Below are 56,628 nucleotides of genomic sequence, written 5' to 3' on the forward strand. Positions count from 1 at the left end.
TACCTGCAGGCCCGGATGGCGGACCAGGCTGAATGCATCCTGGTGCTGATCGGCGCCACCCCGGAGGGCAGGAAGGAGCTGATCGGCTTCCAGGCCGGCGTGCGCGAGAGTGCCCAGAGCTGGCGCGAGCTGCTGGTCGAGATCAAGCGGCGGGGTCTGTCGATTGCGCCTCACATTGCTGTGGGAGACGGAGCGCTGGGCTTCTGGAAGGCGCTCGACGAGCTCTTTCCCGGCACGCATCATCAACGCTGCTGGCTGCACAAGACCGCGAACGTGCTCAACAAGGTGCCCAAGTCCGTGCAGCCCGGCATGAAGGGGGCCCTGCGGGAGATCTATCTCGCCCCGACCCGCGCTCAGGCCGAGGTCGCCCTCGATCTGTTCGAGGACGCCTATGGCGCACGCTATCCGAAGGCGGTGGAGTGCCTGCGCAAGGACCAGCGGGCGCTGCTAGCCTTCTTCGACTGGCCGGCTGAGCACTGGATCCATCTGCGCACGACGAACCCGATTGAGAGCGTGTTTGCGACCGTGCGGCACCGCACCGTGCGCACCAAGGGCGCGCTGTCTCCAACGACTGCTCGCCTGATGGTGTTCAAACTCATCATGGCGGCTGCGAAAACCTGGCGCCGGCTGATGGGTGAAAACCAGTTGCCGAAGGTGATCGCTGGTGTCAGATTCCAGGACGGCAGCGAGGTCATCCCGCTGCCGACAAACAGCGCCGCCTGATCGGCCCCATCACCTAAATTCCGTCATAGCTGCCGTCTTTCCCTTTGCAAGCGCAAATCGATAAGAGGGGCCGCCAACCGGCTGCGCCACTATTATCGAACCAGGATCCCGCATCGGGAGCTGAACAGCGCCTGGTCACCTGTGCTTGAACCTTCGTTAGGCAGTGAAGATTGGTGCCAAGGCACTGCACCACATGTAGTCGAACCGCGTGTCGATAAGGTTGAGCGCTCGTGCTTCTCGATGAATTCAGCGATTCGAGGAGCGATTTGAGCCCTGAAACGAGAACCGTTGAAGACGCCATAATGACCGACCCCGGCCTGAAGATGATAGAGTTTCTTGTCCGAGGGGAGGTTCGGGGTCAGGTCCAGGGTCGCCAAGGTCTGGCCGACACCTGAAATATCGTCCCGCTCGCCCTCGATCGCCATGATGGCACAGCGTCGGACGGCCATGAGGTCCACCGGCTGGTCCCGATGCATCATCTCGCCCTTCGGCAGTTCATGCCTCACGAACACCTTGTCGACCGTCTGCAGGTAGAACTCGGCAGTGAGGTCCATGACGGCGAGGTATTCGTCATAGAATTCCCGGTGCTTCTCGGCCGAGTCGCCGTCGCCCTCCACGAGGTGGTTGAACATCTCCCAATAGGCGGTCAGGTGCCGGTCGATGTTCATGGCCATGAAGCCGGACAGTTGCTGGAAGCCTGGATAGACGTCACGCCAGAAGCCCGGATGGGTCGGCGGCACCTTCATGATGCAATGCTGCTTGAACCATTCAATGCCGCGCTCCTCCGCCAGCCGATTGACGGCGGTGGGCGAGCGGCGAGTATCGATGGGGCCGCCTATCAGGATCATCGAGCGGGGAATAGCGGGATCGTTCTCGGCCTCGAGGCGGGCGATGGCGGCCACCACAGGCACGGCCGGCTGACAGACGGCCATCACATGGAGGTCGGGACCGAACTCCCGGAAGATCGCCTTGAGATAATCGATGTAATCGTCGAGGTCGAAATGGCCGTCGGCCAGTGGCACCATGCTGGCATCCGCCCAGTCTGTGATCATCACCCTATGAGTCGGCAGGAAGGTTTCCACCGTGTTGCGCAGAAGCGTGGCGTAGTGTCCGGACATGGGGGCCACGATGAGAAGCTTGGGCTGCGAAGCCGCCCTTTCATGATCGCGTTCGAAGGAGATCACGCGGCAGAAGGAGTGCTCCCAGACGATTCTCTCGGTGACGGCAACATCCTGGTTCCCGATGGTCGTGGTCGTGAATCCGAAGTCGGGCTTGGTGTAGCGGCGGGTGGTTCGCTCGAAGAGCTCGCAGGCCGCGGAAACGGTGCGTCCGTAGGGTGTGTTGGTGAACGGATTGCCGGGATTATCGAAGAACAGCTTTGTAATATCGGACGAAGCGCGCGCGGGACTCAACAGCCAGTGCGTGGTCTCGTAACATAGATAAATTGGGTTCAGCATAGAGGAAATCATTTTGCGCCTCCAGCGCCCGAGCTTCGTGTAGGTTTGGAGCCGTCCTCCCGACAGCAGATCATTTCATAGGAGATCGTCAGCTCAACCAATTCCGGAGATAATTAACGATCTGAGACTAGCACGGTCGCGACCATAACTTGATTATCTTAGTGGAGGTGAAGCTCGTCGCATCGGTTACGGACGGCTATACTTTGGTTTCGGACACCAATACGATGGACATAGATTTCGGTCCAAACGAAGCGCCTCAGCCCATTATGATCATGTCTCGGCATCAGGAGGCGCCAAGGGCGCAGAGTCGGCAGGCCCTGGGCCGCTCGCGCGAGGACTTCTCGACCAAGATCCACCTCAAGACTGACTGGATGGCGAACTGCTAGGCTATCACCTGATCGGTGGCTAGGTGAGCGACAGCCCGTACTTTGAGATAATCCTGGACCTCAGTCCTGACAGGTTCCGTCGCAAACCTTTCGGTTCAAAGTTTCAGCTACGGTGGCTGCTGTCACAGCAGCGGGGACAGGAATGTTCAAGGGCAGGCATTTCGATCGAACCGTAATCCTGCTCTGCACCCGGTGGTACTTGGCTTACAATCTCAGCCTCCGGAATCTGGTGAAGATGATGGCCGAGCGCGGCGTCTCCGTCGATCACGCAACCATTCACCGGTGGGTTATCCGGTACTCGCCCGAACTGCTGAAGCGCTTCAACTCACGCAAGAGAGGCGTCGCGAGCAAGTAGCGCATCGACGAGGCATACATCGAGGTCCGCGGGCGGTGGATGTATCTTTATCGAGCCATCGACAGCAATGGCGATACGGTCGAATTCTGGTTCACCGAACGGCGTGATCTCACCGCGGCGAAGCGGTTCCTGCGTAAGGCACTCAAGCGCAACGGCCGGCCCGAGCGGATCGTGATTGACGGCAGCCCAACGAACCGCGAAGCCATCCTGTCCTGCGATACCGCAGATCGGCTCGAGAACAGATAGCAGCGTGACCTGAAACCCATTCGCATCCGGCAAAGTGCCTATCTCAACAATCGCATTGAGCAGGACCACCGCGCCATCAAACGCCGAGTTCGACCGATGCTCGGGTTCAAGTCGGTGGCATCCGCGCAAGCGATCCTAGGTGGCGTCGAGATGGTGCACATGATGCGCAAGCAACAGGCGAGATCCGCCTGCAGCCGGCAGCCAACTATCGCCGAGCAGTTCGAGCTGCTCGCTGCCTAACCGCGCTACCAAGCGTCTGCCCTTCGCTCGTCCCTTCTCCGAATTTGCGACGAAGCCGCTCTATGTGGCATTCAGAGCAAGATCTGTGCGGGATTATCCATTCGGTCTTTGTGCTTGATCAGGAGCAGATTTGAGTACGACGGATACGACATTCTCCTCAGCTGAACGGCGTCGAATGGATAGCGTTCATGGCACAGCCCGGGCGTGGTGGACAAGCTGGCTGCCCTGTGTGTCGCGGCCACTATCGGTCCCACGCGGCCGATCAACAACGTGGTACTGACCCCGCCGCCGACAGCTCTGTCCCATCGCGAGCTGGAGCTTGTCTCGCACGCGATGGGTCGGCAGGCGACCGCCAACGGGCAGAGGGCGCGACCATCATGACAGCCCCGGCGGATCCGAATTCCCTCATTTGGGCACTCAACACGCGTCTGATTGCCGGGGCAACAGCAACGGAAACGCTTCTGGCCTGGTGCGAAGAGCATGGCCTCCCAGACGGGCCGATCACCGTCGATGTCCATCAGCGCTTTGCACCGGCAATCATCCCCGAGTACGTTCTGCCGGCTCTCGCGCTTGATCCCGGCGAAACTGTTCACTACCGGCAGGTCCAGCTGATGCGCGGCACGCTGCCGCTCGCGACGGCCGGGAACTGGTTCGTGCCGCAACGCCTGACAGCGGCCATGAACGAGGCCCTGAATATGACAGAGACCCCTTTCGGGAGAGTGATTGCGCCGCTGCGCCCAGTCCGGCGCATCCTGGAGCAGGTCGCCCTGATCCGCAGTGGCTCCGAACCGGCGCTGGCGCTCGTGAAGGAGGGCTACCTCCTGGCTCTCGTCTCGGCTGCCTCCGCGCCGGGGCCGCGGATCCGTGATTGGCAGCCCGAGAGGTCAGCCCTGCGAACGGTGAGGCGCGAGCGATGAAGTCGCAACCCGATCTGGCATCTCAGGCCTTGTCCGGTCCTGACCTGATCGAAGAGGTGCAGTTCCAGGACTATCGGATCCAATTCGGGCCGACGCAGACCGGCTGGGTTTCGTTCATCGCACGGCAGGGCCAACGGCCGACGATCCTGCTGGCGGGCGATCGCGAAACCCTGATCGCGGAGGCGCACACGCTGATCAGGCGCCGGATCGCCGGGAAAGGGTGAGGGGATGCCGTTGGCGGCCAGGGGTCAGGAGACCATCGTGGACCCATGGACTGTCGCGGCGAGAGGAGCGGGTTGCCTTTCCTGGCTTGTGCCCAAAACCTAACTTGGCGCTACCGCCCGATGAAGAGAGGCCGACCGATGAGTTCCACCCGTGTCTTTCTGCTGGCCTCTGGCCTGGCCCGGCTGATCGAGCGGGAGAGGGCAGGCGACCTCGTCCGGCACGGCTATTTTCCCGAACATCCCGCCCGCAGCCTGCATGTGCAGGTGACGGGCGATACCGGCCACCTGGTCCTTGCCTCCCATTCCGTGAAAGATCCGAGCGAAGACGCGACTGAGATTTCCCCGACGCAGGCTGAGGCCCTGCTCGGCTTGACCGCAGGACAGATCGAGTATCGGAGCATTGTCGTCGATCTTGGCGATCATGTTGCCAGCCTCCAGCGTTTCGTCACACCGGGACCGCTCGATCTGGTCAGCGTGGCGTTCGAGCACGACGCGGCCGTAGGGGAATTCCAGCCGCCGGCCTGGTTCGGGCCCGAGGTCTCGGCTGATCCGAGCTACCGGCTGCGCGCCATTGCCGTCGACGGGCTGCCCTCCGTGCCAGAAGGGGAGGTGTCGAATGCGGCCCTCCATAACCTGCTCGATGCCCTGGATCACCGCGATCAGGAGGCAGAGGCGTCTCCAGCTCAGCAGGCTCAGGGCCTGGCAAGATCCGAGGCCTCCTTCGATGCCGAGGAACCCCAAGAGCTCGACGGGCTCACGATCGAGGACAGTGTGATCCGCGACCTCGCCCGATCGCTGCAGCCGCGCGGGCGCTGATCCCATCCAGGACACAGGGCCTCCTGTCGGATTGCTTGAAGATTGAGGGTATAGCCAGTACAGCCCGCCTGCCGAGGCCGGTCATGGCGGCTACGGTGGGGCCTGTAGCTCAATGGTCAGAGCCGGCCGCTCATAAGTGCGCCCAACGAGGCGTGTTTTCGTCGCCGCCGAAAGGCGGTCATACTGTAGGATCGTATGTAAACCAGCGCCTTACCTAAAGGGAAAACCCCGAGGGGACCGTAGCATGGCGTCAAAAGGGTGTTGAGGGATAGCCATAAATCCCGAGAGGGCACCCAGGTAAGTCCGACAAGGCAAAGGCCTGATTGCTTGAACTCTAGTTCCAGCCCGGACCGGACGACGACAGGGAAAGTGGCTGACACCCTGGGACATTCTGATCCGTGATAGTTATGAGCACGGATCAACCTATGAATGCTCGGCTGCCTGCAAGAAGCAGGAGTGGGAACGGACGGAGTGCCTAAATCGGACATCACGGAAACATGATGAAGTTGGGGATGGCCTAAAGGGGGCGACCCCCATGGCCACGGAGCACCCATAGTAGGTTGATGATGATGGATGAAAGACATCCCGTCACAATCGACTCCGGTCCAATCAACCGGGGATCCGAAGGGGTGCAGTCTATCCAGCCACAAGTCGACCCAGGATCTCCAGGGATTGGGGACAAAGCCCTGATGAGACTTGAGGCAATTCGCAAATCCAACTCGACAAGCGGATATGTGAACTCAGACCTCTATCGCCTGCTCTACAAGCCAAGCTTGTATGTCACGGCGTATGAAAGTCTGAAGAGTAAACCGGGAAACATGACCCCGGGAGTCGATGGCGGAACTCTCGACGGCTTCTCCATCAAGACCATAGAAAACATCATCGACGATATGAGAAGCGAACGCTTCTCATTCTCCCGGTCACGACGGGTTTGCATCCCCAAGGCAAATGGCAAGACACGTCCGCTCGGCGTTCCCACACCCCCAGCGAACTGCACCTGGATCCAACCAACCTTTGGGATCGGCTGAGGTCATCCACCCGTTCCATCCGCTGCGCGGACAGCGGTTTGTCGTTCTAAAGGTCCGCCGCGTCTCGGGCGTCGAGACATTGAGCCTGCGCCACGCTGATCTCGGCTCGTTTGCCATGCCGCGGGACTGGACCGACTGGGCGTGGCCAGAGGCGCAAGCCTCCGCCACGAACATTCCCTTGCTGATCGATGCGTTCGGCCTCGTCGCACTGGCCGAGCTGATCGACGCTCTCGCACACGAGCAATCCGAGGTTGACCGATGACCCATCTTTTGATTCGCTCGGACAGACTGGTGAGTCGGTCCGATGGACATTCAACACCTTTCATCAGCGGCCTTGCGCAAACGCCGCCACAGGCTCGCGCGCGGCTTGCCGCCCATCGAGCAGGTGCTGCGAGGCTCGCTGATCGAGACCTACAAACGCTGTGGGCGCCCAAACTGCCACTGCATGAACGGACCAGGTCACGGTCCGAAGCGATATTTGTCCATCCCTCAGCCCGGCGGTCGCCCCCGAAGGGACTACGTCCCCAACAACGCTTATCCGCATGCCGCGCAATTGATCGCCAATTTCCGCAAGCTGCGCGACGCGCTCGACGAGATTGGCGCGATCAACGCAGAACTGTTGCGTCGACGCGAAGAGATTGGATAGACCGCCATGGATCCGGCTCTCGTCGCCCTCGACTTCGCCAAGGCGGGCGCCATCGTGGCCGATATGGTCGTGTCTTATCTCGCCGCGGCCCCGCTCTCCGACTGGGAGGGGCCCGATGATCATGAGTGCGAAGATCGCCGCACGACACCTGTCGCGGCAGGCTTGCATCTACATTCGGCAGTCAACGATGGGGCAAGTCCGCCTCCATCAGGAGAGCACGGAGCGCCAGTACAATCTCATGGCCCAGGCAACGTCGCTCGGGTGGCGGCCGGAGCAGATCCGGGTTCTCGACCGCGATCTGGGTCAATCCGGTGCCACGATGACGAACCGGGAGGACTTCAAGGTCCTGGTCGGCGATGTGGCGATGGGCCAGGTCGGGGCCATCTTCTCCTTGGAAGCATCCCGGCTGGCCCGCTCGAACCAGGACTGGCACCGCCTGCTCGAGCTGTGCGCCATCACGAACACCCTCGTGATCGACGAGGATGGCTGCTACGATCCGGCCGAGTTCAACGACTCCCTCGTCCTCGGCATGAAGGGGACCTTCGCCCAGGCGGAATTGCACATCATCCGCGCGCGCCTCCACGGCGGTAAACTCAACAAGGCTGCCAAGGGTGAGCTGCGCTTCGCCTTGCCGGTCGGGCTGGTTTGGAACGGTGATCAGATTGTGATCGACCCCGACCAGGAGGTCAGGGGTGCCGTGCGCATGGTGTTCGATCTGTTCGCCCGCGAGAGCACGGCCTTTGGCGTCGTCCAACGCTTTAATGAACTCGGGTTGCGCTTCCCACGCCGGGCGTATGGCGGCGCCTGGGATGGCAAGCTGATTTGGGGCCGGCTGACCCATTCGCGGGTGCTCGGCGTCCTGGCCAATCCATCCTATGCCGGCATGTATGTCTTCGGGCGATACCAATCGTCGAAAGAGGTCGAGCCCTCCGGGGAGATCCGCTCGCGGTCGCGCTTGATGCCGCAGGACGCCTGGCGCATCGTGATCCCCGATCATCACGAGGGCTATATCTGTGCCGACCGGTTCGTCGTCAACCGGGAGCGTCTGGCGGCCAATCGCACCAATGGCGAAGAGCTTCCTGGTCCCGTGCGCGAAGGCCTGTGCCTCCTGCAAGGTTTGCTCCTCTGCGGCGTGTGCGGTCGCCGTCTCGGCGTCCGATATACCGGCAATGGCGGGATCTACCCGATTTATCAATGTGTGTGGAAGCACCGCGAGGCTTTGGCACCCCGCGCTTGCCTCAGTGTCCCGTCAGCGCCGCTCGATCAGGCCATCACCGATCGCCTGGTCAGCGCCATCACGCCGGTAACGATCGAGCTCGCGAGGTCGGCGCGCAGTGGCGGATGCGGATCGAGCGGGCGCGCTACGAGGCCGAGCTGGCGGAGCGGCGCTACGAAGCTGTCGATCCCGCCAACCGGCTGATCGCCGCGACGCTCGAAACACGTTGGAACGACGCCCTGCAGCGCCTGCATGATCTCGAAGCCGAGCTCGCGGCCTTTGAACACAAGACGATGCGCGCCGTCACCGCCGAGCAAAAGCGCCAGATCCTCGCGCTGGCCCAGAACTTTCCTCGCCTGTGGTCGGCGCCAACCACGACGGCACGGGACCGCAAGCGCATCCTGCGCCTGCTGGTGCGCGACATCACCGTGACGCGGGGACCGGAGCCGAAGATCGTCCGCTTGCACGTTCGCTGGCAAGGGGGCGAGACGGAAATCCTGCCACTCCGGCTGCCACAGAACCGGGCTGAGGCGATCCGGTATCCCGAGGCCTTTGTCGCGCGCATTCGCGGGCTGTCAATCGATCACCTTGATGGTGACATTGTCGCCCTGTTGCGCGCGGAAGGTCAGCGCAGTGCGACAGGCAAGCCCTTCACGGTCGGCGCCATCCGATGGATCCGCTACAAGCACCGGATTTCTGCGCCCAAACCGCCGGCCGGCAGCCTCAGCGTGCGCCAAGTGGGGGAACGCTATGGCGTCAGCCTCTGGGTCGTTCATTATTGGATCGCACGCGGTATTATCTCCCCTACGCGAAGCAGGCCGAAAGGCCCGTACGCGATCACGATCGATGCCGCCTTGGATCAACGCCTCCGGACCTGGATTGCCAAATCAGGACACCTTCATCCGACACCCCCAACGCTTACCGCATGAGGTGCATTATGAAGCCCGCGTCTCGACGCCGCGCGATAAGGTCGTGCAGGAAGCCATACGAATGATCCTCAAAGCTATCTACGACAGCCCGTACGGATCATCGTTCTCAGACGATAGCCATGGCTTTCGCCCGGAAAGGGGAACACATACCGCGCTGCGCAGCGTGCGGCAGAATTGGAATGGGGTCATCTGGATCATCGAAGGAGACATAAAAAGCTGCTTCGACACGATCCCACATGACCGACTTGTAAACGTACTCCGGAAAAGAATCAGCGACCAACGGTTCCTGAGCCTTATCTGGAAAGCCCTCAAGGCTGGCTACATGGAGTTCCATACCCCGGTGAACAGCCTGATCGGGACACCCCAAGGAAGTGTTCTTTCCCCGATCCTATCCAACATCTTCCTGAACGAATTCGATGAATACGTTCAACAGAGGAAGAAGGAAATCGAGAAGGGAGCCAAGCCGGGACTGTCGACGGAGTATCGAAACGTCACGAGCAAATTGGAACGGACGCGCAAGCGTCTTGAGAGCACGCCTCCAGAAGAACGAGCTGAACTTCTTGCGCAAATCAGGAAGCTCAAGTCCATGCTTATGAAGATGAATTCCATTAAGCTGGATGGCTCCTACATCAGGGTGAAGTACGTTCGGTATGCAGACGACTGGATGGTTGGGGTCAACGGCCCCAAGACAATAGCCAACGACCTGAAGGCAGACTGCACGTCCTACTTCAAGCACGAGCTAGGGTTGACCCTCAGCGATGAGAAAACCCATATCCGGCATGCTAAAACGGAAACCGCAAGGTTCCTCGGCACCTGCATCAGGATGAGCACGGGACAGGCTCGCGTTCACAAGTTAACTCGGCATGGTCGAACCTTCACCAAGAGGATTGCCGGCTGGCAGCCTGTGATGGAAGCCCCGATCCCCACGATCATCAACCGTCTGTGCGACAAAGGGATATGCGACAAGGCCGGGAAACCGACTTCGTTCAGCTCCCTGATCAACTTCGAAGACACCCAAATTATCGACACCTTCAACTCGATCTTCTTGGGTTACATGAACTACTACAGCTTCGTGGACAACTTCGGAGACCTGTCGCGGATAAGGTTTATTATCAAATATTCCTTAGCCAAGACACTCGCGCACAAACACAAGTCCAGCGTCCGGAAGGTCTTCCGACAATACGGAGATCCCCTGAGCGCTCCCACACCCACTGGGAAGATCATTGCATTCCGAGACCGGACTGACTGGTCGAAGAACCCAATGAGGTTCCTCGTCAGCTCGGAGAGATCACCGGAGGCAAACCTCAGCATCCACATGCGGAGAATGTCTCGATCCCTCCTCAGCGACGCCTGCTGCATCTGCGGCTCATGTGATAATGTTCAAATGCACCATGTTCGCCATATCAGGACGATCAACAAGCATCTGGATGCCTTCACCCGCAAAATGGCGGCGATCAACCGGAAGCAAATCCCGGTTTGCTCTGAATGCCATGTTAAGATACATGCTGGAGAATACGACGGCATGTCCCTCAAACGCTTAACAAAGCGGGGGAAGGATCACATATTGGCCGAGTTGGGGGTGTAGCTTAACGGTGAAAGCCCGCCGCTCATAACGGTGTTATTGCAGGTTCGAATCCTGCCACCCCCACCAGCTACACCCAACGGAGCGGATAGATGGAGAGCCGGATGCGGTCAAAGCGTGCGCCGTGAAAACGGCGAGTCGAATCCTCATCCAAGATGAGAGGAGCCGGAAGAAATGCTTCTGGGTCAACCACCTTACCGGATGGCGAAAGCCTTAAGGGACAAGAGCATGGTGGTAAAGCGGGGGCTGAGCGAACATGCCAGACCCAACGCCCCGCAAGGCCCGCGCGATAAGGTTAAGGCTGGATTGCTTGAATCCTAGTCTCCAGCGATGGAACCGCACATCCCGCGCCACGGCATGTCAGGGCGCGGTCGGCAGAATAGGACGGTTTCGCTTTTGCCGTCCAAAAACTTCCTCTGCTGAGCGACGGCCAATGAGGCTGTTTAAGGGGACGAACGGGAGACCTACGTCACGCTAACACGTTCGACTCGCACGGACACGGGATCGCCTACCGGCCGCGAGGCCCATGGCGACGGAGTGGTCGTAGTAGTTTGAGGGCGGGAAAACCGTCCACATGGCGAAGGACCGCAGGTGCCTTGATGGTCAAAGCTATGAGGTAGCCGAAATGGCAAGCGCCGAAACAGTCATGGCCGTCTACTCTGATCGTGGCAAGCGAGGCCTGCCACTCGAAGGTGTCTACCGGCAACTCTACAGCCGGGACCTCTACCTACGCGCCTATGGGCGTATCCACCGCAACGACGGAGCGATGACCCCTGGCGTCACGGCTGAGACCGTGGACGCCATGTCACTGGAGAAGATCGACGGCATTATCGGCGCACTACGCCGAGAAGCCTACCGATGGCCCCCAGCGAGACGGACGCATATCCCAAAGAAAGATGGGAAGAAGCGCCCGCTCGGTCTTCCGACGTGGTCGAGCAAACTCGTGCAGGAAGCTCTCCGCCTCCTGCTGGACGCTTATTATGAACCACGGTTTAGCGACCACTCCCATGGCTTCCGCCAAGGACGTGGTTGCCACACGGCGCTGCGGGAAATCACCCAAAAATGGCGGGGCGTGAAATGGTTCATCGAGGGCGATATCAAAGGCTGCTTCGACAACATTTGCCATGAGGTTTTGTTGGAGACGTTGTCCGAGACCGTCCAAGATAACCGACTGCTGCGCCTCGTATCTAACATGCTCAAGGCCGGATACATGGAGGACTGGCGCTATAATGATACCATAAGCGGCACGCCGCAAGGCGGTGTCATCAGCCCACTCCTCTCTAATATCTACCTCGACAAGTTAGATCGGTTCGTAGAGGAGAACCTGCTCCCGATCCACAATCGGGGTAACCGACGCAGAAATGATCCCAGATACAAGGCCATCATCAACGCCGCTCGACGAGCAGGGGATCGAGGTGACCATGAGGAGGCAAGGCGCCTGCGCAAGCAAGCGCAAGCCATGCCTTCCCGTGATCCTGAAGACCCAGACTTCCGACGGCTTTGGTATGTCCGGTATGCGGACGATTGGCTGCTCGGATTCAGCGGCCCCCGACACGAAGCTGAGGAGATCAAACGCCGCATCGGCCAGTTCCTTCGCGAGACATTGCGGCTGGAACTCTCCGAGGCAAAGACGTTGATCACCCACGCCCGCCACCATGCGGCGCGGTTCCTCGGATACGAAGTCGTGGCACTCCATGCCGATGAAAAGCACGACCAACGTGGTCAGCGCATCATCAATGGCTTGGTCCGTCTGAAAGTCCCGAATGATGTGATCGCGAAGCAATGCCGCCGCTACATGAGGGATGGAAAGGCCGTGCACCGACCCGAACGGCTGCACGATGCCGACTTCAGCATCGTCAGCCAATACGGAGCGGAGTATCGCGGCTTGGTCCAATACTACCTGCTGGCATTCAATGCCCATCGCCTCTGGAGGGTGCATCAGGTGATGCGCACTTCACTCCTCGGCACCCTCGCCAACAAGCACAAGACGAAGATCGCCCCGATCTATCGTCGACTGCGAATGGAGGTGGAGGATCGAGGACGCACCCAGACGGCCCTGGTCGTCACACGGGAGCGGGGGGAGGGCCAGAAGCCACTTGTGGCTATGTTCGGCGGCATCTCGTTGGCATGGAAGGAGGATGCGATCTTGAGCGACCGTCCGCCCAGAGTCTTCAGCGGCGTCCGCAGCGAGGTCGTCCAACGTCTCCTTGCCCAGAAATGCGAGCATTGCGGCTCCGAAGAGGGACCTTTCGAGGTCCACCACGTCCGCCGTCTCGCAGATCTGGATCGACCGGGTCGCAAAGACCAACCCTTGTGGGTCAAGCGAATGGCCTCACGCCGTCGCAAAACTCTGGTCGTCTGTACCCGGTGCCACCAGGACATCCACCGGGACCGTTCTGGATGGCGTGAGAGGATAAGACACCGGAAAGCCGGATGAGACCGAAAGACTCATGTCCGGTTTGGGGAGAGGGCACCGGAAAAGTACCGGAAGGTAACTCGCCGATGCCCTACTCCACTGCACGTCCGGTTCGGAGGAAGGACGTTGTCCCCCCACGTGGAAACGGCGTCCCATCCTACCGGTCTGGTTGGGGGTTCAAGTCCCTCCAGGCCCACCACATATCAGCCCAGCAAAGGCGCGCCGCGCTTATAGACGTCACTCCCGCACAACAAGACCCACTTGTCCCATGATGACCGATCCCTCTCCCTCTCTGGACGCTGACCTCGTCGACCATCACGGCTATCGCATCCGCCTCAGCCCAAGCGGCTTGGACTGGATAACCCTCGTTTCCTGGCCCGACCGGCAGCCGACCCTGATCATGGCGCCGGAGCGGGAGACGGCCCTGGTCAAGGCTCGTGAGTGGATCTATCACCAGTTGGCCTCGGACAAGACCCCGCAATGATCTACAGCCTGATCCAGCTGGCGCCCGGCGCCTATGACCTTCTCCTCGACGACACCATCGTGGCCAGCGTAGTCAGGAGCGGCCTGCGCCAGCCGTACATCTGGACCGCCGAGCTGCTGGAGGAGCTGCCGCGGAGCAAGCGGCCCGCACCGTTCCGGGAGATCGAGCACAGTTTTCCGTCCTTGGAGGAGTTGTGCGCCTGGCTTGGCCAACCCGCCGTGAAGACCAACAACCGAGGCAGCGCGTCTCAGGGTGAATGAGGGAGAAGCGCCCCAGTTGAGGCGCTGTCTGAAACCTCGACCGGGGCGCTGGTGTGCCAAGCAAATGGCGCACATCCTGAATGTACGTCATTCTGAGCCAACGGCAATGCTGCTCTCAAAGACTGGCGGATCACGCGCTTCAAGACCCGCCGTGTGACCTGCCGGCTACAGACACCCGTGCAGAAATCGGACACATAGCGTCGCCGAGCGACACGATTTGATCGCCCCCTCCACAAGCTCTCCAGAACCTGCCGAACTCATCGAGATTTTCATCATGCCGCCGATCGAGGTTGCTGCGCCTGTCTTTGCTCCGACGCATGCTCCGACATTCACACAAGCCGCTGTGCGGTTTGCCATCTCCTTTGCCGCCCTGATCGGCCTGAGCCTGCTGTTGGCCGCGCTCTAAGGCCATGTTGTTCGGCGTCTGTGCTGATTCCGGTACAGCCAACGCGCTGGACATCAGGCATTCTGCTTCAGTCCTTGAAGGAACGGCTGGGGGTCGATTCTCGCTGGAAGGGAAGCGCCCCTGCCACGCACAAGGCGCTTCCCTTCGCCGGGGCAGGCGTGATCACGCTACCAACGTGCATGGCTGGGCCCAAGGATGAGCTCTCACGGCAAGTCCTGATCGATACGCTGGTGATCTCGACCTGGCATATGAACGGGAACGGGACGTCCGCAGCAAAGGCTTACTCGGTGCTATGCTGACAGCGCCGATGTTTGCAAAGCTCAGGGGCTAAGTAGGTCGCCAAAAGTTCTGCAACAGCTTTCTGAGCCAGAAGCGTTTGGACAGCATGCCGGCCTTGCGGAACGCTTGTTGCGGCGTCAGCGTCAGCACCCAGGCTGCGGCCTCGGCGGCCAGAGCATCGATGGAAGCCGCCTGCCGGTTGGCCGCGATCAGCCGCTTGAGCTCGCGCCAGAGTTGATCCATCGGGCTCAGTTCGGGCGCCTGCCGGGGCAACCACACGAACCGGATGCGCAGCCGGTCGGCCAGGGCTTGGGTCTGCGGGGCAGTGTGGGCGCTCGCCCGATCGGTGAGCAGCCAGAGCCAGCCAGCCTTGCGGTAGCGGCGCCGCAGCGCACGCAGGAACGCCTGGGCATCGGCCTGACCGGCACGGGTGCGGATCAGCACCACCCGACGCGCGCTTTGCAAGTCGATCGCCCCGAACAGCACCCGCTTGGCATTGCGGCCGGTGATCGGCACGAGGGCCTGCGTGCCCTTGAGCGCCCAGGTCGCGCGCAGCGGCGGAAACAGCCGCAGCAGCGTCCAGTCGAGGCACAGCAGCCGATCGCTCCTGTGCCAGCCCGCCTTCAGGCGTCGGGTGATCCCCCCTTATATGGGCCGATCCGTCAAGCGCTGGCAGGCGGTGTGCCGGATCGAAGTCAGAGTTTGACCTGGCCGACAGGGTCGAACCAAAGGAAGCCGAGTTCAAAGCCTGCCATTCTGGCATGGCGGCTCTCAGCTTGGGCGAGGCGGGCGGTCAAGTCCCGCAGCCGCTTCGCGGTGCGCCGCAGGCGCAGGGCTTGAGGGCCGGCCGAAGCTCCAAGCCATCCTGGAGACTGCCCGAGGGCAACTCGCTCCGACACTGTCCGTCTACTCAAGGGCGGGATTCGACAGTTTGCGGTGACCTCCGAGGCTGAGCCCGATGGCGCTCATGCGAACCGTTCGTCCGCATCACCTTATATCCGGTTGGGCCCAAGCCCTGACCATAATCCCGCATGCGTCGGGAACGGGCTCCGGGGTGAGCGCGACCATTCTTTTTCGCGGCATTGTTCCAGCCAGGGGGGACAACGCGGTCGCACTCCCCTCAGACATCACGCGCTGACACTCCCGCGCCAGTGCGCAAGCGGGTTCAGGGCTTCACGGCCACATCGGCTGGCAGGGCGCCTGTTTCGACATAGCGCCACAACAGGATCAGCAGCTTACGGGCGAGCGCCACAATTGCAATGCGTCTGACCCGCCCGGTGGCCGACCCCACACGGCTGCGGAACCAGACCGCGAGTGCACTGTCAGGCTGGTTGCGCAACCACAGCCAGGCGAGTTCGATCAGCGCCTTGCGGGCGCGGGCGTTGCCCGCCTTGGTAATCCCTTGCTCGCGCGAGCGGCGGCCGCTCGCAAACGGGCTGGGGGTCAGTCCCGCATAGGCAGCCACGTGGCGCCGGCTGGCAAAGCATCGGTAGAACACCTCCTTGGCGAGGACAGTTGCAATCTCAGAGCCGATCCCCCTCAGATGCAGCAAGGTCCCAAGCTTGGACGAGGACGCGGCTCGTGCCGCCGCCGCGTCGGCATCGCGCCTCGTCTCGACCTCGGCCAGGTGCCGCAGGACCAGTTCGAGCCAGTCGAGCTGACGCGCGATCTCCGCCGACAGCCGCGGCGGCAGCGGCCGGCCATCCCCCGTGATCAGCTGCGCCAGGCGCGAGCGGCGATCCGGCCGCAGCGGCTCGTAGTCGTCGATCCCTTGCGTCGCGCACAGCCCCTTGATCCGGTTGACCAGGCGAATGCGCTCCTGCAGCAGCGTGGCCCGCTCGCGGCTCGGACGACGCGCATCCTCCTCGTCCGGGGACGGTGGGCGGACCATGGAGCAGACCTTCGGCTCGCCGCGGGACCAGGCCATCAGCGCCCGCAGCAGAGCCTGGGCATCCAGGCGGTCCGTCTTGGCCCGCCGGGCCCGGCGGTCGACCTGCAGCGAACTCGGGTCCATGACATGGCTGCTGACGCCGTGCGCCTCGAGAAGGCGGTGCAGCCAGAACCCGTCGCGGCCGGCCTCGTAGCAGCACGATACATGTGGGCTCACGCCGGTGCGTCGTTCCACGCGGGTCCGGATGCGGGCAAGCAGGTCGAGCACCGCCTGTCCATCACCGGCGGGAAGCCGATGCAGCTCGATCTTCGCGGCATCGGGGGCATGCAGCGCCACCAGCCAGGAGCGGCGGCTGAGTTCAAGGGCGAGATAGATCGTGTGGGTGCTGTCCGAGACTGAAGCGTCGGCTGAGGGAGAGGAGAACATGAGCGGCCTCCAGGGTGAGGTGAGGTGACCGCCTTACTTCACCAGTTCGGCGGTCGCTGGCCCATGAGATCTTTTTCTGCGGCAGGTGAGCCGCGCGCGCGACATAGACATAGCGCGGCCGCTTCCAACGATAGCCGGCTTCGTGCAGCCGCCGCCGCAGCGTCTGGCGGCTGACCGCGAGGCCCTTCGCGGCCAGGTCGTGGGCCAGCAGCGGCACCGTCCAGCTCGTAGCCTGGTAGCCGCAGCGGCGCGGGTCGCGCGCCAGGGCCGCCGCCAGCCGCTGCGGCGTGAGCCTCGGCTGACGGCGGGGACGTCCGCTGCGCGGCCGGTCGATCAGGGCCGTGGCCTCATGCTCGGCTCGGTACTGGACGAGCCAGCGGTGCACGCTGGAGCGGTTGACCCGGCAGCGGCGGGCCGCCTCGGCGACGGGATGGCCCTCGGCCACCAGCAGCAGCGCCTCGAGGCGGCGATACACCCGGGCCTCACGGGCACCAGAAAGCGCGGCAGTAAGCCGCTTGCGATCCGCCTCGTCGAGCCACGTTTCGGGAGAGTGATCATGGTGTTGCATGCTCTCCAGGGAACACCCGCAGTGCTTGCGTTGCAAGTCTTATGAAGACCTACTTAGCACTGGAGCTTGACAGAGCCCCCGAATTGCAAACCGAGATGCATCTACTGCATTCGTGCTCTCTGCGCGGTTGGCACGCCCTTTGCAAGGTCCACGTCGCGAGCCTGCAGGAGTTGCCGACTGGATCCTTCAGGTTTGGGTTACTGCACGATCAATGTGATAAAGGTAAGGAAAGCAACATGTCAGGGCCGCGCCATCATACTGAGCCGAGAAGTGCTTTATCACGCCCTCAAGGTCAGCTCTTAACCTATTGAAAGTACCTCGCCAGCGCCCCAACGAGATGTTCAAACCCGAGATGCGGAAAGGTTACGTTAAGATGACAGCAGGATACTCCATCAACCCAAAAGGGAGAAAAAGCAGCATGGCGCGTGTTGCATTGGTTACCGGTGGCACCCGCGGCATCGGTGCCGCGATCTCAAAGGGCTTGAAAGACGCCGGCTACAAGGTTGCCGCGAATTACGGCGGCAATGACGAAGCCGCCAACCAGTTCAAAGCTGAGACCGGCATTCCGGTCTTCAAGTTCGATGTCTCCGATGCCGCGGCCTGCGAGGCCGGGATCAGGGCCGTCGAAGCGGAGCTCGGCCCCGTCGACATTCTCGTGAACAACGCGGGCATCACCCGCGACGGCATGTTCCACAAGATGTCCTACGACCAGTGGTCGGCGGTCATCCGCACCAATCTCGATTCCATGTTCACCTGCACGCGGCCCGTCATCGAGGGCATGCGCGAACGCGGGTTCGGGCGCATCATCATCATCTCGTCCATCAACGGCCAGAAGGGTCAGATGGGGCAGGCGAACTATTCCGCGGCCAAAGCCGGCGTGGTCGGCTTTGCCAAGGCCCTGGCGCAGGAGAACGCCAACAAGGGCATCACCGTCAACGTCATCGCACCCGGCTACATCGCCACCGAAATGGTGCGGGCCGTCCCGGAAGAGGTTCTCAAGTCGAAGATCCTGCCGCTCATTCCCGTCGGCCGTCTCGGCGAGGCGGAGGAGATCGCCCGCTCCGTGCTCTTCCTGGCTGCCGACGAGGCCGGCTTCGTCACCGGCTCGACCCTGCCGGTGAACGGCGGCCAGTATATGGTTTAGACCAAAGCAACAATCCTGCTGCGGGCAAACCTTCATGGCGCGGTAAGAACGCCTCGCGCAAATACTGGCTAGAGTAAATTTAGCATAGCTGGTTAACAGAGAGCTTCGGTGAAGGTCACCTATGCGCTCTGCAAGCCATCAGCCTGCGTCTGGCTAAACGTGACGAACTCTCTTCCCCTATCCGTCGTCACACCAAAACACGTCGTGAGCTGGAGCCGCCAGTGGCACCCTTTTTGGAAGGCTAATACCTGATGAGCAACGCCCACGATTTTCAACTTGCGCCCTCCTTGGCTCGTCTGATTGAGAAGGAGAGAGGAGGCTACCACATCCGGCAGGGCTACTTTCCGGATCGCCCGGACCAGGACATTTATGTCCAAGTCGAGGGGGAGGCGGGTCGGCTCGTCTTGGTCACCAACCATCCAACCGGTCGTGTCGAGGAGGCCACGAATATTTCCCGCGCTCAGGCCGAGGCTCTATTGGAGTTGACTGCTGGACGAGTGGAGTACTTGAGCATCAGCCTGAATATCGGCCTGCAAACCGTCACTCTCCGCCGCTTCCTCAAACCGGGACCACTGGATTTGATTACTGTCACGGCAGAGCCAAGCAAGCCGACGCACATGTTTCAGCCGCTGGCCTGGTTTGGTCCCGAAATTACGGGCGACTCTGCTTACCAGGCCCGCTACATAGCTCTAGCCGGGCTGCCCTCAGCGCAGGAGATTGAGATCACAGATGCGGCACTCAACGGCCTGCTCGATACCCTCAGTAGTCACCTCGAAGTATTCCAGTCGCAAGAAGCGGCTCCTCAGCTGGTTGCCAGCTCCAATTCAGCGGAAACTCAGTTTGGGGAAGATGAGCAGGACCAGGATGCTCTTGTAATCAGAGATAGCATCATCCGGGATCTAGCCCGTTCCTTGAACCTTCCCCCAAGCTGAAGCGTCCAACAAGCGTCTCTTTTGGCTTTATTGTAGTTTTATTGATCCGGCTTGGGTACTCTTGAAATCTGCTGCGGAAGACTCCAGTTTGGCTGGATGAAGCATATAGACATGCGCAAGCTGCCAGCAGCCGCGCAAGAGGAGCGCCGCCGGCAGGTGATCGGCCTGCGCGAGAGCGGCCTGACTTATGATGCCATTGCCGCGCAGGTGGGTCTGACGCGCACCGGCGTCTTCGATATCTGCCGCCGCTTCGCCGAGCAGGGCCAGGCCGGCTTGGCCAGCGGGCCGCGCGGCCCGGCCCCTGGCACAGGCCGGTTTCTCCAGGTCGAGCAGGAAGCGCAGGTCCGCGCGCTGATCCGCCGGCACACGCCCGACGAGCTGGGCCTGCCCTTTGCCCTGTGGAGCCGGGCGGCGGTGCGGGTGAACCGCGCCGGATTTTCCGGAGGCTAATTGGCTTGGATTCTATGCGGCCATCGGCGTGAGCTCAAGCTGGGCATAGTAGGTGGCTTCCGCCTCGGCGGGCGGAATGCTGCCGATGGACTCGAGCAGGCGCCGGTTGTTGTACCAGTCGACCCATTCTAGGGTGGCAAACTCAACCGCCTCAAACGAGCGCCACGGACCACGCCGATGGATCACTTCGGCCTTGAACAGGCCGATGACGGTTTCCGCCAGAGCATTGATGCTCCTATAGAGGTCAAGAGGTCGAAGGGACCGTCGTGGGATCCCTTCTGGCTCGGCAGAGATAGCCAAAGATCTCCCGCGCGACAAAGCGCTTGAGACAACGAATGATCTCCATCTTACCTTTACCCTCTGCCGTTCGTCGACGGACATAGTCAAGAGTTGGTGGATGGCTGCGCATTCTGATAATGACGACGCGATATAGAGCCGCGTTAGCCTGACGATGGCCACCGCGGTTGAGACGGTGACGTGAAGTCTTGCCGCTCGAGGCCGGAATGGGACAGGCGCCACACAGTTTGGCGAAGGCTGCTTCCGAGCGGATGCGCTCGGGATTGTCGCCGACGAGGATCAGCATCTCGGCAGCCGTACCGGTCGACATGCCATGAGCCTCCTTCAGGGTCGGCGCGCAGGCGGAGGTCAGAGCATCGAGATCGGCATCGTGGCTTTTGATCTCAGCATCGAGCATCAGCCAGCGCCGGGCGAGAGCGCGCAATGTTGCTTTGGCTGAGGCTGTTGGCGAAGTCATCGCTCCTGGTCTCAAGGCGGCTAAATGGCGGATCAGGGTCATTTTGCCGGTGAGGCCGTCAAGGCTCTCGCGCAAGGCAGCGGGAGCATTGACGATGATCGTCTTGAGGGTGACCATCGCCTGGGTGCGGCTCTTGACGGCGGTGTCTCGCGCCACCTTGAGATGGCGGATCATTTCCACGGAGCTGGTGCCCGACTTCGGAGCCGCCCTTGCCTGGCCGCTGAGAACGGCGCGGGCCGCGTTCTCAGCGTCAAGCGGGTCATTCTTGCCATGCTGGTGCCGGATCTGGCGATTGGGGCGGTTGACCTCGATGACATTGTGGCCTCTCTCCTGCAGGAAGCGTGCCAGGCCAGCCCCATAAGAGCCTGTCCCCTCGATCCCAAAGGCGCGAACGGGACCCAAGGACTGAGCCCAGCTCTCCATCTCGTGATAGCCTCTGCTGGTCACCGGCAGGGTCATTGCCCCAAGGCGGGCTCCCAGCCCGTTGATGGCGACGGCGGCGTGGGCCTCTTTGTGAGTGTCAATGCCGATGATGATCTCAGCAGGATCAGTCTTGCGCATTCCTCGTCCTCCGAAGGTAAGAACCTGACAGGTTCCTGCGAGCGGACAGGACTGTGATGGGACGAGACCCTCAAGCTCCTATCAAGTCACGCGACAGCAGACCGTCAGGTGCCGCCCGGAGGACCGACACGTCAATGCAATGACACGCAGTCAATCGTACGAAGGGTCAGGCCTTCCGAGCGGCTCTCACATTCTCACAGTCGTACGCGTCGCCAACACTGCCGACCGATGGCTCAATCCCCGCCTCGGCGAGGCGCTCGGTGTACTTCAGTGACACGTATTGAACCCCTCATATCGCTGTGGTGAATGAGGTTGGCTTGCCAGGGCTGCCGGTCATGGAGAGCTTGCTCGAGAGCATCGAGCATCGAGCATCGAGCTCGGCCCGAGCCGAGCGTGACGCACGCCAGCCCACGATCCGGTGGGCGAAGGCATCGATCACGAAGGCCACATAGACAAAGCCCGACCCGGTCGCGCGGGCAAGGGGCAGCGGCGTCGCTGACGGTGGTCCTACGGCAGATCGGCTGACCCCGTAGACCTCACGATGCTCGTCGATGAAGGCCTTCATGGCTTGAAGCGGCGGTCGAGCTCCGCCTGGGCAAAATACGCGCTGGCCTTGCGCAGGATCTCGTTGGCCTGGCGCAGTTCGCGTACCTCACGCTCAAGGGCCTTGATCTTCTCCTGCTCCTGGCTCGTCGGCCCGGGGCGAAGGCCCTGGTCGCACCCGGCCTGCCGCACCCAGTGGCGCAGCGTCTCGCGCGAGCAGCCGATCTTGGCCGCAATCGACAGGATCGCCTCATACTGGGAGGCGTACTCGTCGCGGTGCTCGAAAACCATCCGGACCGCCCGCTCGCGGACCTCTGGTGAATACGGGGGTGTTCGCTTCGTCATGGCTCCATCCTGTCAGGTGTTGGAGCCTCCGGGAATCCCGGGACGGTTCACTATTGACGGCGCCCGGTTTGGTGGACACCTAAAGCCTGACACTACCATTGCAACTTCCGCATACGGGCTCATAATCGCCTAATCTGACCCAAGAGGCTGCCATGACAGGTGTGGCCGTCGAGCAGATACTCGAACTCTAGCAGGCTGTTGAAAAGTCCGTGGCGGCGCAGGCTCCGGTATGATTCACTCGGCGCGGGCAGCCGGAGGGATCGAATGCGCGGGCGAGACGAACGGACAGGGGAACTATTCTCTTATGTCGATCTGGAAGCTCGGGTGCGGGAGGATCATCCACTCCGTGCCATCCGCGAGGCTCAGACTGAAGCCTCGCTCAAAGCCGTTCAACATTGCTTGGAGAGTGCGGGCACATCCCTCGATAAGGTTGTGATGGTCAGGGTCTACGCTGCCAATGCCGGGTTCTATTCCGCCATTAACCGGGTGTACGCCCGCTTCGTTCCGGAAAACCCGCCGTCGCGCACCTTCGTGCCGGTAGCCTCCTGGCCGATGGAGTTCGACATCGAAATCGAGTGTGTCGCCCTGGCATAGGCTTTCGGGTGGCATCTCAGCTTGTGACCGGAGGCAGCATGCACATCCATCATGTGAATATCTGGACCAAAAACCTGACGCGCTGAGCCATCAGGATCTCTTTGACGCGTTCAACGCTCATGGAGGGCGCTGATTGATCGAGGCTGCCAACAGCTCCCGCTGCTCCGAACGAACCAAGAGACATAAAACTCGCTAGAGCGAGCGTCGTAAGCTTGCGTATCATCTGTGCCCCCACTGTAGTTCGATCTATGCAAACGGGTTCTTGACCTGCTGAGGTGCCTCTGTTGGGCCGCTCTCATCAGGCAGTTCCTTGTCTTGCTCCAATGCTTTCACGATAGCATCGACAGCCGATTTCAATGCCTTGGCATTCTTGAGCCCAGCCTTATCGCGGGTTACGTCCAAGGAGCCATACAAGGCGACTTTGTCAGTGCCATTCTCAACAGTGAAATCGCCAATGTTTAGCGACGCACTATCGTCAGCAAAGGGCTGGAACTTCTTGGTCATGGGCGGCGTCCGAATTGATCGATAGCATCAAGGATGTCTCCAACGAAGCCTCCTGTCGAAGGTCGAGGGGAGGGCACCTGCGCGTTCTGCTCGACAGGGGAGCTCGAGACGCTCCTTCCACCGCCTCTCGGGCGCCTCAGTGCCGGAACAGGCAGGCTGGTCGCGGTTTGCTTCACAGATGCTGGCAACTGTGGGAATGCGTCTATGCCGGAGAGTTGCTGCAACTCGGCCAAGGAGATAATCCTGTAATCGTTCCCGGGCGCATTAGGGACGAGATAGGCTCCCGCGATGTTGCTTTGAGGATCATAGATGGCCTTTGCGATGTGAGTGGGCACCAGAACACGCCCTTTCAGAGCCTGCAGGTTCTCCCCTTGGAAGATGGGGCCTGTCACAACATAGACTTCGCGGCGCTCCGAATAGTCCCGCACAGCCCGTTCAATGCTCTCCCACAGGTTACGGTTGTTCTCGGAGTTCTGCGGGACCATGTTGGCCAAGGAAAAGGATTCATCCATGCCTTGGGGTGTCGTCATATCACCCGCTGGGGCCATATGCCCACGGTCAAAGCCGCTGCGAACGTAGTCCGAGAGTTCCGCCCGCTCGTTTGATGGGAGATTGGGATCCGCGTGGAAGTTGTTTAACCGGTTGAGCGCCCGTGCCCCTTTGGCTCGCCTGGGCGTCAGATGCTCAGCCACCCAAAGCGGAGTACGGGTCAGGCCAGAATGCAGAAGGGCAAATTCCGTATAACAGATCTGGCGGGTATTCGGGGCGAGCTTCGGATTGGTGAGTGTCGGCTCGGCGCCGCCGAAGAAGTGCTGGGGACAGGCTGCTGCGACTGCATGGGGAACGACGAGGAGGAAGGCAAAGAAGTGGTTGGACGGTCTCACAGCGTTCTCTTGAGGCGGGCGAGGCTGGAAAGGAGTTTCGCAGGTCCGTTCCACACGATCAAAGCGAGCGTCTTAAGGGGCTGGGCCTTGGCCTGCGTCACGAGAGTGCCCCTGAAGCGTGGTGGACGATGAAGTCCATACTTCCTGAGCTCGGCATCACTCAGGAGCCGATGGGGCCGTTGCCGTGAGCGCGGTTTAAGAGGGTTTTCCTGGAGCAATCGGCAAACCTCTGGCGTTCGATGTTACTCTTCTTAGGCGGCAGAATTCCCACTTCAAGCTATCCTCGAACGCATTTCGTGCCGAGCGGATGCTCTGGAGCTACCGACGAAAAGCCCGCAGGACAAACCCGCGGGCAAGCGGATCAACGGAGCGAAGGCCCATAGGGCTCTCTGCGCCCAACGTCCTACTGTGTAGCGGTACGGCTCGGTCCAGGAGCCGACTAGCCCATCGTATTCACCTGAGTGGGCTGGGATGATTTGATCTGCGGCGCGGGCGTGCGGATCCGCTGCGTCTTTTTCATCGCGGCGAGGTCTGGAACGTGGGGAACGCGTTTGCAGGGATCGGATGGGAGGATCGGGGCGATGGCGGCCCCGTCTCTCAGGGCGAGGCTGCTCTCGGGCCAGGCAGGAGTGTCGCCGCTATGGCGCGGAACAGGTCGGCGTCGGGACAGCCGGACGCATAGGCCAAACGGATGCGGCTGGCCGTTTCCTGCACCCGCACGGCGATCTTGAGCAGGCGCAGCCGCAGCGTGGCGAACTCCGCCCGGGCGAGATCGCGCACAGCCGGGATCGCCTCGCGCACCGTCAGCATCAGCCAGTAGGCGGCCGTGTGCAGCACCAGCCGAACCTGGTTGGCCACCGCGCGCCGGCACGAGGTCCGGTCGGAGGCGAGCTGCGCCTTGTGGAACTTGATCCAGTTCTCGGCCTGACCCCGGGCACAGTACAGGCTCTCGTAGATGACCCGTGGACTGGTGCCGATCAGGTTGGTGACCACAAACCGGATGTCGAGCCCGAGGCGGGTCGCCTCGATGCGAGCGACCACCCGGCGCTCGCCCGACCAGCTCTTGGCCCGGTGCGTCGTCTCGGCAAAGCCACGCACGACCTCGCGATCCTCGACCGCCCGCTGAGTGCGCACCGCATCCGCGGTGTCCTGCACCTTGCTTGTGAGCGGCCGGCTGCCGGCCAGTCCGAAGAGGTAGCTAACGCCGTTCTGCTCGCAGAAGTCCATGGCCTCAGGGCGGGCATAGTGACTGTCGCCCCGGATCGTGAGGCGGGTGAGAGGCCAGCGGGTGCGGATGCGCCGCACCAACCGGCGCAGATGCGCCCGCACCTCGACGCCCGAGGGCGTCTTGCCCGGCCGCAGCACGACGGCAACCGGTCGGCCGGTGGCGCTGTCATAGACATGGATCGGCAGAAAGCAGCGCTCGTCGTAATGCGCGAACAGTGATAGTTGCTGATGGCCATGGACGACGTCGCAGGTATCGTCGATGTCCAGCACCACGCCGTCCGGCGGGGTCACATAGCTGTCCATCCACTGGTCGACCAGAGCGTAGCTCAGGCGGATCGCATCCCGGATTGTCGGGGCATTCTCCAGACGCGAGAGGGTTGGCTGCGAGGCCAGATCCGCACCCGTCTCCGGCAAGTGCCCGCAGGCGAGCTTGAACGCCGGGTCAGCGCGCAGCGGGCCGAAGTCGTTGCAATCCTCATAGCCACACGCGATGGCGAAGATGCGGGCGCGGAGCATGTCCGGGATCGCGTGCGTCACGCGGGTCGGATCGCGCCGATCGGGGATGATGCGCGCCAGCCGCTCGGCGATCCCGAGCCGGCGCTCGGCTTGAGCCAGGAGCATGACGCCGCCGTCCGATGACAATCGTCCAGCATCGAAAGCAGCAGTGATCTTCTTGCGGGACACGGCTGGAAACGGGAACGTGGGAAGAGTATTGTCGAGCATGGCGGGTGTGGCACGGTGCAATCGGTGGCAGGGGTTGGTGTCAGCAACCAAATCCTACGCTGCTTCAAGTGCTTAAGCTACATCCGCCAGCCCTAATCCCTCTTCCGATGCATAAAAACGGCTAGATCCTCGGCTCAGAGGATTTGACGGGTTGGGGATGGCGGAGGAGGGGCAGGCCTTCAGGTGGGACCAACACCTCGATGCTTCGCGCCACCCCGGGCTGGCGGCGGATCAGGCCGGCCCGTTCCAAGGTCAGGATCATCTGGTGCACGGAAGGTGGCGTGACCTGGAAATGGCGCTGCATGTCGGTCTCGGCCGGAGGGCGGCCATGGACGCACGTGTAGGCATCGATGAAGGCCAGGTACTGGCCCTGCTGGTCGGTGAAGCTTTTCTCAGACATCCGCCACACGCTCGATTCATCGGCTGATTCATCTCGGCCTCTCACACGGGAGGCCGAGATGAACATATGCTACCGGGTTGACCTGAGCGAGACTGAACGCGCCACACTCCAGGCGATGCTCAGCGGCGGCAAGCAGGCCGCCCGCACGCTCAAGCGCGCCCAGATCCTGTTGGCGGCGGATCGTGGTGTCGCCGATGAGGACATCGCCACGAGCGTGGTGGTCGGCAGCTCGACCGTGTACCGCACTAAGCGCCGCTTCGTGGAAGGCAACCTGGAGCGGGCCCTCAGCGAGGAACCCCGTCCCGGCGCCGCCCGCAAGCTCTCAGGCCCGGAGGAGGCGCTGCTGGTGGCGACCGCCTGCGCAAAGCCGCCGGCGAGCCGGGCCCGCTGGACGCTGGAGCTCCTGGTTGGCGAGATGGTGCGGTTGACCCACCATGAGAGCCTGTCGCGCGAGACGGTGCGCCGGCGCCTCTGCGAGAACGCGCTCAAGCCGTGGCGGCAGAAGATGTGGTGCGTGCCGAAGATCGATGGCGAGTACGTGGCCCGCATGGAGGACGTGCTCGACCTCTATGCTGAGGGGCCGGATCCGATGCGGCCCGTGGTGTGCAACGACAATTTTAGTGTCCGGGTAGCGTCAACTACGATGACCGGCTTTTTCGTGCGGGCTTAGGCTGGTGCAGGCGGCGCCGGACATTGGGCTTGAGGGCGTTCCTGACGTCCTTGTCGGTGAGCGCCAGATCGAACCATTCCGGGTCGAAGTGGCCACCGCACCAGATCCGGGTCTCGGTGTGCTCAAGATCGTCCGGGTCGGCCATGATGGCGAGAAAGCGCTCATAGCCACTCACGCCGCCCACATCCTCCGGAGGTCTGGCGCGGGCGCCTGCGATGCAGGTCCCGAAGCGAGGAGGCGCATCGAGAGCCAGCAGCTTCTCGATCTCAACCGTATGAAGCCAGCTGTCCCCGAAGTCATAGAGGTAGGTGAATGACGTGCCCGGCTCCCGGTCGAAGTCGCGCAACCGCACCTCTTGCTCGTCGAACACGCGCGGGTCATCCTCAAAAGCGCCGTCCTCGAGCAGCTCCGGATCGCCATAGCGCAGGCCGCCAATGCGGAACTCATGCAGGTGGTAGTCCCACCAGTTGAACGCCGCCTGGATCGCAAGATGCAGCTGTCCCAGATGCCAGGTCCACGGCACCACCAGCCGCCGCCACACGGGCGGCTCGATCTCGGCCAGGGTGATCTTGATCTGGAGCGCGTTGGGATCTTTCCAGGACATGCCCCAGTGGACCTGTCACCGGGGGCGGCGTCAACTAGCCGGACGCGTCCGACGACAACTAGACCGCGGCACTCTTAGCCTCCGTCGCGGTCCGGCGTCGATAGCTCTCGGTGTTGAGCTCCAGAATGGTGGCGTGGTGCACCAGACGATCAATCGCCGCCACCGTCATGGCGGGATCCGGGAAGATTTGATTCCAGGTGCTGAAGGGCTGATTACAGGTCGTGATCAGAGAGCGGCGCTCATAGCGCTCGGCAATCAACTCGAACAGGACGCTCGTTTCCGCCTGATCTTTGCGCACATAGCCGAGATCGTCGAGGATCAGGCAATCGAAGCGGTCGAGTTTGGTCAGGGTCGCCGGCAGGCTCAGATCACGCCGGGCGGCCTGCAGCTTCTGAACCAGATCGGTGGTGCGCGTGAACAGCACCCGCTGGCCGGCCTCGATCAGGGCGGTGCCGATCGCAGCGGCGAGGTGCGTCTTGCCGGTCCCAGAGGGGCCAAACAGCAGAATGTTGGCACCTTGGTCGAGCCAGGCATCGCCTTCCGCCAGGGCCAGGACCTGCGCCTTGCGCAGGCTCGGCACCGCGGAGAAGTCGAAGGTCGCAAAGGTCTTGCCATGGGGCAGGTCGGCCTCGGCGAGATGGCGGGCAATGCGTCGACTGTGTCGCTCATGGATCTCGTGCTCGCACAGGGCAGCAAGGAAGCGGGCCGATCCCCAGCCTTCCGCATCGGCCCGGGCGCCGATCTCCTGCCAGAGCCGCGAGATGGTCGGCAGACGCAAGGTGGTGAGCAGGACCGGCAACTTCGCCGTGTCGACCGGCGGCGCGGCGGATGAGGATCGGGTCATGGTGCGGCCCCTTCTGAAGCAGCGATGGGATCGACAGGGATCAGGCAGTCGTACACGCTCGGATCCGGCGCCCTCACATGGACAACCGGCGCCTGGACGTTCAACGGCCCGGCCACGACGGTCCGGGCTTGGTCGAGATCCGGGAGGCCGCCGCCGGCGAGAACCCTCGCGAGATGATCGGCCAGCTGGGCCTCGCAGGCGTGCGTGGCCGCCAGATGCAGCAGGCCGACATAGACCCGGCACGCCTGTCTTGGATCGAGCCTGGCATCAAGTACCTCCCAGGCCTGCCGGAAGGCGGTCTGCGGGAACAGATCCTCCCGGAAGACCGAGTGCCGAAAGGCCTGCGGCTTCTTCACGAGAGCATGGACCAGATGCCGGTAATCGACAACGCGGACACCGGGACCGCCGCGTTTGAAGTAGCGGCGCGGGACCGTCAGCACCGGGCTCAGCCCGAGATGGCAGACAAGACGGTCATCGTAGATGTGCACCTTGAGGCGACAGCCGACGAGGCGCGAGGGCACGGTGTAGAGGACGTTGCGCACCGAGATCGTGCCGGAGCGTGTGACGGTGACAGTCGCCACCGAGTAGTCGCTGGTGCGAAAGCGCGGCAAAGGAGCCAGTGCCTTGCGCTCGATGGCAAGCGCCGCCTGCACGGCTGCGTTCTTGCGCATGGCGAAGTCCTGCAGAAAAGCCTGGTACGCCTCCAGGTCGGCGAAGTCTTTCGAGCCGCGCAAGTCGAGAGCTTCGCGTAATCCGAGCTTGAGATGGCCATGGGCGGCTTCGACCGATCCATTCTCGTGGGCGATGCCGGCATTGTTGCGGGTGGGCTGCAGACCGTAATGGCTGCAGAACGCGGCATAGGCCTTAGCCTCGTCCTCGCGCTCGGCGAGGTTGCGATAGGCGGCCGAGAGCCGGTCGGTGCGATGCTCGCGCGGGACGCCGCCGAGCTGCCAGAGTGCCTCCTGTAGGCCTTCGGTGAGAGCCGTGAAGCTCTCTCCGCCGCAGATGGCTTTGATGAAGCGCCAGCCGGAATAGGCAAGCCAGAAATGGTAGAGCAGATGGGGAAAGGGTCGGCCGGCGATGGTCACGCCGAGCTTGGCGCCATTGGTAAAGTCCGAGAGAGCCTGTCGGCCGGGCGGGTGCTCCTGTCGGAAGATCAGCTCGCGCTCCGGTCCCTCGGTGGCGCGCCAATGGGCCACCCGGCGCTGCAGCGAGCGCAGGTGGCCGTCGCCATAGCGCCCAGGATGCAGCCGTTGCAACTCTTCGAGCAAAGTGGTGGCCCGGATCTGGGGCGCGGCCTCCAGCATCGGCACGAGTTCGTCGCGCCAGACTGCGGCGAACGGATCCGGACGCGTCCGGTAGCGCCGTCCCTCGCGCTGGCTGGGAAGAACCGGGTCGGCTTCGATGCGCCGGCCGGTGCGCTCGCTGAACCCGGCCCGTGCCGCAGCGGCGGCCTGAGAATATCCGTCCTTGCGTGAACTCATGTAGCGCCTGACCTGGCGGTCGGTGACGTGAATGCCCGGCATCAACCTTCTCCCGCAATCGGGAGAAGAGTGATGCATCTCACACCAAACCGGCCATCTCTGTCGTCATCAGGCGGACATCATAGTTGGCGTCGTACACCGTGGTGTGCTTCGATGAGAGCCCGATCCAACTCATCGGCGAGACGCGTCAGCCGCTCCCGGCCATGCCCGGGCAGATTGAGCGCATTGACTACGAGTATCGCCGCTGCGGCACGGTGAACCTGTTCGTGTTCTTGGATGCGCATCACCCCTGGCGCAAAGTGAACGTCACGGATCGCCGGACGGCCAAGGACTTTGCTGGGTGCATGCGCGAGCTGGGGGATGTCGACTTTCCGCAGGCCGAGCGGATCCGGGTGGTGATGGACAATCTGTCGACGCACACGCCTGGCTCCCTCTACGAGGCTTTCCCGCCTGACGAGGCGCATCGCATCCTGAGACGGCTGGAGTTCCACTTCACCCCCAAGCACGCGAGTTGGTTGGTCGGGACCGCAGTGTCTTGTGACAGCTTTGTCCATGCCATCAATTGCTGATAGGTCCGATCCCACCGGCGCTGCCCGTCCGGATGAGGCTGGCATGTCCGGTGCACCCGCCACTCCCGCATCGTTGCCTCCTGCTGCAGATCTGCTCTGCGGCACAGGGCAATTCCCTGGCTCCGGCTGGCGCAAGTGCAACGGCAACCGCCACCAACTTAACCTGAGCTGTCCGAAGCTGCTCAGGCAGAATTTGTCATTTGTGATTAAACCATCTCGACCTTCCAGCGCATGACGTACCAGTCGAGCATCTGGATCGCGTCGGCGCGGGAACGCACCGGCAGATCCGTGATCAGCTTCCAGTCAATCCGCGCCCGGTCTTTGGGGGTGTGACGTTCCTGCGCGTGGATCACCGTCAGGGTCAGAGCCGGATAGCGCTTCTGCTTGCCGACCGGCGGCAGAACATGGATGCGGCGATACCTGAGCTCCACCACCGCCAGGCTCACAGCGCCTTTTGGGCTGCGGACCTCGACCTGATGCCGTCCTCTGACCGTCACCTCCTGCATCTCGTCCGCAATGGTGTGCTGGCCATCACCCGCCAGCCGATCCACGCAGGTCCGCACCAGGAAGTGCGTGCCCAAAGCCTGAGCCGTGCAGAAGAACCCGTAGATGTCGTTCTCGCGGTCGCCGATATGGATGCAGCGTTCCGGCGCGCCAAACAGCGCCACGGACTGCTTCATGCACTCGAGCCAGCGGATGCTCTCCTTCTGGTCGATCGGCACCCGGGTCGGGTTGATCCTGCGCTTGAGTTCCTTGGTGCCTTTGAACTGAGCTCTCGTCCAGAACTTGATCGCCGACAGCCCGAGTGGCAGCCCCTCTGCGGTTACGGCCAGGCAGGAGTGCATCAGCAGCCCGCACACCGTGTGCATCCTGTAGCGGCCTTCCTTGTCGCGCCCGCTGTTGACCCGGCAGATGGACCCAATCCGCCGGGGCTGTGCGCGCTGGTAGGGCAGTTCCGTAGTGTCCTGAATGACCAGGATCGGGCCATCGACCGCAGCAAAGCGGCTGCGGGTGGCCTGGAAGTGGCCCTGAAGGATCGCGTGCTCGGAGACTTTGGCATTGGACAGGAAGCGATAGGCTGCTTTGGTGTTGGCCCAGTCCTGGCAGGCCAGCGGAAGGCTGCCTCCGACGGCGCCGGCAATCTGGACGAGAAGCTTGCGGAGGCGCCGGCCGAGACGTTGATCGGGCAAGCTGCAGCCGGCGAGCTCCCGATCGACCCAGGCGACGACATCCGCAGCATCGTCAATGGAGTGGGGTGCCGGGAGCGAGGCCCTCGTCATGGTGTGGCACCCGCACAGCCGCAGCTTCGCGGGCCAGAGATCACCTGACATGATCCCGGCCTGCGGGTCTGAGCATGATTACGGGAGGGATGAGATAGAACCCAGTCCATGGGGCACCTCTCTCCAGGGATGAGGAGCCAGACAGGGAATCATGCCGGTTTCAGCCAGGCAAGCGCTGCCGTTCAACGCCAGAATTGTGGGTAATTGCAAGGTGGCAGGTCCAGGTTCGTCACTATCGGCCGCTGGTCGAACGCATCATCAGACAGAGCGAGCGGCGGGTGCTGGCCGGTGAGCCGGTCCCCGCCAGCGAGAAGTTGGTGAGCCTGTTCGAAGAGCATGCCGATATCATCGTCAAAGGCAGCCGCGATACTGATATGGTCACAAACTCAACCTCACCACCGGCAGGAGTGGCATGATCCTCGATCTGGTGATCGAAGCCGGTAACCCGGCCGACAGCGACCGCTTGCTGCCGATGCTGGCGCGCCACGTCGCCCTCTATGGCCAAGCGCCGCGGCAAGCGGCGGCCGATGGCGGCTTTGCCACACGCAACAACCTGGCCACAGCGAAGGCGTGGGGCGTCTGCGACATGGCCTTCCACAAGAAAGCCGGCCTTCGGATCGAGGACATGGTCAGAAGCAAATGGGTTTATCGCAAGCTGCGCAACTTCCGTGCCGGCATCGAAGCCGGCATCTCATGCCTCAAGCGCGCTTACGGCTTGGCGCGTTGCACCTGGCGCGGCCTCGATCATTTCAAGGCTTATGTCTGGTCCTCGGTCGTGGCCTACAACCTCGTCCTCTTCACACGCCTCAACTCAAGCTGACGCCGATCTGCCGTTTGGAATCCGTGGTACCGGTCCAACATCGGTCTCGCGGCGTGCACTTCATCGCGCCCGTGATGCCGGTTTCGCCAAAAACGGCGCGGTCTTCGCTGTCAATGCCCCTACAATCGCTTCTCGATGAGCGTAAGTGCCTGCAAACGCCCCAAAATATGTGCGTTTGTGGACGGAAACTAGTCTAGGAGATCCGCCGACCGGCGGAGTGATGTCCCTTGTCGGGACGAGGCAACAGCCATCGCGTGGGCTTTGTTGCGGCCTGAGACCTGATCCTCAGGGAGCAGATTGACCGCGTCTGCAACATAGCGAGGCTGAAGCTTCCGACCCCATCATGCGGCGGTGTCTGCCGACCGCGGAGAGAACCATGACCCGACAGGTGATATCAGCCGAACTGACGGAAAGGGCCGCTCCAAGGGCTTGACCAGAATCCCCGGAGTAAGAGAACAGAGCCCGTATGAGGACTGGACGTTCACCGCCTATCCCTAACTTTGCGCAGGGGTTCCGCCATCAGCTTCGCGAGCTGTTCGTCTGGCGCCGGGATGTTCGTCACTTCCGGTCAACTCCGATCTCGCCAGACGTGCTCACGGGTCTGCTTGAACTAGCTCATCTGGCACCTTCGGTGGGCCTGAGCCAGCCCTGGCGCTTCGTTCTCGTTGAGAATCCGCAACGGCGAGCCGCTATCGTCCAGAACTTTGAGGTCTGCAACGCGCAGGCCCTGATGGATGAACCTGTGGAGCGCGCTCAGGTTTATGCCAGGCTCAAGCTGGCCGGCTTGCAGGAGGCGCCGGTTCATCTGGCCGTATTTGCCGAGGGCACCACGCTGCAAGGTCATGGCCTGGGCCGGCGCACCATGCCCGAGACTGTGCAGTATTCGGCCGTGATGGCCATCCACACCCTGTGGCTGGCGGCGCGGGTCGAGGGAATCGGGGTCGGCTGGGTGTCGATCCTGGATCCTGCCACCGTTGCCATGATCCTGGAGGTACCTTCGCACTGGACGTTTATCGGCTACCTGTGTCTGGGCTATCCTGCTCACACCGATGACACGCCGGAACTCGAACGCCAAGGCTGGCAGGCGCGGACAAAGATGCAGCTTCTGCGGCGCTGACCCTGGTTGCCGTCTCTACGGGGTATGAGCATCGTCTGCGCTCGGGCCAGCGGGGCGATGTTACGCAAGCGCCGGTCTTGCTCGCAGGCCCGACACGTCCTTGCCTCTAAGGCCTATGACAGCAATGCGTTACGCTCGACCATCACCGCAATGGGAGCCGCAGCCGTCATCCCTTGCAATCCGCCCCCAAACAGCCGATCCCCTACGACTTCGACGCCTCGCCTGTGCCCTGATCTGCCAGCGTTTGACTGACGGGAACGCGATCATGAGAGGGCGGCCATGACCCGGACCGAGATTCTGGCGCCCTATCGCCCGATCCGGGCAGGGATCCGCCGTGTGCTGAGCGAAGCGACGAAGGCGTGCGGCCGGGCGGATCTGAACCGGGCCATCAGGCAGGTTGCTCCGTGGGCTGAGGCGGAGGCGCTGGAGGAGGAGTTCACAGCCGAAATGCTGGTCGATGTCGCACTGTTCGAGCCGAACCAGCGTGGCCGGCGTGCTTTCGACCGCTTTCTCGCCGAGAAAGGCGAGAGCATGACCGAGGTGGATTGGGCCTTGGCCGAGCGCATGGCCGGGGCGTGGTTCTCGATCTTCCGGGTGGCCGAGCGGCATGAGGCCGCCGGACTCTGGCTGGAGGATCTGCTGGCCGGACAGCGTCGCGTCTGGCTCGTCGACGAGGCCCTCGAGGTCTCCGCCTCCGAAGATGCTGTCATCGGCTTGCGGCTGTTCGATGCAGGGCCGTTCCATGCCGGCTTTGGCATTATCGTGGCGCCCGACGCCGAGACACTCGACTTCTGCCTGGCAGCGAAGGAACGCGGTGAGCCCTTGCCGTTCCGCCATTCCCTGGCCGCGACACTCTACGGTGACCAGCCCCGGGCCAACGCACCGCCTGGCCCTGCCGACCTCGCCTTGCTGGAGATCTTGACGGAGATGCGGATCTCGTCCCCGTCAGCGCAGACGATGCCTGGGACGAAGAAGGCTGGCCGCCAGCCACTATCCAATCCACGCAACACACCGCAGCCTCGAAAAAGGAGGTAATTGGGATCGGCTCTTACCTCGACTCGTATGAGGCGGATGATCAAGCGTTCTCATCGTGAGACCCATCACCGAATGCAGCGGCTGGGTGGGTAAGCCGGGTCAAGCGAGCCTTCTGCTCGCGTTGTCCACTCGTATCCGGCGGAACCAGGGTTCCTGACCAAGATGCCTCATTCAGGCAAGCCGGCTTGAGGAGGTGGGACCCATCTTTGGCGACGGCAGCAAACCCTGTCCAGCTCCGGTCACACACCATCCCGCCCGTCCGGTGCATTCTCCAGCGATGCGCCGGCCGAATCTTTGTTAGGCCGCTTTCAGGCACGCTCCCTCTGGTACAAGGCCTGTAGTGAGATACCGCCACAAAGCCACCAGGAGCTTGCGGGCGAGCGCCACGGCGTTGATCTTGCGGATACGGCCCCGGGCGGGTCCCACCCGCTCGTGGAACCAGCGCGCCAGCTTGCTCTCCGGCCGGTACCGCAGCCACAACCAGGCCAGCTCAATCATCGCCTTGCGCAGGAGCGGATTGCCGGCCTTCGAGATCCCCTGTTCGCGCTGCCGCTGACCGCTGTCAAACGGACTGGGGGTGAGCCCGGCATAGGCCGCCACCTCCTTTCGGGTGGCAAACGGGCGATCCAGCCCCTCGCGCACTGGGATCGTGGCCAACTCGGTGCCGATGCCGCCGAGCCTGGCCAGACAGGCGATCGTCTCCGCATCGGCATCACCAGCCTCAGGCTCCATCACCGCGGCATCGCGCGCTCTCTCGACCGCTACGATCTGCTCCAGCACCAGTTCCAGCCGCTTGAACTCGCGTTCGATTCCCCCTGCAGCCGGCATGGCAGCTCATGCCCATCGCCAGTGCGCAGTTCGCCCAAGCGCTCCCATCGGTCCTGCCGCAGGGGCTGGAAGTCGTAGATGGACTTGTTTCGGGAAAGATACTGCTGGCGAATTCATCATGCTGGGATGGGAGCCATCATGAGCTTGGTGAATGCGGATTGCCGTGTTCGTGCGAGCGGCGTGTCCGCGAACCAAGCCCCTAGCCGGATGAGGTTCATGGCAGCCGCCGTCAGCACGTGTTGCAGATGCGTCTTGGCAAGACCGATGTAGCGCGAGCGCCGCAGATGCAGGACCCGAACGCCCGCCGAAATCGTTCCCTCGATCCCGGCGCGCTGCCGGTAGTCCCGTGCGAAGGTTGGTTGTGCTTCACGGGTCCGAGCAGCTTCGAGCGTCTCGTGTTCCTCTCGCGGTCGGAGCGTGAGAAGGCGCCGGGCACTGCGGGTGCATTGCCGCTTTAACGGACACGGCCGACAATCGCTTGTTGAGAAGCGAACTTTGAATGCGGTCCGTCCCTGATGGTAATCCGGCCCCCAACTTCGGCTCTCGCGTCTGGCCGGACAGATTGCCACTTCCCGCTCCCAGTCGAGGAGGAAGTCCTGCACCGTGAAGCCCTCGCCCGACCGGGCCTGCCACTGGTAGTCCTTGGGAGCCGGCCCTAACAGCGTGACGCCCTTCCTCCGGCTGGCGACAAGTTGGTCGGCCGCGACATAGCCGGCATCGACAAGATGAGTGTCAGGCAGCAGACCTTTGGCCTCAAGGGCCTCATGGATGTCTTCGAGAGCGTCGCGATCGACAACAGGTGCCGGCGTGGTCTCCACATGCGTGATCAAGTGTGGTCCGCCCTCGTCGCACGTCTCGGTCAGATGGACCTTGTAGCCGATCCAGATCGTGGACTGCTTCTTGGCGTAGTGCACCTGCGGATCGTAGGGCGAGGCGACCATCAACAGCGAGGGTGGAAACCCCTCCTGGTCAGTCCGCCACCGCACCAGGGGAGTGGCCTCAGGTCCGGCAGCCGGGTCATCGCCAATGATGGAGAAGTTCTGAAGCCAGGCCTGCCGCAGCAACTCAACAGCCGGGATCTGCCGCAGCCATATTGGCGCGCCAGGAGCCATGATGGCCGCGAGCAACTGATGACCATCGCGACCGATCTGCTCGGCATGAGCGCGCCGCTTCGCCTCGCCTTGCGGCACGTCATGATCGCCCGCCCGCCGATCATAGCGCTCCAGCCAAGCAGGATCAGCATGGACGCGCAGCCATTCGGGCGCTGCGGACGCCAATGCATTCAGGGCAGCGCGCAGCGTCTCTGTCACGCATTCAAGACGATTCAGAGAGCGGACGGCCCCAAGCACATGGGTAGAGTCGGTGCGCTGGCGGCCCCGGGCGTTCACCAGCTTCTGCGCCCGGCATGGTCTTGCTTCAGTTTAGTGGAGAGCGGTTTTGTAGCGGTCCGGCCAGCCTTTCAAACTGAACCGGGCTGACATAGTCCAGTGTCGAATGACGCCGGACGGGATTGTAGAAGCCATCGATGTAACGACCAATTGCCGCCTTGGCCTTAACTCTCGTCTGGAAGACGGTGCGCCAGACCAACTCGGACTTCAAGGTCTTGAAGAAGGTCTCGACCACCGAATTATCGTAACAGTTCCCTGTCCCGGACATCGAGATCCGGATGCCGTGCTTCCTCAGCTCGGCCTGATACGCGATCGAACAATACTGGACGGCCGCGGTCCGCGTGGTGGGTCAGCCCCTCACCGGGTCTGCGGATCGCCAGAGCCTTGCGCAGCGCCTCGAGCGCGAGTTCCTTGTGCAGCCGGTCACTCACCGCCCAACCAACCACCCGGCGAGCAAACAGATCGAGGACCACGGCCAGATACAGCCAGCCCTCGTTCGTCCACACGTATGAGATATCGGCGTTCCATTTCTGGTTCGGACGAGTGGCTGAGAAATCCTGCTCGAGCAGGTTGGGTGCGATCGGAAAGGCGTGGTGGCTGTCAGTGGTGCGTTTGAAGCGCCGCTTCTGCCGCACCTTGAGGCCATTCTCCCGCATCAGCCGGGCGGTCCGACGGCGACCGACTTGCAGTCCTTCATCCTGCAGCTCGCGGGTCATGCGTGGACTGCCATAGGTCCCCTTCGAGAGGGTGAAGGCCGAGCGGATGTGGGCCAACAGCACCAGATCCTCCCGCTGGCGCGGGCTGGCTGGACGCGATCTCCAGGCGAAGTAGCCGCTGGGGCTGACATCGAGGACGTGGCACAGACGGGTGACGGGGAAGCTCTCTTTCGCCGCATCGATGAACCGGAACTTCATCGACTTCCCTCCTTGGCGAAAAAAGCTGTTGCCCGCTTCAGGATCTCCCGCTCCTGACGCAGGATCTCGTTCTCGCGCCGCAGCCGCTTCAGCTCGGTCGCCATGTCCTCCTGCCGCTCCTCGGGCGGAGCGTCGATCTCGTGCTCATGGCGACGGTCGATCCAGCTGCGCAGGGTCGACAGGCCGACGCCGAGATCCTCAGCAATCGCCCGTCGGCTGCGGCCGCTGGTCAGAGCGAGCCGCACCGCCTCATCCCGAAACTCTCTCGTAAAGCGTGTGTGGGGCATGGAGCACCTCCTGGATGATAAGAAGTGCTCTCCACTTTCCCGATACTGCTGGCGAGTTCGTCACGCTGGGGTCGGAGCCATCATGAGCTTGGTAATTGCGGATTGACGAGTTTGCGCAAGTGGTGCGCCACTAATCCAAGCACCAATACGGATTGACGCGTTCGTGCAAGCGGTGTGCCGGTAATCCAGGCAGCGGGTGCCGTCCGGGAGGTGGTAGACTTTTGAGGGTGGCGTAGTCTCCGGGTGCTGCAACCCACACAGCGGGATTCGGGCGTTGGAGCGCTCCGGTCCCGTGGGAGACCACGCCATGACGGACCTTATCAGCAAGACAGATGCTGCGCATCCTGCCGGCCAGCCGCAAGCCCGGCTTTTCGACGATTGGATCGACCCGATCGAGACCGGCGTGCGCGAGCGGGTGCGGGGCTGGATCGAAGCCCTCATTCAGGCGGAACTCGAGGCGGCTCTGGGCCGGCCGCGCTATGGCCGCAAGGAGCGTCCCGCACCACCCGCCTCCACTCACGGCTATCGCCATGGCAGCCGCTGCCGCAGCCTGACCGGCACCTTTGGCCAGACAGAGATTTCGGTGCCGCGAGCGCGCTTGCGTACCGAGGATGGCCGCACCACTGAGTGGAGAAGCGCAACCCTTCGGGCTTATCAGCGGCGCACCAAGGCCGCCGATGCGCTGATTGCCTCAGCGTATCTGGCCGGCACCAACACCCGGCGGGTCCGCCGGGCCTTAGCCGCCCTGTTCGGCGGAGCCATCGGCAAGGACACGGTCAGCCGGGTCTGGCGCAAGGTGCAGACCGACTGGCAAGCCTGGAACCAGCGCTCGCTCGCCGACGAGCCGATCGTCCGGCTGATCCTTGACGGCACGGTGGTGCGGGTCCGGCTCGACAGGAAGGCGACCTCGATTTCGCTGCTGGTGGTGATCGGGGTGCGCGAGGATGGCCAGAAGGTGCTGCTGGCGGTCAAGAACATGGGCGGGGAGACCACGGCCGCCTGGCGTGCGGTGCTCGACGACCTCGTGGCACGCCAGCTGCGCCGGCCGGCCTTTGTCATTGTGGATGGCGCGCCGGGCCTGGAGCAGGCGCTCGCGGCGGTGTGGGAGGGGGTCCCGCTGCAGCGCTGCACGGTGCATAAGCACCGCAATCTGCTCGCCCATGCGCCCAAGCGGCTGCATGAGGAGATCACGGCCGATTACACGGATATGATCTATGCCGCCACGGCCGAGGAGATGAAGGAGCGGCGCAAAGCCTTTGTTCGCAAATGGCAGCTGCGGCATCCGGCGGTGGCCGACAGCCTGGAGGAGGCCGGCGAGGCACTGTTTGCGTTCACAAAGCTGCCGCCCTCGCAGTGGAAGTCGGCCCGAACCACCAATGCGATCGAGCGGCTGCATGAGGAGTTCAAGCGGCGGATCAAGACCCAGACGGTGCTGCCTTCAGCGGCGACCGCGGCCATGCTGTTCTGGGCGCTGCTGGCGTCCGGCCAGATCACGATGCGCAAGGTCGATGGCTGGAAGACGCTTCCCAAAATCTCATCGAGCCAGGAGATGATTGACGTTGCTGCTTAACCCCATATCCTAAGCATGCTGGAGACTGCGCCACTCCAATTTCTACAGCCCTCGCGCCGCTGCCAGGCAGCGAGCCGTCAGCACGTGTTGCAGATGCGTTTTGGCGAGACCGATATAGCGCGAGCGCCGCAGATGCAGGACCCGGACGCCCGCCGAAATCGTTCCCTCGATGCCGGCGCGCTGTCGATACTCTTTTGAGAAGGCAAGCTGCTCCTCGCGCTGGCGAGCCGCTTCCAGCGTCTCGTGTTCCTCGCGTGGTCGTAGCGTGAGCAGGCGCCGCTCGCTTCGGGGACACTGTGTCTTCAGGGGACAAGGTCGACAATCTGTTGTCGAGAAGCGAACTTTGAAGGCGGTTCGCCTCTGATGGTAGTCGGGACTCCAGCTCTTGCTCTGATGCCCTGCCGGGCAGGTCGCGACTTCCCGCTCCCAATCGAGGAGGAAGTCCTGCATCGTGAAGCCCTCGCCTGACCGGACCTGCCACTGATAATCCTTGGGAGCCGGCCCTAAAAGCGTGACGCCTTTCTTCCGGCTGGCGACAAGCTGGTCAGCCGCAACATAACCGGCATCGGCCAGATGGATATCGGGCAGCAGACCCTTGGCTTCGAGCGCCGCATGGATGTCCTCGAGCGCGTCGCGATCAACGACGGGTGCCGGCGTGGTCGCCACGTGCGTTATCAGGTGTGGTCCGCCTTCGTCGCACGTCTCGGTCAGATGCACCTTGTAGCCGATCCAGATCGTTGATTGCTTCTTGGCGTAGTGCACCTGCGGATCGTAGGGCGAGGCGACCATCAGCAAGGAGGGTGGAAACCCCTCCTGATCAGTCCGCCACCGCACCCGAAGTGGCGCCGCAGTTCCTGTGGTCGGAGCATCGTCGATCAGGCAGAAGTTCTGGACCCAGGCCTGCCGCAACAACTCAACAGCCGGGATCTGTCGCAGCCATATTGGCGCACCAGGAGCCATGATGGCCGCAAGCAACTGATGACCATCGCGACCGATCTGCTCGGCGTGGGCGCGCCGCTTCGCCTCGCCTTGCGGCACCTCGTGATCGCCAGCCCGCCGGTCATATCGCTCCAGCCAGGCAGGATCCGCCTCAGCGCGCAGCCACGCGGGGGCGGCGATCGCCAAGGCATTCAGGGTAGCCCGCAGGGTCTCGGTCACGCACTCGAGGCGGTTCAGGAAGCGGACGGCTCCGAGGACATGGGTGGAGTCGGTGCGCTGCCGGCCCCGGGCGTTCAGCAGCTTCAGGTCACGGCACAGCGCCAGGAGAGTGTCGAGCAGATGCTCCTCCGCGCCGCCTGCCACAAGACGGCCGCGGAACTCGCTGAGAACCGAAGCGTCGAAGCCGGGATCGGTCAGCTCCAACCCTAGCAGATACTTCCAGTCGATGCGGCTGCGAACAGCATCGGCCGCCCGCCGGTCGGACAGGTTCTCGGCGAACTGGAGCAGGGTCACCAGCGCCAGCCGCCATGGGCATTCCGCCGGTTGTCCGCGATGGGCGAAGAGCGGCGGTATGCATCCGCGGAGGACCGCGGAATTTCGACCGCGGCGTGGTAAAGTGGCCGCATGGAGATCGACCACGACAAGATCGATGAGGCGGTTCTCGCCCTGCTGTGGCTGACGCTGCATGATGGCTATCGGGCCTGGAAGGGTTTTGACTGGGCAACGATGAACAGGCTCTATGAGAAGGGCCTGATCTGTGACCCGGTCAACAAGACCAAGTCCGTCGTGCTCACCGATGAGGGGCTCCAGAAGGCTGAGGAACTCTTCAAGGCGCTGTTTACGCGACAGCCCTGAGATCAGGCGGCCGCCTGCTGATCCCGCAAGGGCTCCCAGTTCCAGGGCAGGAGCTCGACAAGGCGCCTGGCTGGATGCTCCGGCAGTCGTGCCAGCACGTCAGCCAGCCAAGCGCGCGGGTCAACCTCATTGAGCTTGCAGGTCTCGACCAGCGTGTACAGCGCCGCTGCCCGATGGCCACCCACATCCGAGCCGGCAAACGTCCAGTTCCGGCGCCCGACGGCAATGCCGCGGATCGCCCGCTCGGCGGCATTGTTCGACAGGCAGACCCGCCCGTCGTCGAGGAAGAGCGCGAACGAAGCCCAGCGCCGCAGCATGTCATTGATGGCTTTGGCGGTCTCACTCTTGGGCGACAACCGTCCACGCTGAGCCCGCAACCAGCTCTCCAGATCATCCACCAGAGGCTTGGATTGAGCCACACGGACAGAGCGTCGCTCGTCAGGCGGCCGGCCGATGATTGCGCGCTCAATCGCAAACAGGGCATCGATGCGCTTGACCGCCTCGATCGCGATCGGTGCCTTCTTCAACTCAGCCAGTTCAAAGAATGGGCGGCGCGCATGTGCCCAACACGCTGCCTCAGTCGCCGTGCCGGTCGCACGACCCGGTTCATACAGTTGCCCGAAGCCGGAATAGGCATCCGCCTGCAGGATCCCGCTGTAGGTCTTCAGGAAAGACTGCGGGTGCTCACCCTTGCGATCGGCCGAGTAATAGTAAACGGCCGCGGGTGGATCGGCCCCGGCGAAGGGACGATCATCGCGCACCACGGTCCAGAGCCGACCGGTTTTGGTCTTGCCCTTGGCCAGCACCGGCACCGGCGTGTCATCCGCGTGCAGCCGCTCGGCTTTGAGGACATGCTCGGTGATCAGCGCACTCAGAGGCTGGGTCGCCACCGCGACCGCACCGATCCAGTCGCACAGGGTCGAGACATCGAGATCGACCCCTTCCTGGGCAAACACTGTGCTCTGGCGGGTCAGCGGCAGATGCAGCCCGAACTTGCCAACCGTGATCTCAGCCAGCAGGTGGGGACCGGCACGGCCGCGCGGAATGGCATGGAAGCGTGCGGGCGTCTCGGTGATCGTCTCGCAGGCTGCGCAGCTGAACTTCTCACGGACCGTCTCCACCACAACCCACCGCGCCGGAATGCGCTCCAGGGTCTCGCTCACGACTTCCCCGAGTTTGCGCAGGCCTCCGCCACAGCAGGCGCAGGCGGTCGGGCCAGGAAGGACAACGCGCCGGCGTGGCAGGTGTCCGGGCAAGGGCCGGCGGGCGGGCTTGGCCCGCTTCAACTCTTCGACCGTCCACTGGGGGACCTCCGGTGCTGCCGCGGCATCCTTCGCCTCGGCCTCGGCATCCAGGTGAGCGGCGCTCTCCTCCAGGTCCTCCAGAGCGAGCATCAGTTGTTCGAGACGGGCACTGCGTTCCGATGAGGTGCCGAAGTGCTGGCGGCGCAACTTGGCGATCTGCAGCTTGAGCCGTTCGATCTCGAGTTCCAGGGCATAGCGGACGGCGTGGGCTTGCGTGACTTCAAGCCGGGCGACTTCCAGCGCAGCGCGCGCGATCTCCAGATCCCCCGCCCGGGCTTCTGCCGCCAGGAGTGCGGCGCGCTCGGCGCGGATCATCGCGTGAGCGTCAGCCAGACTGGCGGGAAGCGGATCGGGGTGATTTGCCACGCTTCGAGTGTGCCACGGAAGCGTTGATTTGCAAGGCTTTGACGCTCATCCGGCGGCGGTCGGGCGCCAGGTTTGCTGGGGATTGCGCCAGTCGATGCCTTCCAAGAGATAGCCCAACTGCGCGGTGGAAATCGCCACCGTGCCGTCGGCCGGCGAGGGCCACAGAAAACGGCCCCGATCAATGCGCTTCGAGAACAAACACAGGCCCTGGCCGTCATACCAAAGAACCTTGATCAGATCGCCTCTGCGGCCCCGGAAGACGAACAGGTTGCCCGAATGCGGATCGCGCTGGAGCGTCTCCTGCACGAGCAGGGAGAGGCCGCCAGAACCTTTGCGCATATCGGTGTGGCCGGTGGCGAGCCACACGCGCACGCCGGTCGGGACCGGGATCATGCCAGGCTCTCCACCACCTGCAGCACCCGCCGCAGCGCCTCGGCATCGACCTCGCGATCCACGCGAATGCGGCGCCCGCGGCCCAGGACGATCTCGATCAGGCCGGTACGCCGCGATGGCGAGGCCACCGACGGAGCCTGGGCTGGGACGGGCGTGATCTCGACCGGCATGAAGGCGGGACCGACGTCACCCAGTCGGCCTTCGCGAGCCAGACGGCGCCAGGTGAAGACGACACTGGGCGCGAGCCCCTGACGGCGGGCCACTTCGGTCACCGTCACGCCCGGCTGCATTGTCTCTTCCACGATCTGGAGTTTGTCCGGGAGGCTCCAGCGCCGCCGGCGCTCTGTGCCGAGAACTTCGATCTTCATCGATCTACTGACCTTAAAGCGAGCCTTAAGGTCAGAACGTCACGCGCAAACCTCACTCTCACAAGAGGGCGCACACCGAGTGCATACGAGCGGCGCGAACTGGGCGTCGGTGAAGATCGTCCCAAGGTGGTCGCGCAAGCGCAGATAGGCATTGCCCTGGGGGAAGGCTGCACGGGCCACGGTTGCGGTCGAAGTCGGAACATCACCACTCACGGTTGGGTGAAGCGACATGGAACCCTCCAGGTCTGGACCCAAGCCCCTACAGCCTGAACGCAGACCTCCGCTCCAACGCATTCGCCAGCAGTATCTAAACTGAAGCAAATCCATGTGGCCGGGCGCTGCACGCTCAAGCCATGTGCCTTCAGGGGCCGCTCCAGATAGCGCTGATGATAGTGGATCTGAAACTCGCGCTCGATCAGGGCCGCAATGCGCTTCAGGGTCCAGCGCTCGGTCGCAAAGCCGGCGGCCATGGCACCCCGGTCCAGGAGCCGAGCCAGATGAGCCCAGGCCTCCTCCTCAAGCCGGGGCGCTCGTCCAGTTCTGGCTCGGGCGGCCAATCCGCGCCGGCCCTGCTGAGCCAGGGTGGCGGCCCAACGCGAGACACTGGCGCGACTGCCCCCAAGTTAAGTTGCCGGGCGATCTCGGCTTGGCAGAGCCGCCCCTGGCGCAACAGCCTCGCGGCCGCAAGGCGGCGCTCCTCCATCTGCCCCGGCGTCAGATGCGCCGGACGCCAAATGTTGTCCTCCATCGCGCACCTCCTCACGAGGATCGACACCGCCCTATGTTATACCACCTTCGTGAAGATCATTAGGTGATCAGCCGTCGACATCGGTTTCGAGATGAGTTCTTGTAGTCAGCCATTGGTCTTGGCCCGTCAATACATAACTGCGTTGAGTGTGACATAGACGGGCGAACCCGCCTCGAACTGTGCGCTGCCCCGCGCGACCAGCCAGCCATCCGCACGCTCCAGGCGCGCAACGATCTGCAGCGTTGGCGAAGCAGTCGAGCTTGCGGGCGGGGACAAGGAAAAGGCTATCGCCTTTAACCCGCCGTCGCTTTTGGTGCGCGTTTTCGCGGCGCGACGTCGCGAATCATCCTGAATGGCAGGGTCCTCGAGATAAATCTCAAGATGACCTTCCGGGATAACCGCGCCGCCCTCGAACGTGACTGCGCCGCGAATATCTGTCGATTGCGCAGCGACTGGCCCGGTGGCCGCGGCGACAGCCGCAGCTCCGGCGGTCATTAATACTGTGCGGCGGTCGATCGGGCACTTCATCACACACTCTCCATGATCGCCCCGCAAGACCCGTGCGGTGGCGGCATTGCCGCTCAGCTTGTAATTCGAAAAGAGAAACCAATTGCAACTGTAATACAATTAGGTGGGGCGCCCGAAAGCGCCCCACCTGCGCTCGCGTTAGATGATAATGAAGTCGGCAGCCGAAACATTCAGATTTTTGCTCAGCCGCGCAAACTGAATGGCTGCAACTGGTCCGGCGCCATCGGCGTCATAGAACAAGGCGCCGCTATCTGTATCGTAGATGATGCGATCGTTGGCGTCATGAGCGACGCCCGCCTTACTCCTGTGAAATGCGCCCAAAGCGAGAGCGCCATCGCCACCCACGCTCGCGAAGATGAGGTTGTCCAGCAGGATCGTGTCGTCGGTGGCCTTGAAGTCCTTGATCCAATCGACATTGCCGTTCCCTAGCGCCGTCGAGAAGCGGAAAGTATCCTCTCCCGCGCCGCCGGTGAGCGTGTCGGACGCCAGACCACCATCCAGCAGATCGCTGCCGCCGCCGCCGGTGAGCTTATCGGATCCCGCAACGCCCGGCTGAGCCGGCGCAGGGGGAAACTCGACCGATACGTTCAACTCATATGTCGAGCCTTCCGGCACAACTTCCGCCCAGCCATTGCCCGGCGCCGTCTCTGACCAGCTGCCTTCCACGATGTAATAAGTTCCGGTCTCCTGGACAACAAATGCCACGCTTGAGTCCCGGTTGCTTGTAGAGCCGGGGTCGCCGCCGCCATCATCGTTCTGAGCGACGATATTTCCGTCACTGTCGAGCAGCCTAAGCCAACTGTCATGGACATTCGGATCGGCAATTCCGTCAATGTCGATCGTAATGACCGTACCGGCCGCCAGATTGACCTTATAGTATCCGCCCTGACCGTTTCCGGTGGCGTTGACAGTCGTATGGAGGATCGTCGTCGAATCGAAGATATCGGGATCGCTGGCGAGCGAGAAGTTGTTGGAGATGTCGAACGCGGCTGCGATCGAATTGTTCGCCACGTCCGGCCCCAGCGTGGCGTAGCCGGTTCCCATGCCAGGGCGCGGCGGCGCGTCGCCCTGATAGGCGAAATCGCCGAGCAGGGTGTCATCGCCACGGCCGCCGTCGATCGTGTCGTTCCCGCCTTGGCCGGTCAATACGTTGGCTGCGCCGTTGCCGGTCAGTCGGTCGTTGAATCCCGAGCCTGCCAGATTCTCGATGGAGACATACCTGTCTCCGCCGGACTTGCCTCCAGCGAGAGTTAGCCTAACGCTGCTCGCTGCATCAGCGTAATCTGCCGTGTCGCTGCCGGCTCCGCCGTTCAATCGGTCGGCACCGCCGCCGCCAGTCAGCGTGTCGTCGCCAGCGCCGCCGGAGAGCTCATTGGCCTGGGCATTGCCGATGAGATGGTCATCAACAGATGAACCGACGGCATTTTCAAAGCCGACGAGTATATCGTGCCGGATAGCTGTGCCTCGGCCAACGATTTGCACCGTACCATCACCGTCGCCACCGGTGGCTGTGCCGCTAGCAAGATTGATCGTCACACCACCAGTGCTGCCTGTGTAGACGACGGTATCGATGCCGGAACCACCATCCAGATAGTCTTGACCCGCGCCGCCAATGATCGTATCGTTCCCGGCTTCCCCATACAGGATGTCGCCATCGTTGCCGCCATCCAGGACGTCATTGCCGCCGCCGCCATTGAAATAATCTCCGCCGCCTCGGCCCCAGAAATGATTTGCGGTGGATGTGCCGATGAAGCGGTCGATGCGGTCATCGGAGCCAATCAGGTTTTCAATGCTGTAGAAAGTATCACCCGAGGCTGTGCCGCCGCTGGCGACGTTCGTGGCGAGGTTGACGAGCAGTTGGGAGGGGCTCTCCTTGCTATAATCGACTGTGTCGACTCCGGCGCCGCCCCTGAATATATCTACTCCGTCCTGGCCGCTCAGCGTGTCATCGCCGGCGCCGCCGTCGAGAATATCGTTGCCCTGGCCGCCAAGAATGACGTCGTTACCGCCGCCACCGTAGAGTGCGTCGTTACCATCATCGCTTTCGGTCTGGTCTTCAAGGTCGGCGACATCGATCGTGTTGTTGACGTCGCGACTGGCGAGCGAGTCGCGGCCGCCAATGATCAGGTCGTCACCTCCCAGGCCGAAGATCGTGTCGTCGCCGGCGCCGCCCCCAAGCGTATCATTTCCGTTGTCGCCGAAGATGAGGCTTTTCATCGTGTTGTCGCCGACGCTGGGTGGCGTCTCGCTGCCGCCGCCAGGCTGGATCGTCGACTCATCGGCGTAGATGATGTTTTCGACGTTGGCGACTTTCCTGATTTTCAAGTTCCTGGCGAGGAGGATGATCGTGTCATTGCCGTCGTTGAACTCCTCCCGAACGATGTCGTCTGGTGAATCGACGAAATAGATATCGTCGCCACCGTTGCCTGCCATCCGGTCGTCGCCGCCTCGGCCGTCCAGAACGTTGGCCCCATCGTTGCCGATCAGGATGTCGTCGTACCTGCTGCCGACGCCGTTCTCGATGTAGTAGTCGGTTCCATCCGCGTTGTGTCCGGAGAAGATCGATACATTGTTGCTGTGACCATTGACGCTGGAGAAGTGTCCGGCGCGCAAGTCAAGGATCGTGCCTGCCGTCGAGCCGGAGAAGTCGATCGTGTCGGTCCCGCCGGTGTCATGGATCGCGAAGCCGATATCATGCTGCATGCCCGAGGCGGTCAGCTGATAGCCGAGTTGCATGCTGCCGAAGCCGTAGACATTGTCGCCCGTGTTGAGGTCGATGTGCTGGTAGGTGCGCACCCCATTCGCATCGACGGTGGAGAAGAAGCGGCGAATGACGGCCTCGATGTCAGCCATAAGGGGCGTCGAGGCGGACCAGCGGCTGGTCTCGCCGACATCGATCCCATCGAAATAGGACATGACGCTGTATTGCTGGCGATCATAAGTCCAGGTCGCATTGTTCAGATAGTTGATCTGCACGCCGCCCGGGCCGCTGTAATTGTAGAGCCCGGGATGGTTGAGGCCGAATTCATGGCCGAATTCATGGATGAAGGCATCGAAGACGTAACCGCCGACATCCGTCTTGTTGGGTTCCGTGTCATGGAAACGCTGACCGATGCTGACATAGCGGTTGCTCGAATAGGCGCTGCCATCGTCCTGCTCGCCTAGCTCGGGGCTGACAACCTCGATCCAGTCCGTTGCGCTGTTGAATGGCGCATCGTCGACGATCTCGAATTTCAGGGGGGTGACAGAGGACCACATTTGTAAGGCGCCGATAGCGGCGGCCTTGTACTCGGGGTGGTCGTTGAGCTCGTAAACGTTGATCCTCAGCGTTCGCTGGCGTTAGGCTACGGCCCATTGCCCCAAGATAATCAAGAAAGGAGTCATAGTCCTCGTTCTTGCCATAAGGGTTGTCTGGCGTTTGATCGTTGACCCACCACTGGTCGCTAGTTTGGCTTGGATTCGGCATCGTAGGGTTCCTCTCTCACGGCTGTGCGTAGTTCATGGCTACACTGGTTTGAAGTTACTAATTTCCCGCAGGCATGGCTCACGGCCGCCTGTCAGCGCCTTACACACTGTGCAAACCTCGTGCACACTGTGCAAACCTCGTGCCAATTTGGTGGATCGAGCCTCAGAAGAAATGTTGTGCAGATTATTCAAGGGCTTCCATGAGAGCGCGGCAGGACGCCGGGCCGCACAGCACCGTGGCGTGGACCTGACAAACCCGACAGCAGGTGTCGGGGACCCGACGTTTGTCCAGGGATGGCGGACAGATTTTCTCCGTGGGAACAGCGCAATTCGCGCGTCATTCAACCGCGTTCGGCTATGTCCGATGTCCGACACTGTCAGACATGCGACATAGCCGTATGAGAGCCATCATGCTGTTTTGAAATCATTTTCTCCTTTGGCACGGTACATGCTTAGAGGTAGTACATGCTTAGAGGTACATGCTTAGAAATGCGCGCTGAGCTGCGAACGCGGCACAGACTGAGGAGAAATCGTCCCATGATCACGCTCACCGACAATGCCGTCGCCGCCGTGAACATCGCAATCGGCAGAGCCGCCGACACCGCGCCGTCGCCAATCTCGCTCCAGGTAGATCCACCAGCTTGGCATCAGGCTACGCATTTGCAACACGATCGCGGCGACAGCTGACGCACCCAGGACCAGACTGGCGAACAAGCCGATCCAGCCGATGTATCGCTCTATTGCCTCCTCCGAGAAGCGATAGTGCATCTAACGTATTGTTCTATGGGACGGCACATTCGTCGGCAATCTGGACATCCTCCCGGGCATGGCTCCAAATACACGAGAAGACGACAGATCGAAGCGATCCAAGTGCCCTGCAGATCTCGGTATAGCGAGCGGCACACTCGGACAATGAGCCTCGGGAGAACAGTTTTGCAATGTGTTCGCCAGACCTCTTGTTCAAAGGTTCGCCCTCCGCTCGGATGATACAATGACGGAGTTGGCATAGAACCTGCTTGGGAGTAATCGGGCTTGCGGCACGCTCTCCTATCATCTGACTTGCACGGTGCACAATCGACGGCTTCAGCCGTTATAGATTGTGGATCAGGCGCACTCAGTGCTCCGGCTGCATGCCAATCTTGGCTGGAAGCAGGCAGCCCTCACCAGGGGCCGGGCATCGGTCAGTCAACCACAATGACGGGTTATCAGCAGGTAGGCGCGGATGTGTACCTGCTGACTGCCCGGGCGGCAAACTTCTAGCTCTTGGTTGTGGTATCATGGTCAAAGGACTCGTTCTCGCTTTCCTGGCCTTCGCGGTCTTCGCGTGGGGCGATGTCGTCGTGAAGAAAATCGGGAGCGACCTTGATCCGTTTGAGGTGACTTTCTTCGGCTCCGTCATTCCTCTGGTCTTTGCGCCTGCCTTCATGACGCCGGGCAGCCGTGTTTTTGACCTCGTGCGCTGGAACAGGCCTTGGCTAATGGCGATCCGGCTCGTGTGTGCCGCCGCGGCAACCCCGCTCAGCGTCATGACGTTCAGGCGCCTGCCTTATACCGAGGCCTTCGCGTTGCTGTTCCTCACGCCGAGTCTGGTCACGATCCTGTCGGCCTTCGTGCTGAAGGAGCAAGTCAGATGGCGCCGGGGGCTTGCCCTGTGCGCGGCCTTCCTGGGTGTTCTCATGGTCGTGAAGCCAAGTTTCGAGGAACTTCTGTCCTGGCACTTTGTAGCCCTCGCCAGTGCGCTGTGCTCAGCGGCCGTCGTGATCACCGGCCGCATGATCGGGCATACGGAAGAACGGTTCACCCTCATTGGCACCGTCTTCCTGTCAACGGCAGCTTTGTCCGGGCTTCTCATGATCCCTAGCTTCACCTGGCCAACGTCAGACCAGTGGCTTCTTCTGACCGCCTTTGCGGCGACAACGTTTATCGCACAGGCGCTGCTTACGATCGCAACGCCGTATGTCCCCGCGGACCGGGTGTCGTCGGCGCAGTACAGTCAAATCCTGTGGGCGCTGGGGATTGGGCCTTTCTTCCACGAGTGGCCTGGTACCCTGACATTTGTCGGCATCGTCATTGTCGTTGGTGCTGACCTGTTCATCTTCTCGCAGGAGCATGACGTTAGTGCGTAATTCAGATGGGGGTCGCGTTAACGCCCTGACGTCGGGGCTCAGGTGATGCGGTGGTATACCGGCATGCCAAGGCGGGTCATGACGTTGACGATCTTGCAGCCAGCCGCGGCTTCGGTCTTTTGCGGAGGCAGACTTCGGGCGTGGAGGCGGCGCCCCATTACGGTCTTGTAGCGCATCATCGCCACCTCGCTCAACGACCGGCGGCCATACTTGACCGCCTTCTGCCAGCTGAGCCGACCCTGCTCCTGGATCATCCGGAGGTGCCGATCGCGGTGGGATGATCACAGCGGCGGCAGGGTCCCGCTGAGCGATGATGCGGTACACGGGATCGCCATCGTACGCGCCATCGGCCGTAATCGCAGCGATCGGGCCTGAGATCTGATCCAGCAGCGGTCCGACCTGTGAGGCATCGCCGTCTTCCGTGGTCGTCAGCTCTGAAGCAACGATCTCACCGATGTCGGGATCAACAGCAAGGTGTAACTTGCGCCAGGTCCGGTGCCCTTGGCCACCATGCTTCTCGCGCTGCCATTCGCCGGACCCGACCACCTTCAGGCCCGTGGGTCGATCACCACGCTCACCGGCCTGCTTGCTGTTCTCACCGCCTTGGCGACGGTTAGGTTAGCGCTGCGGCGCGAGAAGGTGGTGTGATCGGGGACCGGGAGGTCCAGGCCGAGCAGACGCAGGATCAGGGCAAGGCCCTGCTGGCAGCCGCTCAGCAGCGGATCGTCGAGGCTCAGGTCAACGGTTGGCTTGAGAAGCACTGGCACTGCGCGATTAGTGGTCGCAAGCTCCGGTGCACAGCTATGGTGGAACCTGATGGAGTGGATGCCCCCTCCTGACGGCATCACAATGTGCCAAGGTGGTGATCTGAGGATCATTCACAAATGGAGAGGGCATCCGTGACAGACGTTAACATCATTGGTCTCGACCTTGCAAAGCGTGTCTTTCAGGCGCACGGCGCCCGCGCCGATGGGAGCGTGGCCTTTCGCCGGAAACTGACCCGCCAGCAGGTTCTGACGTTCTTCTCCAAGCAGCCACGTTGCATTGTTGCGATGGAGGCCTGCGCCACAGCGCATGACTGGGGCCGCGAACTTCAGGTTCTCGGGCATGAAGTGCGGCTCATCCCGCCGGTCTATGTAAAACCTTTCGTTAAGCGCCAGAAGAACGACGCGGCGGACGCAGAGGCCATCGCCGAGGCGGCGGCACGCCCGACCATGCGGTTCGTCACAGTCAAAACCGAGGAACAGCAGGCGCGAGCGATGGTCTTCCGCACGCGGGATCTTCTCGTGCGCCAACGCACGCAGCTGATCAATGCGCTGCGGGGGCATCTCGCCGAGCACGGCGTCGTCGCGCCACAGGGAACAGCCAAAGTGAAGCTGCTCAGCGATGTGATCGAGGACGTCAACACGACCCTTCAGCCACTGGTCGTCGAACTCGGTCGCCTCTATCTCGACCAGATCGCAGCCCTCGACGGCAAGATCGCGGATCTCGAGAGGGTGTTGAAACGCGAGGCCGCGCGTGGGGTGACGACGTCACGCCTGCAGACCATGCCCGGGATCGGGCCGATCACCGCAATGGCGATCGAAACCTTCGCACCGCCGATGGAGAGCTTCAGACGCGGACGCGACTTCGCCGCCTGGCTCGGGCTTGTCCCGGTCCAGCACTCCACCGGCGGCAAGCAGGTGCTCGGGCGCACCTCGAAGATGGGCCAGCGTGATATCCGACGTCTGCTCATCATCGGCGCGATGGCTGTCGTCAAGAGCGCAGGGCGCAAGAGCGCGCCGGAAGGCTCCTGGCTTGCCCGCATGCTGGCGCGCAAGCCGAGGATGCTCGTGGCCATTGCGCTGGCGAACAAGATGGCGCGGTCCGCCTGGGCCATGCTGACGAAAGGCGAGGACTTCAGAGTTCCGGCAGCAACGGCGTCGTGATCGGGAGATCCGGCATCGATCCTGCCGGTGCGTCAGGCGTGTGAGGAGGTCGAGGAACAGTAAGGGCAAAACGATCGGTCAGATCGGGAGCAGGAAAAGCATTATCACCCAAAGAGCTTCGCGCTCGGGAATTTGATCTGCACCTGCTCCGCGTATCTCCATACCGGCCAGCGGCATGATCATGGCCGCAACAGAAGGCCTGATACATGACCGCACCCGATCACATGCCGAAGCTGTTCAGAAATCCCTTGCGCGAACGGGGGCATCCATACATGGGTGATGACGGATTGAGAAAGGCGACGTATCGAGGCGGGTGTCGAGCCTGCCAGAACCTCTCCAGGAGAGCGATACGTCATGAACGAGACTACCAGCATTGTCCGCCTTCGTCAGCCCGACACGATCGACGATCCCCTGACCGATCTTCTCCGAGCCGGCGCGCGCAAGCTGCTGGCCCAAGCCATCGAGAGCGAGGCCGAGGCTTATCTGGCCAGCATGCGCGATCTCAAGCTGCCGGACGGCCGCGAGCGCCTGGTCCGGCACGGGCATGGCCCCGAGCGCATGCTCCAGACCTGCATCGGCCCGGTGGCGGTCCGCCGGGTCAAGATCCGCGACCGCGGCGCCACGGATGATGCCGACCGCATCCGCTTTACCTCGGCGATCCTGCCGAAATGGGCGCGGCGCACCAAAAGCTTGGATGCGCTGCTGCCGATCCTGTACCTGCGCGGGCTCTCGACCGGCGACTTCCAGGAGGCGCTCTCCGCCCTGCTCGGCCAGGATGCGCCCAACCTCTCGCCCTCGGTGGTCACCCGACTCACGGGCGAATGGCAGGGCGAGTACGAGCGTTGGCAGGCCCGCGATCTCTCGGCTCGGCGCTACGTCTATGTTTGGGCCGACGGCGTCTACCTGCAGGCCCGGATGGCGGACCAGGCTGAATGCATCCTGGTGCTGATCGGCGCCACCCCGGAGGGCAGGAAGGAGCTGATCGGCTTCCAGGCCGGCGTGCGCGAGAGTGCCCAGAGCTGGCGCGAGCTGCTGGTCGAGATCAAGCGGCGGGGTCTGTCGATTGCGCCTCACATTGCTGTGGGAGACGGAGCGCTGGGCTTCTGGAAGGCGCTCGACGAGCTCTTTCCCGGCACGCATCATCAACGCTGCTGGCTGCACAAGACCGCGAACGTGCTCAACAAGGTGCCCAAGTCCGTGCAGCCCGGCATGAAGGGGGCCCTGCGGGAGATCTATCTCGCCCCGACCCGCGCTCAGGCCGAGGTCGCCCTCGATCTGTTCGAGGACGCCTATGGCGCACGCTATCCGAAGGCGGTGGAGTGCCTGCGCAAGGACCAGCGGGCGCTGCTAGCCTTCTTCGACTGGCCGGCTGAGCACTGGATCCATCTGCGCACGACGAACCCGATTGAGAGCGTGTTTGCGACCGTGCGGCACCGCACCGTGCGCACCAAGGGCGCGCTGTCTCCAACGACTGCTCGCCTGATGGTGTTCAAACTCATCATGGCGGCTGCGAAAACCTGGCGCCGGCTGATGGGTGAAAACCAGTTGCCGAAGGTGATCGCTGGTGTCAGATTCCAGGACGGCAGCGAGGTCATCCCGCTGCCGACAAACAGCGCCGCCTGATCGGCCCCATCACCTAAATTCCGTCATAGCTGCCGATGCAAGGGCAGCTACCCGATCACCTTCCGGACCTTGTTTGGAGATGTCCAGCTCAAGAGCCCGCGCTACTACGTTCCCCAGGAACGACAGACCAATGATCCGGCGACGATCTCGCTGAGCAGCGAGCCTCATTCACGGAAGGCACAGATCCTCGAGATTGGGAGGGTCTGGCGCCCCCGAGGGCCGTATGGCTATTGGTCTGGACGGCGGCTACATCCGAGACTGGAGTGACAGAAAGCGGAACTTCGAGCTGATCGTGGGCCGGTCCATGCCCGAAGAGGGAGAGGCCCGGTATATCGGCTTCGTCCATAGCTATGATCACAAGCCGCAGCAACGCATCATCAACCCTCTCAGGCGCCAGGGCCTGCAGGCCAATCAGGATCTGACAGTCATTATGGATGGCGGTGAAGAGGTCCGCGCTCTGGCTGAGCGGATCAGCCCGTGCAGCGAGCATGTGCTCGACTGGATCCACATCACCATGCGGATCACGGTTCTGCGCCAGTTTGCGCAGGGCTTGGTGCACCACGACAAGGAAGCCGGGATGGCGATGCTCGATGAACTACGCCAGATCAAATGGTTCCTCTGGCATGGCAACACCTGCCGAGCTCGTGAGTCGATCGATGATCTGGTGCTTGATCTCGAAGCTCTCGACAATCGCTACCCCAATCTGCGCAAGTTCAGGACCACCATGCGGGAGTCCCAGGTCTACATCGCCAGCAACGAAGCCAGCTTGATCAACTATGGCGAGCGCTACCGGTCCGGCGAGCGGATTTCCTCAGCTTTTGTCGAGTTGACCGTGAATGCGGTGATCAGCAAGCGCTTTGCCCAGAAGCAGCAGATGCAGTGGAGCCGACGCGGGGCTCATCTGCTCCTGCAGACGCGGACCAAGACCCTGGATGGCTCGCTGCGTGCCACATTCGAGCACTGGTATTCCGGCATGAACGACAATGTTAGGTGCGATGGCCGGGTAGCTGCCTAATTGCCCCACAACTCCTCATACTCTTCTACTTGCAATACCAGCGCACGCACAGCAGAATGATCTCGACGGGAAAGCGGCGACGCTCGAACAGCGACACAGGAGCGGCACCTTAACAAACCGCCCCTCGTTATACAGCCGGCGTTAATGCAACATGGGATTATTCCGGGCCTGGTGCCCTTCGACGGCAAAGTAGGATCTGATGTAATTAGGCCCAAACTGGAAGCCAACGGAGAGTATCCTCATGAAGCAGTATGTCGGGTTGGATGTATCGCTGGAGCAGACAGCCGTCTGCATTGTCGACGAGCATGGGAAGGCGCTCTGGCGTGGCAAATGCGCCTCGACGCCCGAGGCCATTGCTGCAGTCGTTAAAGCGAGAGCCACGCATGTCGAGCGCATTGGCCTGGAAAGCGGCCCACTGTCGACCTGGCACTGGCATGAGTTGAAGAAGCGCGGCTTGCCTGTGATTTGCCTGGATGCGCGCCATGCGAAGGCGGCGCTGTCGCTGCAGGTGAACAAGACCGATCCCAATGATGCGCTGGGGCTGGCGCAGATCGTGCGCACGGGCTGGTACCGGGAGGTCACCGTCAAGAGCCTGGATAGCCAGGTGATCCGCAGCTTCCTCAGCTCACGCGCTCGCTTGGTGGAGGTGCGCGTGGACCTGATCAACCAGATCCGAGGCATGCTCAAGCCCTTTGGTCTGGTCGCTGGCAAGGGAGGCCGTCAGCCCTTCATCGACCGTGTGCGCGAACTGGTGGCCGATGGGCCGCTGAAGGATGCGGTTGAGGCACTCCTGAGCGCCTTGCAGGAGGTCAGCCGACAAATCGGCGTCCTCTCCCGTCGCCTCACGGGGCTGGCGCGCCAGGATCAGGCGGCCCGACGCCTGATGACGGCTCCCGGTGTCGGTTCTCTGGTTGCGTTGGCTTATATCAGTGTCATCGACACACCAGACCGATTCTCGAGCTCGTCCAGTGTAGGGGCTTACCTTGGCCTGACTCCACGACGGT

General features: G+C 62.4%; 47 protein-coding genes, 1 tRNA gene, 14 pseudogenes and 1 other annotated feature (2 of these 63 only partly in view). Of the genes and pseudogenes, 33 read left to right on the top strand and 29 right to left on the bottom strand.

Features of this window, described 5'->3' with window-relative positions:
• Positions 1 to 723, top strand: the 3' portion of a protein-coding gene (locus tag U0023_RS28675) for an IS256 family transposase (protein ID WP_009489155.1). Its footprint begins 546 nt before the window's first position; 723 of the gene's 1,269 nt are visible here — the last part of the coding sequence; the start codon falls outside the window, past its left edge; the stop codon is at positions 721 to 723.
• A gap of 92 nt (positions 724 to 815) precedes the next feature.
• Here the strand turns inward: U0023_RS28675 and U0023_RS28680 are convergent, their stop codons facing one another.
• Entirely contained in the window at positions 816 to 2,192 is a 1,377-nt protein-coding gene (locus U0023_RS28680) for a polyhydroxyalkanoate depolymerase (RefSeq protein WP_009489108.1), read from the bottom strand.
• Positions 2,193 to 2,708: 516 nt separating this feature from the next.
• On the opposite strand from U0023_RS28680, the pseudogene U0023_RS28685 reads away from it, so the two are divergent.
• The 15 genes and pseudogenes from U0023_RS28685 (at position 2,709) to U0023_RS28755 (ending at position 14,331) form a co-directional block, all read left to right on the top strand.
• Positions 2,709 to 3,407 (top strand): annotated as a pseudogene (locus U0023_RS28685) (IS6 family transposase).
• Between the two features lie 377 nt (positions 3,408 to 3,784).
• Positions 3,785 to 4,324 (top strand): hypothetical protein, encoded by a 540-nt coding sequence (locus U0023_RS28690; RefSeq protein ID WP_009489104.1) that lies wholly within the window; start codon positions 3,785 to 3,787, stop codon positions 4,322 to 4,324.
• Entirely contained in the window at positions 4,321 to 4,548 is a 228-nt protein-coding gene (locus tag U0023_RS28695) for a hypothetical protein (RefSeq protein ID WP_009489103.1), read from the top strand. Before U0023_RS28690 ends, U0023_RS28695 begins: the two co-directional genes overlap by 4 nt.
• Positions 4,549 to 4,686: 138 nt before the next feature.
• On the top strand, positions 4,687 to 5,364 hold the full coding sequence (locus U0023_RS28700; RefSeq protein WP_009489102.1) for a CYTH domain-containing protein: 678 nt from the start codon (positions 4,687 to 4,689) through the stop codon (positions 5,362 to 5,364).
• 689 nt (positions 5,365 to 6,053) lie between these two features.
• A complete protein-coding gene (locus tag U0023_RS28705) occupies positions 6,054 to 6,392 on the top strand; it encodes a reverse transcriptase family protein (protein ID WP_009489101.1) in 339 nt (112 codons plus the stop codon).
• The gene (locus U0023_RS28710) at positions 6,379 to 6,654 is read left to right on the top strand and encodes a Y4bD/Y4pK family protein (protein WP_009489100.1); all 276 of its coding nucleotides are present in this window, start codon (positions 6,379 to 6,381) and stop codon (positions 6,652 to 6,654) included. The genes U0023_RS28705 and U0023_RS28710 overlap by 14 nt, the downstream gene beginning before the upstream one ends.
• 42 nt (positions 6,655 to 6,696) lie before the next feature.
• Complete coding sequence (locus U0023_RS28715) at positions 6,697 to 7,038, top strand: DUF6788 family protein (RefSeq protein ID WP_009489099.1); 342 nt, start codon at positions 6,697 to 6,699, stop codon at positions 7,036 to 7,038.
• Positions 7,039 to 7,153: 115 nt separating this feature from the next.
• Positions 7,154 to 8,458 (top strand): recombinase family protein, encoded by a 1,305-nt coding sequence (locus tag U0023_RS28720; RefSeq protein ID WP_322883814.1) that lies wholly within the window; start codon positions 7,154 to 7,156, stop codon positions 8,456 to 8,458.
• Complete coding sequence (locus U0023_RS28725) at positions 8,380 to 9,183, top strand: hypothetical protein (protein ID WP_052600406.1); 804 nt, start codon at positions 8,380 to 8,382, stop codon at positions 9,181 to 9,183. Before U0023_RS28720 ends, U0023_RS28725 begins: the two co-directional genes overlap by 79 nt.
• A 61-nt stretch (positions 9,184 to 9,244) precedes the next feature.
• A complete protein-coding gene (locus U0023_RS28730) occupies positions 9,245 to 10,768 on the top strand; it encodes a reverse transcriptase/maturase family protein (RefSeq protein ID WP_009489097.1) in 1,524 nt (507 codons plus the stop codon).
• Positions 10,759 to 10,834, top strand: a tRNA-Ile gene (locus U0023_RS28735). The genes U0023_RS28730 and U0023_RS28735 overlap by 10 nt, the downstream gene beginning before the upstream one ends.
• Before the next feature lie 556 nt (positions 10,835 to 11,390).
• Positions 11,391 to 13,202, top strand: coding sequence for a reverse transcriptase/maturase family protein (locus tag U0023_RS28740; RefSeq protein WP_009489095.1), 1,812 nt, complete (start codon positions 11,391 to 11,393; stop codon positions 13,200 to 13,202).
• A gap of 247 nt (positions 13,203 to 13,449) precedes the next feature.
• Positions 13,450 to 13,665 carry a hypothetical protein gene (locus U0023_RS28745; protein ID WP_009489094.1) on the top strand — a complete coding sequence of 72 codons (216 nt, stop codon included), beginning with the start codon at positions 13,450 to 13,452 and terminating at the stop codon, positions 13,663 to 13,665.
• Positions 13,662 to 13,925: a hypothetical protein gene (locus U0023_RS28750; protein ID WP_009489093.1), complete on the top strand. Its 264-nt coding sequence runs from the start codon at positions 13,662 to 13,664 to the stop codon at positions 13,923 to 13,925. The genes U0023_RS28745 and U0023_RS28750 overlap by 4 nt, the downstream gene beginning before the upstream one ends.
• Before the next feature lie 217 nt (positions 13,926 to 14,142).
• A complete protein-coding gene (locus U0023_RS28755) occupies positions 14,143 to 14,331 on the top strand; it encodes a hypothetical protein (RefSeq protein ID WP_040637825.1) in 189 nt (62 codons plus the stop codon).
• Between the two features lie 327 nt (positions 14,332 to 14,658).
• Here U0023_RS28755 and U0023_RS28760 read toward each other — a convergent pair whose 3' ends face one another.
• The 4 genes from U0023_RS28760 to U0023_RS28775 all read right to left on the bottom strand — a co-directional run bounded on the left by U0023_RS28760 (position 14,659) and on the right by U0023_RS28775 (position 17,495).
• Positions 14,659 to 15,249 carry a transposase gene (locus U0023_RS28760; protein ID WP_322883854.1) on the bottom strand — a complete coding sequence of 197 codons (591 nt, stop codon included), beginning with the start codon at positions 15,247 to 15,249 and terminating at the stop codon, positions 14,659 to 14,661.
• A gap of 56 nt (positions 15,250 to 15,305) precedes the next feature.
• Positions 15,306 to 15,509 carry a hypothetical protein gene (locus U0023_RS28765; protein WP_154660886.1) on the bottom strand — a complete coding sequence of 68 codons (204 nt, stop codon included), beginning with the start codon at positions 15,507 to 15,509 and terminating at the stop codon, positions 15,306 to 15,308.
• Between the two features lie 266 nt (positions 15,510 to 15,775).
• A complete protein-coding gene (locus U0023_RS28770; protein WP_009489212.1) occupies positions 15,776 to 16,927 on the bottom strand; it encodes an IS110 family RNA-guided transposase in 1,152 nt (383 codons plus the stop codon).
• Positions 16,860 to 17,495 carry a helix-turn-helix domain-containing protein gene (locus U0023_RS28775; RefSeq protein WP_245272843.1) on the bottom strand — a complete coding sequence of 212 codons (636 nt, stop codon included), beginning with the start codon at positions 17,493 to 17,495 and terminating at the stop codon, positions 16,860 to 16,862. The genes U0023_RS28770 and U0023_RS28775 overlap by 68 nt, the downstream gene beginning before the upstream one ends.
• A 418-nt stretch (positions 17,496 to 17,913) precedes the next feature.
• Here U0023_RS28775 and phbB point away from each other — a divergent pair, with 418 nt between their 5' ends.
• From phbB to U0023_RS28790, 3 genes are all read left to right on the top strand, one after another.
• The gene (gene phbB / locus U0023_RS28780) at positions 17,914 to 18,639 is read left to right on the top strand and encodes an acetoacetyl-CoA reductase (RefSeq protein WP_009489089.1); all 726 of its coding nucleotides are present in this window, start codon (positions 17,914 to 17,916) and stop codon (positions 18,637 to 18,639) included.
• 251 nt (positions 18,640 to 18,890) lie between these two features.
• On the top strand, positions 18,891 to 19,571 hold the full coding sequence (locus U0023_RS28785; protein WP_009489088.1) for a CYTH domain-containing protein: 681 nt from the start codon (positions 18,891 to 18,893) through the stop codon (positions 19,569 to 19,571).
• A 111-nt stretch (positions 19,572 to 19,682) separates the two neighbouring features.
• Entirely contained in the window at positions 19,683 to 20,021 is a 339-nt protein-coding gene (locus U0023_RS28790) for a helix-turn-helix domain-containing protein (protein WP_322883812.1), read from the top strand.
• Between the two features lie 12 nt (positions 20,022 to 20,033).
• On the opposite strand, the pseudogene U0023_RS28795 reads toward U0023_RS28790, so the two are convergent.
• The 3 genes and pseudogenes from U0023_RS28795 to U0023_RS28805 all read right to left on the bottom strand — a co-directional run.
• Positions 20,034 to 20,249 (bottom strand): annotated as a pseudogene (locus U0023_RS28795) (integrase core domain-containing protein); the annotation flags it as partial.
• 16 nt (positions 20,250 to 20,265) lie between these two features.
• The gene (locus U0023_RS28800; protein ID WP_009489085.1) at positions 20,266 to 21,336 is read right to left on the bottom strand and encodes an IS110 family RNA-guided transposase; all 1,071 of its coding nucleotides are present in this window, start codon (positions 21,334 to 21,336) and stop codon (positions 20,266 to 20,268) included.
• Between the two features lie 199 nt (positions 21,337 to 21,535).
• Positions 21,536 to 22,224 (bottom strand): annotated as a pseudogene (locus tag U0023_RS28805) (DDE-type integrase/transposase/recombinase); the annotation flags it as partial.
• Positions 21,816 to 21,943 (bottom strand) — a sequence feature (AL1L pseudoknot). Its footprint overlaps the pseudogene before it by 128 nt.
• Before the next feature lie 264 nt (positions 22,225 to 22,488).
• On the opposite strand from U0023_RS28805, the pseudogene U0023_RS35750 reads away from it, so the two are divergent.
• Together U0023_RS35750 and U0023_RS28810 are read left to right on the top strand one after the other, a co-directional pair.
• Positions 22,489 to 22,599: pseudogene (locus tag U0023_RS35750) on the top strand (IS5/IS1182 family transposase); the annotation flags it as partial.
• Positions 22,582 to 22,818 (top strand): annotated as a pseudogene (locus U0023_RS28810) (RidA family protein); the annotation flags it as partial. The pseudogenes U0023_RS35750 and U0023_RS28810, both read left to right, overlap by 18 nt.
• Before the next feature lie 246 nt (positions 22,819 to 23,064).
• On the opposite strand, the gene U0023_RS28815 reads toward U0023_RS28810, so the two are convergent.
• From U0023_RS28815 to U0023_RS28830, 4 genes are all read right to left on the bottom strand, one after another.
• Positions 23,065 to 23,322 (bottom strand): hypothetical protein, encoded by a 258-nt coding sequence (locus U0023_RS28815; protein WP_009489082.1) that lies wholly within the window; start codon positions 23,320 to 23,322, stop codon positions 23,065 to 23,067.
• Positions 23,319 to 24,206, bottom strand: coding sequence for a DNA/RNA non-specific endonuclease (locus U0023_RS28820; protein ID WP_009489081.1), 888 nt, complete (start codon positions 24,204 to 24,206; stop codon positions 23,319 to 23,321). The genes U0023_RS28815 and U0023_RS28820 overlap by 4 nt, the downstream gene beginning before the upstream one ends.
• Before the next feature lie 597 nt (positions 24,207 to 24,803).
• Positions 24,804 to 26,156 carry an IS1380 family transposase gene (locus U0023_RS28825; protein WP_322883815.1) on the bottom strand — a complete coding sequence of 451 codons (1,353 nt, stop codon included), beginning with the start codon at positions 26,154 to 26,156 and terminating at the stop codon, positions 24,804 to 24,806.
• 121 nt (positions 26,157 to 26,277) lie between these two features.
• Complete coding sequence (locus U0023_RS28830) at positions 26,278 to 26,556, bottom strand: LexA family protein (protein ID WP_009489078.1); 279 nt, start codon at positions 26,554 to 26,556, stop codon at positions 26,278 to 26,280.
• A 58-nt stretch (positions 26,557 to 26,614) separates the two neighbouring features.
• Between U0023_RS28830 and U0023_RS28835 the strand changes: the two are divergent.
• Positions 26,615 to 27,169: pseudogene (locus U0023_RS28835) on the top strand (helix-turn-helix domain-containing protein); the annotation flags it as partial.
• A gap of 25 nt (positions 27,170 to 27,194) precedes the next feature.
• Here the strand turns inward: U0023_RS28835 and U0023_RS28840 are convergent.
• From U0023_RS28840 to istA, 3 genes are read right to left on the bottom strand one after another with little or no spacing between them, the layout of a single operon-like run.
• A complete protein-coding gene (locus tag U0023_RS28840; protein ID WP_009489076.1) occupies positions 27,195 to 27,830 on the bottom strand; it encodes a plasmid pRiA4b ORF-3 family protein in 636 nt (211 codons plus the stop codon).
• A 58-nt stretch (positions 27,831 to 27,888) separates the two neighbouring features.
• Positions 27,889 to 28,674 carry an IS21-like element helper ATPase IstB gene (gene istB / locus U0023_RS28845; RefSeq protein WP_009489075.1) on the bottom strand — a complete coding sequence of 262 codons (786 nt, stop codon included), beginning with the start codon at positions 28,672 to 28,674 and terminating at the stop codon, positions 27,889 to 27,891.
• On the bottom strand, positions 28,671 to 30,200 hold the full coding sequence (gene istA, locus U0023_RS28850; RefSeq protein ID WP_322883816.1) for an IS21 family transposase: 1,530 nt from the start codon (positions 30,198 to 30,200) through the stop codon (positions 28,671 to 28,673). The genes istB and istA overlap by 4 nt, the downstream gene beginning before the upstream one ends.
• A 98-nt stretch (positions 30,201 to 30,298) precedes the next feature.
• On the opposite strand from istA, the pseudogene U0023_RS28855 reads away from it, so the two are divergent.
• A pseudogene (locus U0023_RS28855) lies at positions 30,299 to 30,676 on the top strand (IS630 family transposase); the annotation flags it as partial.
• Between the two features lie 257 nt (positions 30,677 to 30,933).
• On the opposite strand, the gene U0023_RS28860 reads toward U0023_RS28855, so the two are convergent.
• A complete protein-coding gene (locus tag U0023_RS28860; RefSeq protein ID WP_009489072.1) occupies positions 30,934 to 32,058 on the bottom strand; it encodes an IS4 family transposase in 1,125 nt (374 codons plus the stop codon).
• 155 nt (positions 32,059 to 32,213) lie between these two features.
• On the opposite strand from U0023_RS28860, the pseudogene U0023_RS28865 reads away from it, so the two are divergent.
• The 3 genes and pseudogenes from U0023_RS28865 to U0023_RS28875 all read left to right on the top strand — a co-directional run.
• Positions 32,214 to 32,827 (top strand): annotated as a pseudogene (locus U0023_RS28865) (transposase); the annotation flags it as partial.
• A gap of 466 nt (positions 32,828 to 33,293) precedes the next feature.
• Entirely contained in the window at positions 33,294 to 33,944 is a 651-nt protein-coding gene (gene bluB, locus U0023_RS28870; RefSeq protein WP_009495277.1) for a 5,6-dimethylbenzimidazole synthase, read from the top strand.
• A gap of 279 nt (positions 33,945 to 34,223) precedes the next feature.
• Positions 34,224 to 34,979, top strand: a complete 756-nt coding sequence (locus U0023_RS28875) for a hypothetical protein (RefSeq protein WP_009495278.1) — start codon at positions 34,224 to 34,226, stop codon at positions 34,977 to 34,979.
• A 297-nt stretch (positions 34,980 to 35,276) separates the two neighbouring features.
• On the opposite strand, the gene U0023_RS28880 is transcribed toward U0023_RS28875, so the two are convergent.
• The 3 genes and pseudogenes from U0023_RS28880 to U0023_RS28890 all read right to left on the bottom strand — a co-directional run bounded on the left by U0023_RS28880 (position 35,277) and on the right by U0023_RS28890 (position 38,396).
• Positions 35,277 to 35,807 (bottom strand): IS110 family transposase, encoded by a 531-nt coding sequence (locus U0023_RS28880; RefSeq protein ID WP_009495279.1) that lies wholly within the window; start codon positions 35,805 to 35,807, stop codon positions 35,277 to 35,279.
• Positions 35,808 to 35,923: 116 nt separating this feature from the next.
• A pseudogene (locus U0023_RS28885) lies at positions 35,924 to 37,213 on the bottom strand (transposase); the annotation flags it as partial.
• 10 nt (positions 37,214 to 37,223) lie between these two features.
• Positions 37,224 to 38,396 (bottom strand): annotated as a pseudogene (locus U0023_RS28890) (IS3 family transposase).
• A gap of 307 nt (positions 38,397 to 38,703) precedes the next feature.
• Between U0023_RS28890 and U0023_RS28895 the strand changes: the two are divergent.
• A complete protein-coding gene (locus U0023_RS28895) occupies positions 38,704 to 39,966 on the top strand; it encodes an IS256 family transposase (RefSeq protein ID WP_009488662.1) in 1,263 nt (420 codons plus the stop codon).
• Between the two features lie 42 nt (positions 39,967 to 40,008).
• Here U0023_RS28895 and U0023_RS28900 read toward each other — a convergent pair.
• Positions 40,009 to 41,454 (bottom strand): annotated as a pseudogene (locus U0023_RS28900) (IS1182 family transposase); the annotation flags it as partial.
• A gap of 75 nt (positions 41,455 to 41,529) precedes the next feature.
• On the opposite strand from U0023_RS28900, the gene U0023_RS28905 reads away from it, so the two are divergent.
• Positions 41,530 to 41,760 carry a DUF6429 family protein gene (locus tag U0023_RS28905; protein WP_009495284.1) on the top strand — a complete coding sequence of 77 codons (231 nt, stop codon included), beginning with the start codon at positions 41,530 to 41,532 and terminating at the stop codon, positions 41,758 to 41,760.
• Between the two features lie 2 nt (positions 41,761 to 41,762).
• Here U0023_RS28905 and tnpC read toward each other — a convergent pair whose 3' ends face one another.
• The 7 genes and pseudogenes from tnpC to U0023_RS28940 all read right to left on the bottom strand — a co-directional run bounded on the left by tnpC (position 41,763) and on the right by U0023_RS28940 (position 49,700).
• Positions 41,763 to 43,379 carry an IS66 family transposase gene (gene tnpC / locus U0023_RS28910; protein WP_009495285.1) on the bottom strand — a complete coding sequence of 539 codons (1,617 nt, stop codon included), beginning with the start codon at positions 43,377 to 43,379 and terminating at the stop codon, positions 41,763 to 41,765.
• A gap of 96 nt (positions 43,380 to 43,475) precedes the next feature.
• Entirely contained in the window at positions 43,476 to 43,823 is a 348-nt protein-coding gene (gene tnpB, locus U0023_RS28915; protein WP_009495286.1) for an IS66 family insertion sequence element accessory protein TnpB, read from the bottom strand.
• The gene (gene tnpA, locus U0023_RS28920) at positions 43,820 to 44,191 is read right to left on the bottom strand and encodes an IS66-like element accessory protein TnpA (protein ID WP_009495287.1); all 372 of its coding nucleotides are present in this window, start codon (positions 44,189 to 44,191) and stop codon (positions 43,820 to 43,822) included. The genes tnpB and tnpA overlap by 4 nt, the downstream gene beginning before the upstream one ends.
• Positions 44,192 to 44,400: 209 nt before the next feature.
• Positions 44,401 to 44,748, bottom strand: a complete 348-nt coding sequence (locus U0023_RS28925; RefSeq protein WP_245273183.1) for a winged helix-turn-helix domain-containing protein — start codon at positions 44,746 to 44,748, stop codon at positions 44,401 to 44,403.
• A 317-nt stretch (positions 44,749 to 45,065) separates the two neighbouring features.
• Positions 45,066 to 45,467, bottom strand: coding sequence for a hypothetical protein (locus tag U0023_RS28930; protein WP_009495291.1), 402 nt, complete (start codon positions 45,465 to 45,467; stop codon positions 45,066 to 45,068).
• 138 nt (positions 45,468 to 45,605) lie between these two features.
• A pseudogene (locus tag U0023_RS28935) lies at positions 45,606 to 48,933 on the bottom strand (M10 family metallopeptidase C-terminal domain-containing protein).
• Positions 48,934 to 49,415: 482 nt separating this feature from the next.
• A complete protein-coding gene (locus U0023_RS28940) occupies positions 49,416 to 49,700 on the bottom strand; it encodes a hypothetical protein (RefSeq protein WP_040639770.1) in 285 nt (94 codons plus the stop codon).
• Between the two features lie 572 nt (positions 49,701 to 50,272).
• Between U0023_RS28940 and U0023_RS28945 the strand changes: the two genes are divergently transcribed.
• Entirely contained in the window at positions 50,273 to 51,058 is a 786-nt protein-coding gene (locus U0023_RS28945) for a DMT family transporter (RefSeq protein ID WP_245273185.1), read from the top strand.
• 38 nt (positions 51,059 to 51,096) lie between these two features.
• On the opposite strand, the gene U0023_RS35755 is transcribed toward U0023_RS28945, so the two are convergent.
• Positions 51,097 to 51,312 carry a hypothetical protein gene (locus U0023_RS35755; protein ID WP_009495298.1) on the bottom strand — a complete coding sequence of 72 codons (216 nt, stop codon included), beginning with the start codon at positions 51,310 to 51,312 and terminating at the stop codon, positions 51,097 to 51,099.
• A 10-nt stretch (positions 51,313 to 51,322) separates the two neighbouring features.
• Positions 51,323 to 51,753 (bottom strand): annotated as a pseudogene (locus tag U0023_RS35760) (transposase); the annotation flags it as partial.
• 204 nt (positions 51,754 to 51,957) lie between these two features.
• Here U0023_RS35760 and U0023_RS28955 point away from each other — a divergent pair.
• The 4 genes and pseudogenes from U0023_RS28955 to U0023_RS28970 form a co-directional block, all read left to right on the top strand.
• Positions 51,958 to 52,986: an IS110 family RNA-guided transposase gene (locus tag U0023_RS28955; protein WP_040637926.1), complete on the top strand. Its 1,029-nt coding sequence runs from the start codon at positions 51,958 to 51,960 to the stop codon at positions 52,984 to 52,986.
• Positions 52,987 to 53,340: 354 nt separating this feature from the next.
• Positions 53,341 to 54,609: an IS256 family transposase gene (locus tag U0023_RS28960; protein ID WP_009489155.1), complete on the top strand. Its 1,269-nt coding sequence runs from the start codon at positions 53,341 to 53,343 to the stop codon at positions 54,607 to 54,609.
• 33 nt (positions 54,610 to 54,642) lie between these two features.
• Positions 54,643 to 55,624, top strand: a pseudogene (locus U0023_RS28965) (ISKra4 family transposase); the annotation flags it as partial.
• A gap of 241 nt (positions 55,625 to 55,865) precedes the next feature.
• On the top strand, positions 55,866 to 56,628 hold the 5' portion of the coding sequence (locus U0023_RS28970) for an IS110 family RNA-guided transposase (protein ID WP_322883817.1). It continues 269 nt past the right edge of the window; only the first 763 of its 1,032 coding nucleotides appear in the window; it begins with the start codon at positions 55,866 to 55,868; its stop codon lies beyond the right edge, outside the window.

The organism is Microvirga lotononidis (assembly GCF_034627025.1).
GTDB classification, from domain to species: domain Bacteria; phylum Pseudomonadota; class Alphaproteobacteria; order Rhizobiales; family Beijerinckiaceae; genus Microvirga; species Microvirga lotononidis.

Coding starts and splice junctions, on each gene's coding strand:
- U0023_RS28680 (WP_009489108.1), bottom strand. CDS start 2,192: ATGATTTCCTCTATGCTGAACCCAATTTATCTATGTTACGAGACCACG.
- U0023_RS28690 (WP_009489104.1), top strand. CDS start 3,785: ATGACAGCCCCGGCGGATCCGAATTCCCTCATTTGGGCACTCAACACG.
- U0023_RS28695 (WP_009489103.1), top strand. CDS start 4,321: ATGAAGTCGCAACCCGATCTGGCATCTCAGGCCTTGTCCGGTCCTGAC.
- U0023_RS28700 (WP_009489102.1), top strand. CDS start 4,687: ATGAGTTCCACCCGTGTCTTTCTGCTGGCCTCTGGCCTGGCCCGGCTG.
- U0023_RS28705 (WP_009489101.1), top strand. CDS start 6,054: ATGAGACTTGAGGCAATTCGCAAATCCAACTCGACAAGCGGATATGTG.
- U0023_RS28715 (WP_009489099.1), top strand. CDS start 6,697: ATGGACATTCAACACCTTTCATCAGCGGCCTTGCGCAAACGCCGCCAC.
- U0023_RS28720 (WP_322883814.1), top strand. CDS start 7,154: ATGATCATGAGTGCGAAGATCGCCGCACGACACCTGTCGCGGCAGGCT.
- U0023_RS28725 (WP_052600406.1), top strand. CDS start 8,380: ATGCGGATCGAGCGGGCGCGCTACGAGGCCGAGCTGGCGGAGCGGCGC.
- U0023_RS28730 (WP_009489097.1), top strand. CDS start 9,245: ATGATCCTCAAAGCTATCTACGACAGCCCGTACGGATCATCGTTCTCA.
- U0023_RS28740 (WP_009489095.1), top strand. CDS start 11,391: ATGGCAAGCGCCGAAACAGTCATGGCCGTCTACTCTGATCGTGGCAAG.
- U0023_RS28745 (WP_009489094.1), top strand. CDS start 13,450: ATGATGACCGATCCCTCTCCCTCTCTGGACGCTGACCTCGTCGACCAT.
- U0023_RS28750 (WP_009489093.1), top strand. CDS start 13,662: ATGATCTACAGCCTGATCCAGCTGGCGCCCGGCGCCTATGACCTTCTC.
- U0023_RS28770 (WP_009489212.1), bottom strand. CDS start 16,927: ATGTTCTCCTCTCCCTCAGCCGACGCTTCAGTCTCGGACAGCACCCAC.
- U0023_RS28775 (WP_245272843.1), bottom strand. CDS start 17,495: ATGCAACACCATGATCACTCTCCCGAAACGTGGCTCGACGAGGCGGAT.
- phbB (WP_009489089.1), top strand. CDS start 17,914: ATGGCGCGTGTTGCATTGGTTACCGGTGGCACCCGCGGCATCGGTGCC.
- U0023_RS28785 (WP_009489088.1), top strand. CDS start 18,891: ATGAGCAACGCCCACGATTTTCAACTTGCGCCCTCCTTGGCTCGTCTG.
- U0023_RS28790 (WP_322883812.1), top strand. CDS start 19,683: ATGCGCAAGCTGCCAGCAGCCGCGCAAGAGGAGCGCCGCCGGCAGGTG.
- U0023_RS28800 (WP_009489085.1), bottom strand. CDS start 21,336: ATGCGCAAGACTGATCCTGCTGAGATCATCATCGGCATTGACACTCAC.
- U0023_RS28815 (WP_009489082.1), bottom strand. CDS start 23,322: ATGACCAAGAAGTTCCAGCCCTTTGCTGACGATAGTGCGTCGCTAAAC.
- U0023_RS28825 (WP_322883815.1), bottom strand. CDS start 26,156: ATGCTCGACAATACTCTTCCCACGTTCCCGTTTCCAGCCGTGTCCCGC.
- U0023_RS28830 (WP_009489078.1), bottom strand. CDS start 26,556: ATGTCTGAGAAAAGCTTCACCGACCAGCAGGGCCAGTACCTGGCCTTC.
- U0023_RS28840 (WP_009489076.1), bottom strand. CDS start 27,830: ATGTCCTGGAAAGATCCCAACGCGCTCCAGATCAAGATCACCCTGGCC.
- istB (WP_009489075.1), bottom strand. CDS start 28,674: ATGACCCGATCCTCATCCGCCGCGCCGCCGGTCGACACGGCGAAGTTG.
- istA (WP_322883816.1), bottom strand. CDS start 30,200: ATGCCGGGCATTCACGTCACCGACCGCCAGGTCAGGCGCTACATGAGT.
- U0023_RS28860 (WP_009489072.1), bottom strand. CDS start 32,058: ATGTCAGGTGATCTCTGGCCCGCGAAGCTGCGGCTGTGCGGGTGCCAC.
- bluB (WP_009495277.1), top strand. CDS start 33,294: ATGAGGACTGGACGTTCACCGCCTATCCCTAACTTTGCGCAGGGGTTC.
- U0023_RS28875 (WP_009495278.1), top strand. CDS start 34,224: ATGACCCGGACCGAGATTCTGGCGCCCTATCGCCCGATCCGGGCAGGG.
- U0023_RS28880 (WP_009495279.1), bottom strand. CDS start 35,807: ATGCCGGCTGCAGGGGGAATCGAACGCGAGTTCAAGCGGCTGGAACTG.
- U0023_RS28895 (WP_009488662.1), top strand. CDS start 38,704: ATGACGGACCTTATCAGCAAGACAGATGCTGCGCATCCTGCCGGCCAG.
- U0023_RS28905 (WP_009495284.1), top strand. CDS start 41,530: ATGGAGATCGACCACGACAAGATCGATGAGGCGGTTCTCGCCCTGCTG.
- tnpC (WP_009495285.1), bottom strand. CDS start 43,379: ATGATCCGCGCCGAGCGCGCCGCACTCCTGGCGGCAGAAGCCCGGGCG.
- tnpB (WP_009495286.1), bottom strand. CDS start 43,823: ATGATCCCGGTCCCGACCGGCGTGCGCGTGTGGCTCGCCACCGGCCAC.
- tnpA (WP_009495287.1), bottom strand. CDS start 44,191: ATGAAGATCGAAGTTCTCGGCACAGAGCGCCGGCGGCGCTGGAGCCTC.
- U0023_RS28930 (WP_009495291.1), bottom strand. CDS start 45,467: ATGAAGTGCCCGATCGACCGCCGCACAGTATTAATGACCGCCGGAGCT.
- U0023_RS28940 (WP_040639770.1), bottom strand. CDS start 49,700: ATGCACTATCGCTTCTCGGAGGAGGCAATAGAGCGATACATCGGCTGG.
- U0023_RS35755 (WP_009495298.1), bottom strand. CDS start 51,312: ATGATCCAGGAGCAGGGTCGGCTCAGCTGGCAGAAGGCGGTCAAGTAT.
- U0023_RS28960 (WP_009489155.1), top strand. CDS start 53,341: ATGAACGAGACTACCAGCATTGTCCGCCTTCGTCAGCCCGACACGATC.